This is a genomic window from Rhizobium cerradonense (genome assembly GCF_030182455.1).
Classification (GTDB): Bacteria; Pseudomonadota; Alphaproteobacteria; order Rhizobiales; family Rhizobiaceae; genus Rhizobium.
In genome coordinates this window covers 114,462-170,370 of record NZ_JAQJCK010000007.1, presented here as the reverse complement: position 1 = coordinate 170,370, position 55,909 = coordinate 114,462, and the positions used below count along the sequence as shown (strand labels likewise).

General features: G+C 60.6%; 56 protein-coding genes, 1 tRNA gene and 1 riboswitch (2 of these 58 only partly in view). Of the genes, 34 read left to right on the top strand and 23 right to left on the bottom strand.

Translation table 11 applies throughout. The features are described 5' to 3' along the window. The 3 genes from PH547_RS17550 to PH547_RS17540 all read right to left on the bottom strand — a co-directional run. A protein-coding gene (locus tag PH547_RS17550) for a hypothetical protein (RefSeq protein ID WP_104821879.1) crosses the window boundary here: on the bottom strand, window positions 1-228 show its 5' end (the start). The gene continues 450 nt to the left of window position 1, outside the view; 228 of the gene's 678 nt are visible here — the first part of the coding sequence; the start codon lies at window positions 226-228; the stop codon falls past the left edge of the window. A 149-nt stretch (window positions 229-377) separates the two neighbouring features. Next, on the bottom strand, window positions 378-1,928 hold the full coding sequence (locus PH547_RS17545) for an MDR family MFS transporter (RefSeq protein ID WP_104821880.1): 1,551 nt from the start codon (window positions 1,926-1,928) through the stop codon (window positions 378-380). Next, complete coding sequence (locus PH547_RS17540; protein WP_104821881.1) at window positions 1,925-2,374, bottom strand: MarR family winged helix-turn-helix transcriptional regulator; 450 nt, start codon at window positions 2,372-2,374, stop codon at window positions 1,925-1,927. The genes PH547_RS17545 and PH547_RS17540 overlap by 4 nt, the downstream gene beginning before the upstream one ends. A gap of 294 nt (window positions 2,375-2,668) precedes the next feature. On the opposite strand from PH547_RS17540, the gene PH547_RS17535 reads away from it, so the two are divergent. Beyond that, entirely contained in the window at window positions 2,669-3,361 is a 693-nt protein-coding gene (locus PH547_RS17535; protein ID WP_283048936.1) for a class I SAM-dependent methyltransferase, read from the top strand. An 11-nt stretch (window positions 3,362-3,372) separates the two neighbouring features. Next, the gene (locus tag PH547_RS17530) at window positions 3,373-4,026 is read left to right on the top strand and encodes a TetR family transcriptional regulator (protein ID WP_104821882.1); all 654 of its coding nucleotides are present in this window, start codon (window positions 3,373-3,375) and stop codon (window positions 4,024-4,026) included. Window positions 4,027-4,028: 2 nt separating this feature from the next. Here PH547_RS17530 and PH547_RS17525 read toward each other — a convergent pair whose 3' ends face one another. Then, window positions 4,029-4,958: a LysR family transcriptional regulator gene (locus PH547_RS17525; protein WP_283048939.1), complete on the bottom strand. Its 930-nt coding sequence runs from the start codon at window positions 4,956-4,958 to the stop codon at window positions 4,029-4,031. Between the two features lie 134 nt (window positions 4,959-5,092). Between PH547_RS17525 and PH547_RS17520 the strand changes: the two genes are divergently transcribed. The 6 genes from PH547_RS17520 to PH547_RS17495 all read left to right on the top strand — a co-directional run bounded on the left by PH547_RS17520 (window position 5,093) and on the right by PH547_RS17495 (window position 12,005). Beyond that, complete coding sequence (locus tag PH547_RS17520; protein ID WP_104821884.1) at window positions 5,093-5,941, top strand: oxidoreductase; 849 nt, start codon at window positions 5,093-5,095, stop codon at window positions 5,939-5,941. A gap of 28 nt (window positions 5,942-5,969) precedes the next feature. Next, window positions 5,970-6,851 (top strand): aldo/keto reductase, encoded by an 882-nt coding sequence (locus PH547_RS17515; protein WP_283048943.1) that lies wholly within the window; start codon window positions 5,970-5,972, stop codon window positions 6,849-6,851. A 682-nt stretch (window positions 6,852-7,533) separates the two neighbouring features. Then, entirely contained in the window at window positions 7,534-8,838 is a 1,305-nt protein-coding gene (locus tag PH547_RS17510; RefSeq protein ID WP_285169104.1) for an alpha/beta hydrolase, read from the top strand. Between the two features lie 140 nt (window positions 8,839-8,978). Further along, window positions 8,979-10,226 carry an NAD(P)/FAD-dependent oxidoreductase gene (locus PH547_RS17505; RefSeq protein ID WP_285168956.1) on the top strand — a complete coding sequence of 416 codons (1,248 nt, stop codon included), beginning with the start codon at window positions 8,979-8,981 and terminating at the stop codon, window positions 10,224-10,226. A 10-nt stretch (window positions 10,227-10,236) separates the two neighbouring features. After that, window positions 10,237-10,947, top strand: a complete 711-nt coding sequence (locus PH547_RS17500; RefSeq protein WP_104821888.1) for an SDR family oxidoreductase — start codon at window positions 10,237-10,239, stop codon at window positions 10,945-10,947. A 14-nt stretch (window positions 10,948-10,961) separates the two neighbouring features. Beyond that, the gene (locus tag PH547_RS17495) at window positions 10,962-12,005 is read left to right on the top strand and encodes a 4-hydroxyproline epimerase (protein WP_285168955.1); all 1,044 of its coding nucleotides are present in this window, start codon (window positions 10,962-10,964) and stop codon (window positions 12,003-12,005) included. 46 nt (window positions 12,006-12,051) lie between these two features. On the opposite strand, the gene PH547_RS17490 is transcribed toward PH547_RS17495, so the two are convergent. The 4 genes from PH547_RS17490 to PH547_RS17475 form a co-directional block, all read right to left on the bottom strand. Beyond that, complete coding sequence (locus PH547_RS17490) at window positions 12,052-12,432, bottom strand: helix-turn-helix domain-containing protein (RefSeq protein ID WP_285168954.1); 381 nt, start codon at window positions 12,430-12,432, stop codon at window positions 12,052-12,054. Between the two features lie 11 nt (window positions 12,433-12,443). After that, the gene (locus tag PH547_RS17485; protein WP_245463921.1) at window positions 12,444-12,671 is read right to left on the bottom strand and encodes a type II toxin-antitoxin system HigB family toxin; all 228 of its coding nucleotides are present in this window, start codon (window positions 12,669-12,671) and stop codon (window positions 12,444-12,446) included. Window positions 12,672-12,826: 155 nt separating this feature from the next. Beyond that, complete coding sequence (locus tag PH547_RS17480; protein ID WP_104821892.1) at window positions 12,827-13,258, bottom strand: RbsD/FucU family protein; 432 nt, start codon at window positions 13,256-13,258, stop codon at window positions 12,827-12,829. After that, complete coding sequence (locus tag PH547_RS17475) at window positions 13,242-14,489, bottom strand: ROK family transcriptional regulator (RefSeq protein ID WP_104821893.1); 1,248 nt, start codon at window positions 14,487-14,489, stop codon at window positions 13,242-13,244. Before PH547_RS17475 ends, PH547_RS17480 begins: the two co-directional genes overlap by 17 nt. 254 nt (window positions 14,490-14,743) lie before the next feature. Between PH547_RS17475 and PH547_RS17470 the strand changes: the two genes are divergently transcribed. From PH547_RS17470 to PH547_RS17445, 6 genes are all read left to right on the top strand, one after another. After that, window positions 14,744-15,769, top strand: a complete 1,026-nt coding sequence (locus PH547_RS17470) for a sugar ABC transporter substrate-binding protein (protein ID WP_104821894.1) — start codon at window positions 14,744-14,746, stop codon at window positions 15,767-15,769. 174 nt (window positions 15,770-15,943) lie between these two features. Beyond that, entirely contained in the window at window positions 15,944-17,008 is a 1,065-nt protein-coding gene (locus PH547_RS17465) for an ABC transporter permease (protein WP_283048955.1), read from the top strand. Next, on the top strand, window positions 16,984-17,793 hold the full coding sequence (locus tag PH547_RS17460) for an ATP-binding cassette domain-containing protein (RefSeq protein WP_199773513.1): 810 nt from the start codon (window positions 16,984-16,986) through the stop codon (window positions 17,791-17,793). The genes PH547_RS17465 and PH547_RS17460 overlap by 25 nt, the downstream gene beginning before the upstream one ends. Then, on the top strand, window positions 17,790-18,422 hold the full coding sequence (locus tag PH547_RS17455; protein WP_285168953.1) for a nucleoside triphosphate hydrolase: 633 nt from the start codon (window positions 17,790-17,792) through the stop codon (window positions 18,420-18,422). Before PH547_RS17460 ends, PH547_RS17455 begins: the two co-directional genes overlap by 4 nt. 97 nt (window positions 18,423-18,519) lie before the next feature. Next, window positions 18,520-19,560, top strand: coding sequence for a dihydroorotase (gene pyrC / locus PH547_RS17450; protein WP_285168952.1), 1,041 nt, complete (start codon window positions 18,520-18,522; stop codon window positions 19,558-19,560). 179 nt (window positions 19,561-19,739) lie between these two features. Then, on the top strand, window positions 19,740-20,918 hold the full coding sequence (locus PH547_RS17445) for a GGDEF domain-containing protein (RefSeq protein WP_285168951.1): 1,179 nt from the start codon (window positions 19,740-19,742) through the stop codon (window positions 20,916-20,918). A 7-nt stretch (window positions 20,919-20,925) separates the two neighbouring features. Here the strand turns inward: PH547_RS17445 and PH547_RS17440 are convergent, their stop codons facing one another. Then, on the bottom strand, window positions 20,926-21,405 hold the full coding sequence (locus tag PH547_RS17440) for an anthrone oxygenase family protein (protein WP_104821899.1): 480 nt from the start codon (window positions 21,403-21,405) through the stop codon (window positions 20,926-20,928). Between the two features lie 158 nt (window positions 21,406-21,563). On the opposite strand from PH547_RS17440, the gene PH547_RS17435 reads away from it, so the two are divergent. From PH547_RS17435 to PH547_RS17425, 3 genes are all read left to right on the top strand, one after another. Beyond that, window positions 21,564-22,235, top strand: a complete 672-nt coding sequence (locus tag PH547_RS17435; protein ID WP_104821900.1) for a TetR/AcrR family transcriptional regulator — start codon at window positions 21,564-21,566, stop codon at window positions 22,233-22,235. Between the two features lie 100 nt (window positions 22,236-22,335). Next, on the top strand, window positions 22,336-23,037 hold the full coding sequence (locus PH547_RS17430) for an orotate phosphoribosyltransferase (RefSeq protein ID WP_104821901.1): 702 nt from the start codon (window positions 22,336-22,338) through the stop codon (window positions 23,035-23,037). Window positions 23,038-23,112: 75 nt separating this feature from the next. Then, window positions 23,113-24,039, top strand: a complete 927-nt coding sequence (locus tag PH547_RS17425; RefSeq protein WP_104821902.1) for a carbohydrate kinase family protein — start codon at window positions 23,113-23,115, stop codon at window positions 24,037-24,039. 122 nt (window positions 24,040-24,161) lie between these two features. Here the strand turns inward: PH547_RS17425 and pgi are convergent, their stop codons facing one another. Together pgi and PH547_RS17415 are read right to left on the bottom strand one after the other, a co-directional pair. Next, a complete protein-coding gene (gene pgi, locus PH547_RS17420) occupies window positions 24,162-25,787 on the bottom strand; it encodes a glucose-6-phosphate isomerase (protein ID WP_104821903.1) in 1,626 nt (541 codons plus the stop codon). A 188-nt stretch (window positions 25,788-25,975) separates the two neighbouring features. Then, window positions 25,976-27,673 carry a long-chain fatty acid--CoA ligase gene (locus PH547_RS17415; protein ID WP_104821904.1) on the bottom strand — a complete coding sequence of 566 codons (1,698 nt, stop codon included), beginning with the start codon at window positions 27,671-27,673 and terminating at the stop codon, window positions 25,976-25,978. A 360-nt stretch (window positions 27,674-28,033) separates the two neighbouring features. Here PH547_RS17415 and PH547_RS17410 point away from each other — a divergent pair, with 360 nt between their 5' ends. Next, window positions 28,034-28,429, top strand: coding sequence for a PRC-barrel domain-containing protein (locus PH547_RS17410; RefSeq protein WP_104821905.1), 396 nt, complete (start codon window positions 28,034-28,036; stop codon window positions 28,427-28,429). 62 nt (window positions 28,430-28,491) lie between these two features. Here the strand turns inward: PH547_RS17410 and PH547_RS17405 are convergent, their stop codons facing one another. From PH547_RS17405 to osmF, 5 genes are all read right to left on the bottom strand, one after another. After that, window positions 28,492-28,887: a VOC family protein gene (locus tag PH547_RS17405; RefSeq protein ID WP_104821906.1), complete on the bottom strand. Its 396-nt coding sequence runs from the start codon at window positions 28,885-28,887 to the stop codon at window positions 28,492-28,494. Window positions 28,888-28,948: 61 nt separating this feature from the next. Further along, window positions 28,949-29,698: an ABC transporter permease gene (locus PH547_RS17400; protein WP_104821907.1), complete on the bottom strand. Its 750-nt coding sequence runs from the start codon at window positions 29,696-29,698 to the stop codon at window positions 28,949-28,951. Next, window positions 29,695-30,633, bottom strand: coding sequence for an ABC transporter ATP-binding protein (locus PH547_RS17395; RefSeq protein WP_245463965.1), 939 nt, complete (start codon window positions 30,631-30,633; stop codon window positions 29,695-29,697). The genes PH547_RS17400 and PH547_RS17395 overlap by 4 nt, the downstream gene beginning before the upstream one ends. A gap of 5 nt (window positions 30,634-30,638) precedes the next feature. Beyond that, window positions 30,639-31,805, bottom strand: a complete 1,167-nt coding sequence (locus PH547_RS17390; RefSeq protein ID WP_104821909.1) for an ABC transporter permease — start codon at window positions 31,803-31,805, stop codon at window positions 30,639-30,641. A gap of 124 nt (window positions 31,806-31,929) precedes the next feature. Next, entirely contained in the window at window positions 31,930-32,838 is a 909-nt protein-coding gene (osmF, locus tag PH547_RS17385) for a glycine betaine ABC transporter substrate-binding protein OsmF (RefSeq protein ID WP_104821910.1), read from the bottom strand. Window positions 32,839-33,291: 453 nt separating this feature from the next. On the opposite strand from osmF, the gene PH547_RS17380 reads away from it, so the two are divergent. Continuing rightward, window positions 33,292-34,512: a LysR family transcriptional regulator gene (locus tag PH547_RS17380; protein ID WP_104824971.1), complete on the top strand. Its 1,221-nt coding sequence runs from the start codon at window positions 33,292-33,294 to the stop codon at window positions 34,510-34,512. Between the two features lie 269 nt (window positions 34,513-34,781). Beyond that, a complete protein-coding gene (locus PH547_RS17375; protein WP_158704415.1) occupies window positions 34,782-35,012 on the top strand; it encodes a hypothetical protein in 231 nt (76 codons plus the stop codon). A gap of 79 nt (window positions 35,013-35,091) precedes the next feature. Here the strand turns inward: PH547_RS17375 and PH547_RS17370 are convergent, their stop codons facing one another. Beyond that, the gene (locus tag PH547_RS17370; RefSeq protein WP_104821912.1) at window positions 35,092-35,391 is read right to left on the bottom strand and encodes a putative quinol monooxygenase; all 300 of its coding nucleotides are present in this window, start codon (window positions 35,389-35,391) and stop codon (window positions 35,092-35,094) included. Window positions 35,392-35,604: 213 nt separating this feature from the next. Between PH547_RS17370 and PH547_RS17365 the strand changes: the two genes are divergently transcribed. After that, complete coding sequence (locus tag PH547_RS17365; protein ID WP_104821913.1) at window positions 35,605-35,958, top strand: TM2 domain-containing protein; 354 nt, start codon at window positions 35,605-35,607, stop codon at window positions 35,956-35,958. A gap of 716 nt (window positions 35,959-36,674) precedes the next feature. Next, window positions 36,675-37,517: a class I SAM-dependent methyltransferase gene (locus tag PH547_RS17360; RefSeq protein ID WP_104821915.1), complete on the top strand. Its 843-nt coding sequence runs from the start codon at window positions 36,675-36,677 to the stop codon at window positions 37,515-37,517. Between the two features lie 286 nt (window positions 37,518-37,803). Here PH547_RS17360 and PH547_RS17355 read toward each other — a convergent pair. Beyond that, a tRNA-Thr gene (locus PH547_RS17355) sits at window positions 37,804-37,879 on the bottom strand. Between the two features lie 137 nt (window positions 37,880-38,016). Continuing rightward, on the bottom strand, window positions 38,017-38,976 hold the full coding sequence (locus PH547_RS17350) for an NAD(P)H-dependent flavin oxidoreductase (protein ID WP_104821916.1): 960 nt from the start codon (window positions 38,974-38,976) through the stop codon (window positions 38,017-38,019). Window positions 38,977-39,301: 325 nt separating this feature from the next. Between PH547_RS17350 and PH547_RS17345 the strand changes: the two genes are divergently transcribed. Beyond that, entirely contained in the window at window positions 39,302-40,543 is a 1,242-nt protein-coding gene (locus PH547_RS17345) for a hypothetical protein (RefSeq protein ID WP_104821917.1), read from the top strand. A gap of 18 nt (window positions 40,544-40,561) precedes the next feature. On the opposite strand, the gene ppk2 is transcribed toward PH547_RS17345, so the two are convergent. Then, window positions 40,562-41,443, bottom strand: a complete 882-nt coding sequence (ppk2, locus tag PH547_RS17340; protein ID WP_104821918.1) for a polyphosphate kinase 2 — start codon at window positions 41,441-41,443, stop codon at window positions 40,562-40,564. Between the two features lie 307 nt (window positions 41,444-41,750). Here ppk2 and phoR point away from each other — a divergent pair, with 307 nt between their 5' ends. The 7 genes from phoR (at window position 41,751) to phoB (ending at window position 49,354) form a co-directional block, all read left to right on the top strand. Next, entirely contained in the window at window positions 41,751-42,947 is a 1,197-nt protein-coding gene (phoR, locus tag PH547_RS17335) for a phosphate regulon sensor histidine kinase PhoR (RefSeq protein WP_285168950.1), read from the top strand. A gap of 186 nt (window positions 42,948-43,133) precedes the next feature. Next, window positions 43,134-44,168, top strand: coding sequence for a substrate-binding domain-containing protein (locus tag PH547_RS17330; protein ID WP_104821920.1), 1,035 nt, complete (start codon window positions 43,134-43,136; stop codon window positions 44,166-44,168). Between the two features lie 62 nt (window positions 44,169-44,230). Continuing rightward, window positions 44,231-45,712, top strand: coding sequence for a phosphate ABC transporter permease subunit PstC (gene pstC, locus PH547_RS17325; RefSeq protein ID WP_104821921.1), 1,482 nt, complete (start codon window positions 44,231-44,233; stop codon window positions 45,710-45,712). After that, window positions 45,709-47,043, top strand: coding sequence for a phosphate ABC transporter permease PstA (gene pstA, locus PH547_RS17320; protein ID WP_104821922.1), 1,335 nt, complete (start codon window positions 45,709-45,711; stop codon window positions 47,041-47,043). Before pstC ends, pstA begins: the two co-directional genes overlap by 4 nt. A 14-nt stretch (window positions 47,044-47,057) precedes the next feature. Beyond that, entirely contained in the window at window positions 47,058-47,873 is an 816-nt protein-coding gene (pstB, locus tag PH547_RS17315) for a phosphate ABC transporter ATP-binding protein PstB (RefSeq protein WP_104821923.1), read from the top strand. Between the two features lie 51 nt (window positions 47,874-47,924). Beyond that, a complete protein-coding gene (gene phoU / locus PH547_RS17310) occupies window positions 47,925-48,638 on the top strand; it encodes a phosphate signaling complex protein PhoU (RefSeq protein ID WP_104821924.1) in 714 nt (237 codons plus the stop codon). Between the two features lie 32 nt (window positions 48,639-48,670). Then, window positions 48,671-49,354, top strand: a complete 684-nt coding sequence (gene phoB / locus PH547_RS17305; protein ID WP_004128368.1) for a phosphate regulon transcriptional regulator PhoB — start codon at window positions 48,671-48,673, stop codon at window positions 49,352-49,354. 99 nt (window positions 49,355-49,453) lie between these two features. On the opposite strand, the gene PH547_RS17300 is transcribed toward phoB, so the two are convergent. After that, window positions 49,454-49,978 (bottom strand): GcrA family cell cycle regulator, encoded by a 525-nt coding sequence (locus PH547_RS17300; protein ID WP_104821925.1) that lies wholly within the window; start codon window positions 49,976-49,978, stop codon window positions 49,454-49,456. A 425-nt stretch (window positions 49,979-50,403) separates the two neighbouring features. On the opposite strand from PH547_RS17300, the gene PH547_RS17295 reads away from it, so the two are divergent. From PH547_RS17295 to PH547_RS17285, 3 genes are all read left to right on the top strand, one after another. After that, window positions 50,404-51,603, top strand: a complete 1,200-nt coding sequence (locus tag PH547_RS17295) for an aspartate aminotransferase family protein (RefSeq protein ID WP_104821926.1) — start codon at window positions 50,404-50,406, stop codon at window positions 51,601-51,603. Window positions 51,604-51,774: 171 nt separating this feature from the next. Continuing rightward, on the top strand, window positions 51,775-52,692 hold the full coding sequence (argF, locus tag PH547_RS17290) for an ornithine carbamoyltransferase (protein ID WP_104821927.1): 918 nt from the start codon (window positions 51,775-51,777) through the stop codon (window positions 52,690-52,692). Between the two features lie 47 nt (window positions 52,693-52,739). Continuing rightward, entirely contained in the window at window positions 52,740-53,729 is a 990-nt protein-coding gene (locus PH547_RS17285; protein ID WP_104821928.1) for an Hsp33 family molecular chaperone, read from the top strand. 77 nt (window positions 53,730-53,806) lie between these two features. On the opposite strand, the gene apaG is transcribed toward PH547_RS17285, so the two are convergent. Further along, complete coding sequence (gene apaG / locus PH547_RS17280; protein ID WP_104821929.1) at window positions 53,807-54,199, bottom strand: Co2+/Mg2+ efflux protein ApaG; 393 nt, start codon at window positions 54,197-54,199, stop codon at window positions 53,807-53,809. Window positions 54,200-54,525: 326 nt separating this feature from the next. Next, window positions 54,526-55,710, bottom strand: coding sequence for an O-succinylhomoserine sulfhydrylase (locus PH547_RS17275; protein ID WP_104821930.1), 1,185 nt, complete (start codon window positions 55,708-55,710; stop codon window positions 54,526-54,528). A gap of 43 nt (window positions 55,711-55,753) precedes the next feature. After that, window positions 55,754-55,832: riboswitch (SAM riboswitch) on the bottom strand. A gap of 72 nt (window positions 55,833-55,904) precedes the next feature. On the opposite strand from PH547_RS17275, the gene PH547_RS17270 reads away from it, so the two are divergent. Then, on the top strand, window positions 55,905-55,909 hold the start of the coding sequence (locus PH547_RS17270) for a 2'-deoxycytidine 5'-triphosphate deaminase (RefSeq protein WP_199773514.1). It continues 1,090 nt past the right edge of the window; 5 of the gene's 1,095 nt are visible here — the first part of the coding sequence; the start codon lies at window positions 55,905-55,907; the stop codon falls past the right edge of the window.

Sequence of the window (55,909 nt, the reverse complement as noted above, 5' to 3'; positions counted from 1 at the left end):
ATCGGATTGCGTTGCCGCGGAACTGTCGGTTTGATTTGCCGACAGGCCGTTGAGCATGCTTGTAAGCGATGCCTGTGATTGCGACGGCAGGCTGGAGAGATCGCTGCTGCTACTGCTGTCGTCCAAAAGGGGATCGTCGCTCGAATCCTGCGAAGCGTCTGGTGTCTGCAGCAATTGCAGCGCCATTTGCGATGAGAGCAAGCGGGTCGTGGTCAATGCGGAGACCATAGGTCGTTCCTTCCCAATATGGCTGGTTCCGGCGGCCATCGCGCCGGAAGCTGCCTTTGACGGTCGGTGAACGCACGCCGGACCGGCGGCGCATCAGAGATGCCGCCGACTGTAGGACGAAGGACTTACCCGGGGCTTGTGCGTCGGTTTCAGCGCGGCGGCTGGGCGCCATCGCCGTGATGCGCCTTCAGCGGCAATTCCGGCAGGAACAGCAGCGCAATCAAGGCCAGCGCGACGATGGCGGTTCCGGTGGCGAAGGTCATGGCGATGGCGTGGCGGTAAAGCGCTATGGCCGCGGTGTGGGCTTCCGGCGATGCGGTGGCGAGCTGCTTGAGGCCGCCTTCGGTCAGCGACGATAGACCGTCGGACGAGCCCGTCGCCTGCCGCACGCGATAGGCGAGGATCGCACCGGAGCCGGTGACACCAATGAGGCCGCCGAGCGAACGGAAGAAGGCAAGCGTTGCCGTGCCGACGCCGCGATGGGCAAGGGGCAGCGCATTCTGCACCGCCACCGTCATGGTCGGCATCACCAGCCCGAGCCCCAGGCCGAGCGCGAAGATCGGCGGCTCGATGATCGCGAATCCCTTGCTGGTCGCAATGGCCCAAGAGAGCGTGGCGAAGGCCGCCGTCGCAAGGCCGAGGCCGCAAAGCTGGGCCGGCTTGTAGCGACCGGAACGCTGCAGCAGCACGCGGCCGTTGAGCATGGAGGAGATGACGAAGCCGATCATCAGCGGTCCCGTCAGGAAGCCGGAATGCGAGGGGGTGACGCCCATCACCAACTGGAAGAACAACGGGAAGAACAGGGTCGCGCCGAGCATGCCCATGAAGGTCAGGGCCAGTACGAGGCAGGCGATGACAAACAGTCGGTTGCGGAAGAGATCGGGTGGCAGCACCGGCTCCGGCTCATGCCTGATGTGGAGGACGAAGAGAATTCCGAGGATAAGGGCCGCGGCGCAAAGACCGAGAATTTGCGGCGAATCCCACGGCCATTCATTGCCGCCGAGCGCGAGCGCCAGCAGGAAGCTGGTGGTGCAGGCGGTCAGCAGCATGGCGCCAAGATAGTCGATGCGGCGGCTGCGGGTTTGATGCCGCCGCTTCAAGGCGCGGCCGATCATGACGAGCGCCACTGCGCCGATCGGCAGGTTGACGTAGAAGATCCAATGCCAGGAGAGGAGGTCGGTGATGATACCGCCAAGGATCGGGCCGATCACGCTGCAGACGGCGAAGACGGCGGCGATGGAGCCTTGATTGCGGCCGCGCCTGGCCGGCGGCACGAGGTCGCCGATGATGATTTGTGCCAGGGGCAGCAGCCCGCCGGCGCCAAGGCCCTGAATGGCCCGGAAGATGATGAGCTGCAGCAGCGTTTGCGCCATGCCGCTCAACACCGAGCCGAGAAGGAAGATGAGGATTGCCGCGTAGATCATCGGCTTGCGGCCATATTGGTCGCTGAGCTTGCCGTAGAGCGGCATGGTACTGGTCGAGGCCAGCACATAGGCGCTGACCACCCAGGAGAGATGCGTGACGCCACCGAGATCGCTGACGATGCGCGGCAGGGCGGTGGCGACGATGCTCTGATCGATGGCGCCGAGGCCAAGCACGATCATCAGGCCAAGGATGACAGCACGGATTTCACGGCGGTCAGGCGTATCGCCTTCGGTGGCTGCCGGCCGCGGCGCGACCTGTTGAACGTGTTGGGTCATTGTCCGATGTCTCCGAGCGGGCCGATGGCGGCACGGATGGCAGCGCGCGCCTCAGGTGATAATTTGGCAAGTTCGAAGGCGAGCCAATCGGTCCGCCGCTGCTTTATGCCTTGAATCAGCGCCCGCCCTTTGTCCGTGGCGATTAGACCGCTGCGCCGCCGGTCTTCCGGATCGGGCGCGGAGCGGGTGACGAGGCCCTCACGTTCCATTGCCTTGATATGTCCCGATATCGTCGGCCCGCGCAGCTTCTCCAGCCGCGCCAGCTCCGCGACGCCAATGCCCGGCTGCTGGAGGATGGCGACGAGAAGAAGCGCCTGCAGCGGCGAGATGCCGGGCTCGTCGTTTTCGCGTCGTAATTGTCGATAAAGGCGATGAAGGGCAGGCCGCAGCGCTTCGGCAAGCGCCATTGCCTCTTCAAGTTCCTGAAGATGTCCGCTGTCGCGCATGACGATCCAAAAGATAGATAGGCTTCCTATCTATATACATAACCCACGCTTTCTACTTGCGCAAGCGGTCGAGTCCTTTCGAGCTTTTTCACTTCTTAAAGGCGCCGCCAGATAAATTTGCACTAAACGCAAAAATACAATAATTAAAAAAATGCATTGCCCTGGGATCGCAATTGTGGTTTGCGTATCGGCAATATTGGCCGCGCAATTGCTGGCTGTGCCTTCGAATTGCCACTCTGCTCGGACCTGAATCGCGGCATATTCGATTTCTTTGCTTTAGATTGGATTCCTGGGATGACGACAAAGACGACATGCGCTGATTTCGTGCAGTTCTTCCGGTCCTGGGTAAGCGATCCCATGCGCGTCGCAGCGATTGCGCCGTCCGGCGAGCGGTTGGCCCGGCTGATGACGCAGGAGATCGAACCGCTCGACGGACCGATCCTCGAGCTCGGCCCCGGCACCGGCGTCTTCACGCGCGCGCTGCTCGCCCGCGGCCTTTCCGAGAGTGACTTGACGCTGATTGAGTTTGGCGAAGAATTTGCCGCTCGATTGCGCGGCCGCTTTCCCGAGACGCGCGTGGTGCAAATGGATGCGGCGCAGCTTGACCAATGCGGCCTGTTTGCCGACGCGCCCTTCGGCGCCGTCATCAGCGGCCTGCCGTTGCTCTCCATGTCCCCCGACAAGATCGCCGCAATCGTCGGCGGCGCCTTTGCCACTATGAGGTCCGGCGGCGCTTTCTATCAATTCACCTACGGCCCGCGTTGCCCGGTGTCGCGGTCGATCCTCGATCGTCTCGGCCTGAAAGCGGTGCGCATCGGCAGCACGGTGCGTAACATTCCGCCAGCGGGCGTCTACCGGATTTCACGTAGAAAACCGTTGGAGATCTCGATCGACCGCTCCAAATGTCAGAGCGGTAATGCCGGAGTCGCAGCCTATGCTGCCGAAACCGGCGCGGCCGATCTGGGACGGCCGGAAGCGGGTGCATAGCGGGGTAGTTCATGGCGGACGCGAACGGGATCGACGGCGAAGTGAAGGAAGGCCGGCGCGAACGCAAGCGCCGCCAGACGCGCGAGCGCATCGAAGCGGCGGCGTTGTCGCTGTTCCTCCAGCGCGGCTTCGACGGCACGACGATCGAGGACATCACAGAGGCGGCCGATGTCTCCAAGCGCAGCTTCTTCGATTATTTCCCGAGCAAGGAAGAGGTGGTCTTCGCCTGGCAAGACAGCTTCTCGGATGAACTGGCCGATGCCATCGCCGCACAGCCTAAGAACGCGTCGATCGTCGAGGTCATTGAAGGCGCTTTAACCTCGGCAGTGCTTGCCGCCTCGTCGGATCAGCAGAACTTCGCCATAGCCGCCTTGATCCGCGAGACGCCGGCGCTTTGTGCCCGCGACCAGTTGAAATATGCCAAGCTTGAACAAAAGCTGACGGATGCGCTTTGTGCCCGCTTCGGCGGCGGCGATGAGGAGCAGTTCCGTCTGCGCCTGCTGTCGGCGATCGTCGTCAGCACGTTGCGCGTCGGCGGTGAGCGCTGGAATGAGCGGCCGCAGGAGCTGTCACTGCAGGATTACGCCCATCGCGTGTTCGAAGAGCTCTGGACCGCGCTTGCCGAGTTCGGCACGCTGTTGCGGCAACGCAATCCCGATCGCTGATTTCAGGTCAGAGCGCCCGCCGTCTGCGGTGGTTCGACTTGCCGCCGTTGGCGCAGGAAATCGATCAGCGCCCGAAGCTTTGCCGGTACGCGGCGGCGGTCGGCGTAGTATAGCGTCAAGCCGGCAAGCGCCGGGCTCCAATCGGACAAGATGCGCACCAGCCGCCCGTCGTCCAGAAAGCGGTCGATATAGCCGTTGATCATATAGGCGATGCCGATACCGTCCAATGCTGCCTGCGTCAGCGCGGCGGAATCGTTGAGGATCAGCCGGCCGTTGACCGCAAGTTCGATCTTCTCGCCATTCTTCTCGAATTCCCAGCGCTCGACCTGCCCGCTGGAGGAATGGCGAAAGCCGATGCAATTGTGGTTGAGCAGATCGTGCGGATGTTTCGGAATTCCGTATCGTCCGAGATAGCTGGGCGCGGCAATGATATGGGCTGATATCGCCGGCCCGATCTTCACGGCTACCATGTCGCGCTGCACCAGATCGCCGAAGCGGATGCCGGCGTCGAAGCCCTGGCCGACGATATCGACCAAGGAACCCTCGATGCGCACCTCCAGCTCGATTTCCGGATAGGCATCGAGGAAATCCCTCAGGATCGGTTGAAGCGCGATCATATAGCCGGCGCGCGCCATATTGATGCGCAGCAGTCCGGCGGGCCTGTCGACCGACTCGCCAAGCTCCTGGGCGGCCGCCGTCAGATCGTGCACGGCGGGGACGACGCGTTCGAGATAGCGCTGGCCTGCCTCGGTCAGGCTAACGCTGCGGGTGGTGCGATTGAAAAGTGCAAGCCGCATTCGGCCTTCCAGTTTGCTGATCGACTGGCTGACCGCTGAGGGCGACACGCCGAGCCGCACGGCGGCTGCCGAAAAGCTCCTTTCCTCCGCGACGATGACGAAGGTCACCAGCCCGTCCAACACGTCCTGACGCATATGCGCTCTCCGAACGACTCTCCATTTTCGTCTGAGATTAATCAGTTTTTCTAAAAGGGTCATCTTCGATTGATGAGATTATCGAAAATGTCATCTCGGCCTATCTTGATCGCACTCAGCACGGAGATATCGCCATGTCCGATACAAAGTCCGATACCCAAATACTTTTCATCACCGGCGTTTCCTCCGGTTTCGGCCGGGCGCTGGCCGAAGCCGCCCTTGCCGCCGGCCATAAGGTCGTCGGCACGCTGCGCAAGGAAGCCGACCGCGCCGCATTCGAAGCGCTGAAGCCGGGCTTCGCCTTCGGCAAACTGCTCGACGTCACCGACACCGCCGCCATTGCGCCCGTCATCGCTGAGGTCGAGAAGGAGATCGGCGCAATCGACGTTCTCGTCAACAATGCCGGCTATGGGCATGAGGGTCTGGTCGAGGAATCGACGATCGATGAGCTGCGCCGTCAGTTCGAGGTCAACGTCTTCGGTCCTGTCGCCGTCATCCAGGCGGTGCTGCCCTATATGCGCAAGCGCCGGGCCGGCCGTATCCTTAACATCACCTCGATGGGCGGCCTCATCACGCTACCCGGCATTTCCTTCTATCATGGCAGCAAATTCGCTTTGGAAGGAATTTCCGAAAGCCTCGGCAAGGAGGTCAAGAGTTTCGGCATCCATGTAACTGCCATCGAGCCGGGCGGCTTCCGCACCGATTGGGCCGGCCGCTCGATGGTGCGTGCCGAGCGCTCGATCCCCGATTACGACGAAATCTTCGAACCGCTGCGCCAGCGCCGCCTCGAACGCAGCGGCAAGCAGCCTGGCGACCCGAAGAAGGCGGCACAAGTTATGCTGCAGCTCATTGCATCGGAAAACCCACCGACCCATCTTCTGTTAGGTCGCGACGCCATCAGTCTCGTTCGCGAAAAGCTCGGCCTGCTCAAGACCGAGTTCGACGCCTGGGAACAGGTCTCGGCTTCCACGGATTTCGAATAACGTCAACCAGACTATAGGGACGAAAATCATGACAGATTTAAACGCAGCCAAGTCCGGTCAATTCAAGATCGGCGGCGACCTCACCGTCAATCGCCTCGGTTTCGGCGCTATGCGCATCACCGGTTCCGGCATATGGGGCGAGCCGGCGGACCACGATGAATCCATACGCACCCTGAAGCGCCTACCGGAACTCGGCATAGACTTCATCGATACGGCTGATTCCTATGGCCCTGACGTCTCCGAACGTCTGATCAAGGAAGCGCTCCACCCCTATGGCGACAAGGTAGTCATCGCCACCAAGGGAGGTCTGACCCGCACCGGACCCGACGTGTGGATTCCTCTGGGCCGCCCGGAATATCTGATTCAGCAGGCGCATAAGAGCCTGCGCAATCTCGGTGTCGAACAGATCGATCTCTGGCAGCTTCACCGCATCGACCCCAAGGTGCCTGCCGCCGAACAGTTCGACGCCGTCAAGTCGCTGCTCGATGCCAAGATCATCCGTCATGCGGGCCTCAGCGAAGTGTCGGTCGCCGACATCGAAGCCGCTTCGAAGCGTTTCAAGGTGGCGACGGTCCAGAACCGCTACAATCTCGTCGACCGCACCAGCGAAGACGTGCTCGATTATTGCACAAGGCACAATATCGGCTTCATCCCCTGGTTCCCGCTTGCCGCTGGCGACCTCGCCAAGGAAGGCTCGCTGCTCGACATCATCGCAAAGAAGCATGGCGCTGCTCCGAGCCAGATCGCGCTCGCCTGGGTCCTGAAGCGCAGCCCGGTCATGCTGCCTATCCCCGGCACCGGCAAGGTCAAACATCTAGAAGAGAACACGGCGGCGGTAAATATCACGCTGTCGGATGAAGAGTTTTCGGCGCTGGATGCCGAAGGCAAGAAGGCATTTGCCGCTGCTTGATGGCTGCCTGGACTGAATGAAAGAGCGGCCGCTGACGAAGCGGCCGCTCTTTTTTGATCATATCGACCCGACGTAGAAACTCGCCGCTCCATCGCCGCGAATCAGTGACGGATGAGAGCGATCGCCCGCGCTATTTCAGCGGCGACGATGCCACCAGATTCGGCAGCGCGTGCCGTAAGATGACGAATCACGACGATGTGAATGTCATGCGTTCCCATTTTACGACTGCAAAATAGGCGGAGAAATGCGAAATTGCACATGATATGCGGCATTTCCGGGCCTTCTGGATAAAAGCTTTGCGTTCGGCGCATTGCTGCATTGCGAAAGCCGGTCTGTTAATGCCTGCCAGACGGTTATATCTACTACCTCGAAGGCAGCGCACCTCCTCCTCCCAGCGCTCCTTCATCGATTGGCAACACTCCTCCTCCTCCCAGTTGCCAATCAGGATCAAGAGCCCGATGCATCCTCCTCCCGCATCGGGCTCTTTTTATTTTCCGGGTTTCTCGGGTTCCCGCCGACGTCTTGACGGCCGCAATCTTTCCAACCCATCGTTGCGCCTTTGCCTCGCTGTTGTGAATTAGCGCCTCGTCACGTTGCAAAGACAGCGAACGCCGCTTGCACCGTTACCTTCCATAGGTATGTTAACGGCGATATTGGAGCTGCGATGAAGAGGGTTGGCGCGATGCAGCGCATGGAAGATGCTGGCCAATGGGGGAAGGCCCTCTTCCGGGCGATCGCCGTCATTGCGGCGCTGTCTCTGACCGCCTGCGGCGGCCGTCCGATCGGCGTCATGCAGCCGGTCGCCGACAATATTCCGGGCACCTCAAAGGTCGATCTGCTAGTCGCCACCACGCGCCTGCCCGATAAGGATCCGGCGATCTTGTTTTCGGGAGAGCGCGGCCCTGGCTTGAAGGTGGATGCGGTCAGCGTCTCTATCCCGCCGGAGGCCAATCGCAAGGTCGGTCAGGTACAATGGCCGAGCCGTCTGCCCGGCAATCCCCTAAAGAATTTCGTCACTACCTCCGTCCAGCCGCTGATGAGTGTGGCCGACAATCAGGCGTGGCTGCGCACGCATCTGCCGAAGAACAAGCGCGTGCTGATTTTCGTGCACGGATTCAACAACCGCTATGAGGATTCGGTCTATCGCTTCGCTCAGATCGTCCATGACTCTCATGCCGATGTCGCGCCGGTCGTTTTCACCTGGCCGTCGCGGGCCAGCATTTTCGACTATGCCTACGACAAGGAAAGCGCCAATTATTCCCGCGACGCGCTGGAAGAACTGCTGCGTCGCGCCTCCTCCAATCCCTCTGTCGGCGATATCACCGTCATGGCCCACTCCATGGGTACCTGGCTCGCTGTCGAGGCCTTGAGGCAGATGGCGATCCGCGACGGCCGTGTCGCGCCGAAGATCAAGAATGTCATCCTCGCGTCCCCCGACCTCGACGTCGATGTCTTCGGCCAGCAATTTAGGGCGCTCGGCAAGGACAGGCCGCATTTCACCCTATTCGTCTCGCGCGATGACCGGGCGCTCTCGCTGTCGCGCCGCATCTCCGGCAATGTCGACCGCCTTGGCCAGATTGACCCGAGCGCCGAGCCCTATCGCAGCGCGCTGGAAAAAGAGGGCATCACCGTACTCGATCTCACCAAGCTCAAGACCGGCGACAGTCTGAACCACGGCAAATTCGCCGAGAGCCCGGAAGTGGTCAAGCTGATCGGCGACCGGCTGATCGAGGGACAGACCATCACCGATTCCGATGTCGGCATCGGCGAAGCGGTCGGCGCGGTTGCCATCGGTGCGGCGCAGACGGTCGGCAGCGCGGCCAGCGTCGCCGTCAGTGCGCCGATCGCCATCTTCGATCCACGCACCCGCCAGAATTACGGCGAGCAGATCCGCCGCCTTGGCGCATCCGCCGGCAATACCGTCGGCTCCGTGGGCGACAGCGTTGAGACGACCGGCAGCAGCGTCGGCACGGTGATCGGCCAATAGTTATTCTCGTGTATCCACCGGCCATGGATTTGCGCGTGGCCGGTCGTTCTCCAGCAAAAACCTCATAGCCACACCTCCTGATCTGATATATCACGGAATCGCGTCAAATCGAGCTGACGCTCTGCGGGTGGATTTGAGGAATGGACGAAAACAGGCGGGCGGTCGTCGTTGTCGGCGCCGGCATTATTGGCGTGGCGATCGCCTTCGAATTGCAGCGGCGCGGCCGGCAGGTGACGCTCGTGGACAAGGGCGAGCCAGGTGAGGGCGCCTCCTTCGGCAATATGGCGAGCATCGCCCTCGATTTTACTGCCAGTTCTGGCCCGTCCACTTGGGCGAAAATTCCGGGCTGGCTGCTGGACCCGGAAGGTCCGGTTTGGCTGAGGCCGTCCTATGCGCTGAAGATGCTGCCCTGGTTCCTGCGCTTCGTCGCCGCCGGTCGGCCCTCTCGGTTGAGGGAGATCGAAGATGCCGGCATGAGCCTGTCCCGCCACGCACTCGGCGATTTCAGGACCATGCTCGATGCCATCGGTGCCCTGGACCTGATGACGGAAGAAGGCTGCCTGGCCATCTACGAGACCGAGTCGGAGTTTGCCGGCGACCGCGGCCATATCGAGCTGATGCGGCGTCATGGTTTCGAGCACAAGGTTCTCTCCGGCACGGAAATCCGCGACTATGAACCGGCGCTGTCGCTGAAGATCGCCAAGGCGGTGCTGCTGCCCGACAACAAATCGATCCGTGATCCCTATCAGCTCGTCCTCAAGCTGGTGGACGCCGCAAAGGCGCTCGGCGTCACCTTCACCTCCGGCGCGGTTCAGACCGTCGAGCGCCAGGCAAATGGCGCCGTCTCGGTGCTTCTCGAAGGCGGGCGTCGGCTGGAGGCCAATGATGTTGTGCTCGCCGCTGGCGTCCATACGCGCTTTATCGCGTCGGCCCTTGGCGAGCCGATCCCGCTCGAGACAGAACGCGGCTATCACACGCAGATCATGAAGCCTGGCATTGCCATGCGCTATTCGATCATCTGGCCGCATCGCGCCTTCATGGTGACCCCAACGGCCGGCGGCATTCGCGTCGGCGGCAATGTCGAATTGGCGGGCCTTGACGCGCCCCCGGATTTTCGCCGCCCGCGCATCCTCGTCCGTCACGCCCAGCGGGCGCTGCCGGGGCTGCAGGTGGAGGATGCCAAGGACTGGATGGGCCATCGCCCGGCGCTGCCCGACACGATCCCGATCATCTCGCCGTCCTCGCGCATTCCCGGCGTCTGGTATGCCACCGGCCACGGCCATCTGGGACTAACCTTTTCGGCAACGACAGCAAGGTTGATGGCCGATATGATGACAGGCGTGACACCCGAGGTCGACATGACCCCGTTCCGTATCAATCGCTATTAGGAGGAAATAGATGTCCGAAACCGAAAAGCCCGTTGCGCTGATCACCGGCGGCGGCCGCGGCATGGGAGAGGCGATCGCTCGCGAACTCTCGGCGAGCGGCTATCGTCTGGCGTTGATGTCGCCCTCGGAAAGCTGCGAGAAGCTCGCCTCTGAGCTCGGCGGTGTCGCCTCGCGCGGCGTCGCCGAAAAAGCCGAGGATATCCAGGCGATCTTCGACCTGACGATGAAGAGCTACGGCCGCATCGACGCCGTGGTCAACCATACCGGCCACCCACCGAAGGGCGATCTGCTCGATATCTCGGACGAGAGCTGGACGCTTGGTTCCGACATGATGATCCTGTCGCTGGTGCGTATGGCGAGGCTGGTCACGCCGGTCATGCTGAAGCAGGGCAAGGGCGCTTTCGTCAACATCACCACCTTCGCGGCCTACGAACCCTCCTTGATTTTCCCGGTCTCCTGCACCTACCGCGCCGCAGCCGGCGCCTTCACCAAGCTTTATTCGGATCGGTATGCGGCCGATAATATCCGCATGAACTGCATTCTGCCCGGCTATATCGACAGCCTGAATCATAAGCCAGAAACCGCCGACAAGGTGCCGATGAAGCGTATCGGTCTGATGAGCGAGATCGCCAAGACCGCAGCCTTCCTGCTTTCCGATGGCGCCGGCTATATCACCGGCCAGAATATCCGCGTCGATGGCGGCATCACCCGTCACGTCTGATTGGAGTTACCGACATGAGATGGAAGCGCACGATCCAGTTGCTAGACGTTCATTGCGAAGGTGAAATCGGCAAGGTCGCGATCGGTGGCGTGCCGAAGATCCCCGGCAATACGATCGCTGAGCAGCTACAATGGTTGAACACCGATCCGAAGGGCGAGGAATTGCGCCGCTTCCTGGTGCTTGAGCCCCGCGGCGCACCGATCGGCTCCGTCAATCTGCTGCTGCCGGCCAAGCATCCCGATGCCGATGCCGGCTTCATCATCCTGCAGCCGGATCAGGCGCATGCGAGCTCCGGCTCCAACTCCATCTGCGTGACGACGGCGCTGCTCGAATCCGGTATCGTCGAGATGAAAGAGCCGGAAACTGTGGTCACGCTCGACACCGCCGCTGGCCTGGTGCGGGCGACCGCCACCTGCCGTGAAGGCCGCTGCGAGAAGGTGCAGCTTACCATGGTTCCGTCCTTCGTGCATGAGCTGGATGTGCAGATCGACACGCCGCATTGGGGCAGGATCACGCTCGACCTCTGCTACGGCGGCATTTTTTACGCGCTGGTCGATGTCGGTCAGGTCAATCTGACGATCGAGAAGGCCAACGCCGCATCGCTCGTGCAGGCCGGCATGATCCTGAAGGACCTGATCAATCGCGCAATCCCAGTGGTGCATCCGGAAATTCCAGCGATCTCCGGCGTCGCCTATGTCATGTTCCGGGATGTCGATGCCGATGGCGCGGTCCGCACCTGCACGACCATGTGGCCGGGTCGCGCTGACCGTTCGCCCTGCGGCACGGGCAGTTCCGCCAACCTCGCCACGCTGCATGCCCGCGGCAAGGCCAAGGTCGGCGATATCTTCAAATCCCGCTCGATCATCGGCTCGGAATTCGAGGTCGGCTTGCAAGCGGTCACGGAAGTTGCCGGCAAACCTGCCATCATCCCCACCATTACCGGCCGCGGCTTCACCTTCGGCCTCAGCCAGGTGGCGCTCGATCCCTTCGATCCGATGGCGAACGGTTTTGCCATGACGGATGTCTGGGGACCGTCGGCGGGGGATATCAAGGGATAATATGTCTGGATATCCGGTGATCCGAAGCGATCCGCTTTGGATCACCTCACGCGGCCAGATCGCCCACAAGCGCGCCCACTGGAATATGCCAGGCACGGCTAATCTTCTTGATCTGATCGAGGTTGATTTCCCGACGGCCGTTCAGGAGGTCGGCAACCCTGGCCTTTGAGCCAATGATTTCGACGAGATCCGCGCGGGTGTAGTTGTTTGTCATCATTACGGATTTGATCACATCGACCGGCGAGGCGCGTGGGATTGGATAATGCTTTGCCTCGTATTCTTCGATAAACAGCACGAGCGCATCGAAATGTGCGGCTTCAGGAGTATCGGCTTCAGGTTCATTTTCGAAATATGGCCGTACCGCCTTCAGCGCGGCTTCATATTCCTCTTCAGTCTGCAAGGTGCGAAGGGCACCGAGATCCATCATAGCGGCCTCCCTTACAATTTTGCCACGTCTATGGCGTCATATTCAGCATGTGTTCCAACGAACAGGATAAACACGCGCTTTGTGCGAAATCCGACAAGACCAACGATCCGATACTTATTGCCGCCCACATCGAAGACGATTTTGCCATTCGTCACATAGTCGGCGGAATTGAATGTCGCCTTCAACTCGGAGAAGTTGTTCCAGTCGGCGTCCGATGTCGTCGTATGCCAATCTGCCATTGCCGCCTCTGCGGTCGCTTGCTGCCCTTTCGGAAGCCGCGCGCAAAATTTGATCAGTGCGGATTTGGCAATGACTCGCATTGTTCATCTATAGAGTGTTCCCAAAATGGAAACAAGAGTAGTTTCCATTTTGGGAATCATGACTATAGCCGAGTTTAGCGGGGATAGATCACACCCTTGCGCAGAATGATATTTCCATAAAGCCGCGGCTCGCTGGTCTGCACCAGCGCATGCGCCTGCTTCACCCGCTCGTAGAATTCAGCCGGCAGCAGCGGCACCACCTTGATGTCGGGAACATGCCGCGCGCAAACGTCGACCATTTCCACATGCACGGGATCGAGGGCATCGCGGTCCTGCTTGACCGTCGCGCGGAAAATCGCCTGCGGTACGAAATCGTCGATCGGCAGCACGCTCAGCACGGCATCGAGCACCCGGACGACGTCGTGGCCATCGAGGCGGATCAGGCGGCGGGCATGTTCGAGACCCGGATAATTGCCGTCGACGAGGGCGATTTCATCGCCGTGTCCCATGGCGCGCAGCGTCGCCAGGAGGTCGGGGCTCAATAGTGGGTCAATGCCCTTCAACATGGTCTATCTCCTTGAAAAGTATGTTTTGGTCGATGAGATAGCGCGCGAAAATCGGCAGGCTGGCGCCGCCGATGGCACGCGCCTGCGGCCCCACTGCGCCTTCGATAATTTCCGGCATGACGACGCCTTGCAGGTCGAGGTCCGAGGCCGCTTTGATGGTGGCGCGCACGACCCGTTCGCGCACCCAGTCGGGAAAGCCGCCGTCGATGATGGCAGCGCTGAAATCGATAATGGATGCGGCGGCGACGATCGCCTGCGCCAGCGCCTTGGCGGTGTCCTGGATCCAGGTTTCCAGCGGCTCGCCGAAGTCGATCCAGTTGTCCGCCGAATACCAGAGCGGCCTCGGATCGAAGCCGCGATCCCTCAGCAGGTTTTCGAGCACGAAGATCGAGGCGATGTCGAGCAACTGCCGAGTTTCGCCATTGCGCCCTCGCACAGGCAGGGGGCCGAGCGCACCCGCCGTTCCGGTCCGCCCCACGAAAATCGAGGAGTTCAGAACGATGCCGCCGCCGAGGAAGGAACCGATGAAAAGATAGACGAAATCCGGATAGCGCGGGCCGACGCCGAAGACGAGTTCGGCGCCGCAGGCGCTGGTGGCGTCGTTCTGCAGATAGACGAGATAGGGCACGCGGGCGGCGACCTCCGCCTGCAGGTCGAACCCGCGCCAGGCCTCCATCGCTCCATCGGGTGCACCGACTTCTTCCGCCCAGTTCCAGAGTTCGAAGGGGGCAGCGATGCCGACTCCGGCAAGCCGGCGACGCTCCTCGCTGCTGAGGCGCGCTTCAAGTTCCGCAATGCCTGACGTGACGAAGGACATAATGTCCTGCGGCAGTGGGTAAGGGTAGATCTGGTGAAGCTGCATTCGTATGTGGCCGACGAAATCCATCAGCACGAGATCGGCGCTGCGCCTGCCGATCTTGACGCCGAAGGAGAGCACTGCATCCGGATTGAGCCGCATCGGAATGGAAGGTTGCCCCACGCGCCCGCGCACGGGATCACCGCGCGACAGCAGCCCGTCTTTCTCCAGCGCCCGCATAATGACGGAGACCGTCTGCGCCGACAGCCCGCTGCGCCGCGCAATCTCCGCCTTCGACAGCGCGCCGTGACGGCGCACCAGCGACAACACCAGCCGTTCGTTATGCGCGCGCACGCGCACCTGGTTCGCGCCCCCGCTGGGGTCGAGAATCGAGGGTGATGTCGGTGTATCCGCCGGGTCTTGCAGGGGAGACATTGGCCCGCTCCTTCCATCATGGCCATGCCGCATTTTTCAGCAACATGCCACATCCAATTAATAATTCAATCCGATTTATTTATTGACAGGACGAAATCTTTAGGTTCAGATGTGGGCGTTGGAGGACGTGCCATGGCCTTGGAGGCGGCCAATCTGGAAGAAATCTAAGCAGGCATGGTGCGTCTTTATCCGGACTCCGAGCGAGCCGGGGCAACCGGAAAAGTTCCGGTCTATTCAAATTTTGGGAGGATTGAATGAAGAAATCAGTTGTTTCCGCAGCATTCGCCGCTCTGGCGATCGGTGTCGTCTTTGCCGCGCCGGCCAACGCTGCCAACGTTTCCGCCTGCCTCATCACCAAGACGGACACGAACCCCTTCTTCGTTAAGATGAAGGAAGGTGCTACCGCCAAGGCCAAGGAACTCGGCGTGACGCTGAAGTCCTATGCCGGCAAGATCGACGGTGACAGCGAAAGCCAGGTCGCTGCGGTCGAAAGCTGCATCGCCGAAGGCGCCAAGGGCATTCTGATCGCCGCTTCCGATACCAAGGGCATCGTACCGACGGTCAAGAAGGCGCGTGACGCGGGCCTCCTGGTCATCGCGCTCGACACGCCGCTGGATCCGGCTGACGCTGCCGACGCGACTTTCGCCACCGACAATCTTCTCGCCGGCAAGCTGATTGGCGAGTGGGCCAACAAGACCCTCGGCGCTAAGGCCAAGGACGCCAAGATCGGCTTCCTCGACCTGACGCCGTCGCAGCCGACCGTCGACGTCCTGCGCGACCAGGGCTTCATGATCGGCTTCGGCATCGACCCGAAGGACCCGAACAAGATCGGCGACGAGAATGATCCGCGTATCGTCGGTCATGACGTCACCAACGGCAACGAAGAAGGCGGCCGCAAGGCCATGGAAAACCTTCTGCAGAAGGATTCCAGCATCAACGTCATCCACACGATCAACGAGCCGGCCGCTATCGGTGCCTATCAGGCGCTGAAGGCCGTTGGCCTGGAGAAGCAGGTCCTGATCGTCTCGGTTGACGGCGGTTGCCCGGGCGTCAAGTCGGTCAAGGATGGCGTGATCGGTGCGACTTCGCAGCAGTATCCGCTGATGATGGCCGCTCTTGGCGTCGAAGCGATCAAGAAGTTCGCCGACACCGGCGAGAAGCCGAAGCCGACCCCAGGCAAGTCCTTCTTCGACACCGGCGTTTCGCTGGTGACGGACAAGCCGGTTACCGGCCTGAAATCCATCGACACCAAGGAAGGCACCGCGAAGTGCTGGGGCTAAGCCTCGTCCTGGGTTTGGCATGATCCTGTCCGAAGGCCGTTTTCACATCCACTGATGCGGCTCTTCGGATTGGGGCTATGCCTTCGTCATACCAACGCCGGCCGGGCTTGAGCTTCGGCCGGTTTCAACACCCGGCGGTTTCCGCGTAGTTCGGCGCGGTTGCGGAGGAAAACAATGACCGGAGCACAGGAATTCGAGCGTGTTCTCGACGGCAGCGACAAGAACGTTGCCTCGTTCGAGCACCAGGATGTCACACTTCTCAAACGCACACAGCATTTCTTGCATTCGACGCCGGCCGCGGTGCCATTGATCGTATTGGTGGTGGCAATCATCGTCTTCGGCATTGCCATCGGCGGGCGCTTCTTCTCCGCCTACACGCTGACTCTCGTCCTGCAGCAGATCGCTATCGTCGGTATTCTCGGCGCGGCGCAGACGCTGGTCATCCTGACCGCCGGCATCGATCTGTCGATCGGCGTGATCATGGTCATTTCCGCTGTCATCATGGGCAACTGCGCCATAACCTATGGCATGCCGACGCCGATTGCCGTTCTTGCCGGCATGCTCGCGGGCGGCGTCTGTGGGTTGCTCAACGGTTTCCTCGTCGCCACCATGAAGCTGCCGCCGTTCATCGTGACGCTCGGCACCTGGAACATCGTCATGGCGACGAATTTCATCTATTCCGCCAATGAGACCATTCGCGACACCGATGTCGACGAACAGGCGCCGCTCCTGCATTTCTTCGCCATCAGCTTCCGCCTTGGCGGCGCGGTGCTGACGCTCGGCGTCATCGCCATGGTGCTGCTCGTAGTCGGCCTATGGTATGTGCTCAATCACACGGCTTGGGGCCGACATGTCTATGCTGTCGGCGACGATCCGGAAGCGGCAAAATTGTCCGGTATCCAGACCAAGAAGGTGCTGCTCGCCGTTTACGGTGTTTCGGGACTGATCGCGGCGTTTGCTGCCTGGGTCTCGATCGGCCGCAACGGTTCGATCTCGCCATCCTCGGCCGTGACGGATTTCAATCTTCAGGCGATTACCGCGACCGTGATTGGCGGCATCTCGCTCTTCGGTGGTCGCGGTTCGATCCTCGGCACGCTGTTCGGCGCGATGATCGTCGGCGTGGTGTCCATGGGCCTCAACATGCTCGGAGCCGACCCGCAGTGGAAGGTTCTTCTGACTGGCGTGCTGATCATCGGCGCCGTCGCGATCGATCAATGGATCAGAAAGGTGTCGGCATGACCACGACTGGCGAACCTCTTCTCACAGCCCGCGGCCTCATCAAGCGTTATGGACGCGTGACCGCCCTCGACAATGCCGATTTCGACCTCTATCCCGGCGAAATCCTTGCCGTCATCGGCGATAACGGCGCCGGCAAATCCTCGCTGATCAAGGCGATTTCCGGCGCGACCACGCCCGATGAAGGCGAGATCAGGCTGGAGGGGAAACCCGTCCACTTCAGATCGCCGATGGAAGCGCGCGAGGCCGGCATCGAGACGGTGTACCAGAACCTGGCGCTGTCGCCGGCGCTCTCGATCGCGGACAATATGTTCCTCGGCCGCGAGATCCGGAAGCCCGGTATCCTTGGCTCCTGGTTCCGCATGCTGGACCGGCCGGCGATGGAAAAGCGCGCCCGCGACAAGCTCACCGAGCTCGGCCTGATGACGATCCAGAACATCAACCAGGCGGTGGAAACGCTCTCGGGCGGCCAGCGCCAGGGTGTGGCAGTGGCACGCGCCGCTGCCTTCGGTTCCAAGGTCGTCATCATGGACGAGCCGACGGCCGCCCTTGGCGTCAAGGAAAGCCGCAAGGTGCTGGAGCTCATTCTCGACGTGCGTGCCCGCGGCTTGCCGATCGTGTTGATCTCGCACAATATGCCGCATGTCTTCGAGGTGGCGGATCGCATCCATATCCATCGCCTCGGGCGTCGTCTGACCGTGATCAATCCCAAGGAATATTCCATGTCGGATGCCGTTGCCTTCATGACTGGCGCCAAGGCGCCGCCGGCAGAGACAGTCGCCGCATGAGTTCCGTGCTTGAGGGAATCGCCGACGAGATCATCGGGCGCGCCGCTGGCGCAAAACGGTTTCTCGTCGCGATTGCCGGCCCGCCCGGCGCTGGCAAATCGACGCTGGCGGACAATGTGGCCAAGGCACTCAAAGCCAAGGGTGAGAGCGCCGAGGTCCTGCCGATGGACGGCTTCCACATGGACAATGCCGTCCTGATCGAAAAGGGTCTGCTGAAGCGCAAGGGCGTGCCCGAAAGCTTCGACGTCCGCGCCTTTCTCGATATCGTCAAGGCGGTGCGCGCGGCCGATCAGGAGGTGCTGGTGCCGGTCTTTGATCGCTCGCGCGAGATCGCCATCGCGTCGGCCCGCATCGTCTCCCCCGATCACCGTTTCATCGTCATCGAGGGTAACTACCTGCTCTTCAGCCAGGGCAAATGGGCGGAGCTGGAAGGTATGTTCGATTATTCGATCATGCTGGCGCCGCCGATCGAGGTCTTGGAGCAACGGCTCTGGGCGCGTTGGAGGGGCTATGACCTCGACGACGAGGCCGCCGGTGCCAAGGTCTACGGCAACGACCTGCCGAACGGCCGGCTAATCCTCGAGAACCGCCGTCCGGCCGATTTTACCATCGATATCGTGCAGGGCTGAACTCCGCTGTCATTTACACGTCATCGCTGATTGTTTTGCGGTGGCTTATGGTGCTATCGAAAGCGCGACAAACTGAGACCATTCAGAGGTTCGCGCCATGCAAAAGCTCATCATCCGCCGCCCTGACGATTGGCATCTGCATCTGCGGGATGGCGCCGTGCTGGAAGGCGTGATCGGCGATACCTCGAGGCATTTCGCCCGCGCCATCATCATGCCGAACCTGGTGCCGCCGGTTGTCACCACGGCGGATGCGGCTGCCTATCGTGAGCGCATTCTGAAGGCATTGCCGGCAGGCGACCGCTTCCAGCCGCTGATGACGCTTTATCTCACCGAGCACACCGATCCCGACGATGTCGAGGAAGGCAAGAAAAGCGGCCTCATTACCGCCGTCAAACTTTATCCCGCCGGTGCGACGACCAACTCCCATGGTGGCGTGCGGAATATGGAAAAGGCCATGCCGGTGCTGGAGCGCATGGCCAAGATCGGCCTGCCGCTCTGCGTGCATGGCGAGGTGACGTCGCCGGATGTGGATATTTTCGACCGCGAGACGGTTTTCATCGAAACCGTGCTCGATCCCTTGCGTCAGCGCCTGCCGGAACTGAAAGTCACCATGGAGCATGTGACGACATCTGATGGCATCGACTACATCAAGTCGGCAAAGACCAATCTCGCCGGCTCGATCACCACGCATCACCTGATCATCAACCGCAACGCCATCCTCGTCGGCGGTATCAGGCCGCATTATTACTGCCTGCCGGTCGCCAAGCGCGAAAGCCACCGCCTGGCGCTGCGTGCGGCCGCGACGAGCGGCGACGCTAAATTCTTCCTCGGCACCGATTCCGCCCCACATGTCGATCCGCTGAAGGAATGTGCCTGTGGCTGCGCCGGCATCTATACATCGCTCAACACCATGAGCTGCCTGGCGCATGTTTTTGAACAGGAAGGCGCGCTCGACAAGCTCGAGGCCTTCGCTTCGCTGAACGGTCCCGCCTGGTATGGGCTTGCGGCGAACGAGGATCGCATTACCCTGATCCGCCGCGCGGAATCGGTTGCCTTTCCCGACAGGATCGAAACTGGAGCCGGCCCCATTACCGTCTTCGATCCGATGTTCCCCTTGCACTGGGATGTCGAGGGCTGAGAAAATAACTCTGCGCGCCGATGAAAATATTTTGTTCGAAAACTGCTTTCGTAATATCAAAGGCATATTTCATTGAAATACATGATCTTTATCGGATCCCGTAACCAATTTGATACCCCTTGAGGGGTAGCGTTATGCCGATCCCTAACGGTGTGGAATGAAACCGTCGAAGGAAGAGCATGGAGCTTGATTATAATTCTCTTCTGCTGGCCCTTGGCGTTTCCGCCTCCTGTCTTGCGGTGACGCTGGGTGGAAGCTGGTTTTCCCGTCGGCCGGAGACATTCCTGCTGACCTGTTCTGCCGGTCTTGTACCAATCGTCGTCGGGATTTTCACCTATGGTGCTTATGTCGACCAGCCGCGACCGACGCTCGCCATTATTACCTTCGTGCTGTTTTTCATCGGCTTTTCGGTCATCTGGGCGGCGGGATATCAGTTCCGCACGCGCCGGTTTTCCAAGGCCCGCGCTCTGTTGGGAAGCCTGACCGGTATTGCCGCTTCCGTGCCGGCCATGCTCGCCGGTTATGATGGCCTCGCTTTCATGGGCGACAATATCGTCGTCGCAGTGCTCCTCCTGCTGACGGCGCGCGAATATTGGCTAAGCCGTCAGGAGGCGCCGACGCCGCTCTACGGCATCACCGCGCTTTACACATTGACTGCTATTTCCTTCGCGCTGTGTGCAGGAGTCTTGATCTGGGACGGCAAACTCGTGCTTGGCCATGCGCCGGACAATTGGGCCGAAGATGTCAGCCTTGCCATCTGCATTGCCGGCATGACCGGCATCGGCGCCCTGTCGCTGGCGCTACACCAATGGCGTCAGGCGGCGCATCATCGTCAGCAGGCCATCACCGATCCGCTGACCGGCCTGCTCAACCGGCGGGCTCTGTTCGATCTCTATGGCCACCGCTCTTTCGGCCCTTCCATGGCGGTGATCGTCTTCGACATCGATCGCTTCAAGTCCGTCAACGATCAGTACGGCCATGCCACCGGCGACATAGTTCTCAAGCTTTTTGCCAAGGAATTGTCGGCCGTACTGCGGGCCTCCGACACGGTGGCCCGTCTTGGCGGCGAAGAATTCGCGCTTGTCCTCGACAATGCCTTGCCGGGCCGGGCCGAGCAGATCGCCGAACGGGTGCGCGATGCTTTTGCGGCCCGCGAGTTCACCGTGGACGGCAAGTCTTTCGCCTGCACGGTCAGCGCCGGCATTGCGCTCGGCACCCCCGAGGGCATGGGCTTCGACAGCGTCCTCAGTGCCGCCGACAAGGCGCTTTATGCCGCCAAGCGTAATGGCCGCAACCGCGTCGAGGTTACGGCCTATCTGCACGCCGTCTCGCCGGACGTTTCCCGCACGGCGTCCTGATGGTCAGCTAAAAGAGAGCCCGGACGAAGGCGCAGGAAGCAAGCAGCGACGCCACGGTGCGCACATGGTTCCATCTCGTCCAATCGGTGAGATAGGTGCTCCATAGCTGAGCTGCTTCCGCCGTACGGCCATCGAGCTTATCCAAAGCGTCATTCAAAGGAACGTTGAATACCATGGTCGAAAGAAGGCTGGCGACGAGGTAGAGCGCCGCGCCAGCAATCATCAGGATGCTGACGCCGCCCCGCCAATACACGATGGCCAGGACCGCTATGAACACCGAGAGCGCCGCCGTCAACAGGAACAGTACGATAAAGGGTGAACGCACAATCGTCGTATTGATCGATTGCATGGCGGCGACGCCCTGATCGACGGTAAGACGGGCAAAGGCCTGCATAATGAATGTCGAGAAGGCAAAGTAGACGCCGGCGAGAAGACCGCTGCCGAGCGCGGCAGTAATGAGAGCGATATTCGTGATCGGATAGGTCATGACGGGACACTCCAGATGCCGGGTGCGGCGGTTTCACGGGCATAATCGGAAAATCCCTATCGGGCCTTTTCCCACTCGAAATGTGATAAATTCTCTCATTTGCGAAATGTGATAAACTCTCTTATATCGTCTGTCAAGAATGTTGGACGAGTCGTGACATGAAGCAGGAACCGGTTGTTAAGCGAAGGCGCAGCAAGGAGGAGGCGGGGACGCCGCGCCGAATCCCCAGCCAGCAGCGCGGCCGCGAGCGTGTCGAGCGGATATTGTCCGTTGCCATGGAGCTGATCGAAAAGAACGGCAGCGACGCGTTGCGTATGGGCGAGATCGTCGAAAAGGCCGGCGTATCCTTCGGTTCGCTCTATCAATATTTTCCCGACAAGACCGCCATCATCCGCGTCTTGGCCGAACGCTTCAATGAACAGGGGCGGCAATGTGTGGAAAGCGAACTGGCTCGCGTGAAAAGCACCGCCGATCTTCAAGGCGCTCTTGGCAGCATCGTCGACGGTTACTATGCGATGTTCCGCGATGAGCCGGTGATGCGGGATATCTGGCATGCGACGCAGGCCGACAAGCTTCTGCAGGAGATCGATGCCGAGGATATGGAGTGGCATTCCCAGGCTTTTCTGGCTGTTCTCCATCGTCTCTGGCCTGCGCGCGATTCCGCGGAGCTGGCTCGGGTCGCTCGACTGACCATGCAACTGGTTGCAGCCGCCGTGCGCTACGCGATTTCGATCGGGAAAGAGGAGGGCGATAGGGCGATCGCCCTGTTCAAGGCAATGCTGCCCGCCGATATCGGCGCCGTTTCGGAGAGACCGAACTCGATGAAATAGCAGCCTCGGGAGGGGGGCATAAAACCCGCGATCCGTCTGGAAACCTCGGCCACTTGCTGCTATTGCCGCAGGAATGTCTTAAATAGCGAAGGAGGCCCGCATGACCACCCAGATGACATTTTCCGATCGCGCCGTTATGGCCGAATTGGTGGCGAAGATGCTTTGGGAGATCAAGGCGGTGCATTTCAGCGCCGACAAGCCGTATAAGCTCGCTTCGGGCATGGCGAGTCCGGTCTATATCGATTGCCGCAAGCTGATTTCCTACCCGCGCATCCGCTCCACCGTGATGGATTTCGCCGCCAGCATCGTCATGCGCGATGCCGGTTTCGAGCAGTTCGATTGCGTCGCCGGCGGTGAAACAGCGGGCATTCCCTTCGCCGCCTTCCTCGCCGAACGCCTCGACCTGCCGATGATCTATGTCCGCAAGCAGCCGAAGGGCCATGGCCGCAATGCGCAGATCGAGGGCCATATGCCTGAGGGCGCGCGCGTGCTGGTCATCGAGGATCTGACGACGGCGGGCGGCAGCATGTTCACGTTCATCGACGCCATCCGCGCCGCCGGCGGCATCGTCGACCACGGCATGGCGCTGTTTTACTACGGCATTTTCCCGGAAGCCGAGGAGCGGTTTGCCAATCGCAAGGTTCGGCTTCACCATATCGCCACCTGGCGTGACGCGCTTGCCGTCGCCAAGGCGCAAAAGCTGTTCGACGACAAAACGCTCGAAGAAGTTGAAGCTTTTCTCGACGCTCCACTCGCCTGGTCCGGCCGCAACGGCGGTGTATCGGAACTGGCAACAAAGTGACGCTTTGCTTTTGCCGCAAAGTTATCTAATCGATTTACGGAACTAGACGACAGACGTGCGCTCGAGGAGGCCGGAATGATATTGTGCTGTGGCGAAGCTTTGATCGACATGCTGCCGCGAGATACGACGCTGGGTGAAAAGGCCTTTGCGCCCTATGCCGGCGGTGCGATCTTCAACACTGCGATTGCGCTTGGCCGCCTGGGCGTGCCGACCGGTTTCTTCACCGGCATTGCCGACGACATGATGGGCGATATCCTGCGCGAGACGCTCTCGGCGGCCAAGGTGGATTACAGCTATTGCGCCATCGCTCCCCGTCCGAGCACGATCGCTTTCGTCAAGCTCGTCAATGGTCAGGCGACCTATGCCTTCTACGACGAAGGTTCCGCCGGCCGCATGATCACCGAGGCCGATCTCCCGACCTTGGGGGACGACTGCGAAGCCCTGCATTTCGGCGCCATCAGCCTAATCCCCAACCCTTGCGGCGCGACCTATGAAGCGCTGATGAAGCGCGAGCACCAAAGCCGCGTCATTTCGCTCGATCCGAACATCCGGCCCGGTTTCATCAAGGACAAGGCCGCGCATATGGGCCGTATCAGCCGCATGGCCGCCATGTCCGATATCCTGAAATTCTCGGACGAGGACCTGGAATGGTTCGGCATCCCCGGAAACCATGACGAGCTTGCTGCTCACTGGCTGAACCAGGGCGCCAAGCTGATCGTCGTTACCAAGGGCGCCGAGGGCGCGACAGGGTACACGAAGTCGTTGAAGGTTACGGTCCCGAGCGAACGCGTCACCGTGGTCGATACCGTGGGAGCAGGCGACACGTTCGACGCAGGCATCCTGGCATCGCTGAAGATGAATGATCTGCTGACCAAGGCGCAGGTCGCTTCGCTGGATGAGAAGGCGCTTCGCGACGCACTCGCTTTGGGCGCCAAGGCGGCAGCCGTTACGGTTTCCAGGGCAGGGGCAAATCCGCCCTGGGCGAGTGAGATTGGGCTGTAAGGGGTCCTATCCCGCCCCTGGCGGGCGGGATAACCATCGCGATTGCCGCGTAAGTCTATCACCAACAAAAAAGCCCCGCCTGACGCAGCAGACGGGGCCATCTTATTTTTGGTCGAAGAGAGTTACTTCGCCCGGCTTGCCAGCGCAGCCACCAGGCCCTGTGTCGACGAATCATGGCCGGCAGCGCTTTCCTTGCCTTCGATGACCGGCAGCAGGCCGGTTGCCAGCTCCTTGCCGAGCTCGACGCCCCACTGGTCGAAGGAGTTGATGCGGAACAGCACGCCTTCGACAAAAACGCGGTGTTCATAGAGAGCGATCAGGCGGCCGAGCGCATAAGGCGTCAGCTTGTCGTAGACAAAGGTGATCGACGGACGGTTGCCGGTGAAGACGCGATGCGGCGCGATGAAATCGGCCTTCTTGTCGTCCATGCCCTTGGCGGTGAGCTGGGCCTTGGCTTCCGCGAAGGTGCGGCCCTTCATCAGGGCTTCCGACTGTGCCACGCAGTTCGCCATCAGCAATTGGTGCTGGTGACGCAGATCCGGTTCGAAGGCATTGGCGGCAATCATGAATTCGGCCGGGATGATGCTCGTGCCCTGGTGGATGAGCTGGTAGAAGGCATGCTGGCCGTTGGTGCCCGGCTCGCCCCAGACGACGGGACCGGAATTGCCCTCGACCGGCGTGCCGTCGATGGTGACCCCCTTGCCGTTCGATTCCATGTCGAGCTGCTGCAGATAGGCCGGGAAGCGCGACAGGCGCTGGTCATAGGGCAGGATGGCGCGGGTGGTGTAGCCCAGCACGTTGCGATGGTAGAAGCCGATGAGGCCAAGCAGCATCGGCAGGTTTTCCTTGAAGGGCGCCTTGCGAAAATGGTTGTCCATCGCATGCGCGCCGTCGAGAAACTTGCCGAAGTTCTCCGGACCGACGGCGATCATCAGCGGCAGGCCGATGGCTGACCAGATCGAGTAGCGGCCGCCAACCCAATCCCAGAAGCCGAAGACGCGCTCGCTGTCGATGCCGAAGGCGGCAACCTTGTCGAGCGCGGTCGAAACGGCGGCGAAGTGATGCTGAACGGCTGCTTCGCCAAGCGCCTTGGCGATGAAGTTGCGCGCCGTCTGGGCGTTCGTCATCGTCTCGATGGTGGTGAAGGTCTTGGACGCAATGATGAACAGCGTCGTTTCCGGCGAAACGAGCTTCAGGATGTCGGCGATATGGGCGCCGTCGATGTTGGAGACGAAATGCGCGCGCGGGCCGTCATGGAAGGGAGCTAGCGCCAAGGTCGCCATGACCGGACCGAGGTCGGAGCCGCCGATGCCGATATTGATGACGTCAGTGATCGCCTTGCCGGTCGCGCCCTTTAGCGTGCCAGAGCGGATGCCGTCGGCAAATTTGCCCATGGCCGCCAAGACGCCGTTGACGTCGGGCATCACATCCTTGCCGTCGACGAGAACAGGCGTGTTGGAGCGATTGCGCAGCGCGGTGTGCAGAACGGCGCGGTTTTCGGTGAAGTTGATGGCAACGCCCGAGAACATCTCGTCGCGCTTGGCTGCGATGCCGCCTTCGGTTGCGAGCTTCTCGAGAAGCGCGAAGATCTCGTCGTTCACCGCGGTCTTGGAATAGTCCATCAGCAGGTCGTCAAGCGAGGTGCTGAAGCGGGAGAAACGTTGGGCGTCGGCGGCGAAGGCGGCGCGGATATCGGTGGCCTTGGTGGCCGCTGCGGTGCTCTTCAGTTGTTCGACGAGGGCGTTCATGGAGGGGCTCCTTGCGGTTCGCGCCGCTGGCCGTCTGGCGAGGGCGGGGGCACTCTGAGTTAGTCGCGGAAACTATTCGCTTTGTGAGGGGTAAATCAAGTTCGCGCGCAGGTAAAAGCGAAAAAAGCCGCCCGCGGATGAAGGCGGGCGGCTTCCCGAATGGCAGGGAATAATGACATCGAATTATGTCAGTTGCGCAATTCCTTGCGCAAGATTTTGCCGACATTCGATTTCGGCAGTTCGCTGCGGAATTCGATGAAGCGTGGCCGCTTGTAGTTGGTGAGGTTTGCAACGCAATGCGCCTTGACATCGGCCTCGGTCAACGCCTGGTCCTTCTTGACGATGAAAAGCTTGACGGCTTCGCCCGAATGTTCGTCCGGCACGCCAATGGCGGCGGCTTCGAGAATGCCGGGATGCATGGCGGCGACTTCTTCGATCTCGTTCGGATAGACGTTGAAGCCCGAAACCAGGATCATGTCCTTCTTGCGGTCGACGATCTTGGTGTAGCCGTGCTCGTTCATGAAGCCCATGTCGCCGCTGCGGAAGAAGCCGTCCGATGTCATCACGCGCGCGGTTTCGGCCGGCTGTTTCCAATAGCCCGCCATGACCTGCGGCCCGCGGATGCAGATCTCGCCGACCTCACCGAGCGGCAGCGATTTGCCGTTCTCGTCGCGAATGTCGAAATCGGTTCCTGTTATCGGCAGGCCGATCGTGCCGGTGAATTCCGGGCTGTCGAAACGATTGGCGCTTGCGACCGGCGATGTCTCGGAAAGACCGTAGCCCTCGGTGATCCAGGCCCCCGTCATCTTCTGCCAGCGCTCGGCGACCGGCCGCTGCACCGCCATGCCGCCGGCGAGAGTCGCTGTGTTGGAGAGATCGAGCTTGGCAAATTCCGGATTGTTCATCAGCGCATTGAACAGTGTGTTGAGGCCGGGGAACATGTCGAACTTGTACTTGCCCAGCTCCTTGATGAAGGCGGGTATGTCGCGCGGATTGGCGATCAGGACATTATGTCCGCCGAGCGACATGCCCATCAGCGAATTCACCGTGAGCGCGAAGATGTGATAGAGCGGCAAGGCGCAGACGAAGGTGAGCTGCTCGGGACGCGGCTTGTTGATATAGGCCGATTGCAGCCAGAGCAGCAATTGCTGCTGGTTGGCGAGCAGGTTGGAATGCGTCAGGATCGCGCCCTTGGCAACGCCGGTCGTGCCGCCGGTATATTGCAGGAAGGCGATGTCGCTTCTGGTGAGCTCGGATGGCTTCAACGGCAGCCGCGCCCCTTCGGAGAGCACGCCCTTGAAGCTGCGATGGCCGGGAATGGACCATGCCGGTACGAGTTTCTTCACCTTGCGAACGATGAAGTTGACGATGTGGCCCTTGATGCCGAGCATGTCGCCAAGTGCGGTGACCACGACATGGCGCACATCCGTATGCGCCAGAACCTGCTCCACCGTATGGGCGAAGTTTTCAAGCACGAAGATCGCCCTGGCGCCGCAATCGCGAAGCTGGTGTTCCAGCTCGCGCGGCGTGTAGAGCGGATTGACATTGACGACGACAAGACCGGCACGAAGTATGCCATAAACGGTGATCGGGTTTTGCAGCACGTTCGGCATCATGACGGCGACGCGGTCGCCCTTCTGAAGGCCGAGGCTTTGCAGCCATGCGGCGATCTTGCGCGTTTGCGTATCGAGATCGCGATAGGTGATCGATTTGCCCATGCTGGTGAAGGCGAGCTTGTCGCCATAGCGCGCGCAGCTTTCCTCCAGCAATTCAACGAGCGATGCATGCTCCAACGGCGGCAGTTCGGCCGGCACGATATCCGGGTAAGATGCGAGCCAAATCTTTTTGACCAGCGGTCTATCCGAAGGAGCGGAAACTGAATTCATGCGTACTTCCTCCTTGACGCATCATCACGCCCCGCCTTCGGCGAGCCGCGGCTTTGTAGCGTGGCACTGCTTGGTGGAAAAGTCTCCCGCTTTTCGCACCGCTGCCGCTTTTGCCCTCACCTAAAGACGTAGAGCAACAAAGAAAGCTATACTGACTTTGACGTAAACGTCAATAATACCTGAGCGTTAACTATTTTTTAATAAGTTTGAAAAAAGTACTGGAACTTTTGTGACAACAGCGCGTTAATGCGCGGTGAGCGAGGGCCTCACCGAACGCATCGTGCTGCCCGCACGGTACTCCGGGGCGGGGTCGGATGCTCAAGAGTTTTATGTGAAGCGTATCCAAGAGGAGGTGCGCACATGCATAAAGAGAGTGCCGAGACGATTAGCCGCGAACTCTATGTCAAGGACATGTCGATGCTGGTCGCATGCGACCGGGTCGAGGGGTCCAAGGTCTTCGGGTCCGATGGCAAGCAGATCGGTCATATTGAGCGCCTGATGCTGGAAAAAAGCGATGGTCGCATCGCTTTCATCATTCTGAGCTTCGGCGGCTTTTTCGGCATCGGCCAGGATCACTACCGGCTGCCGTGGGAAAAGCTACGCTATGATGCTCGCATCGATGGCTATCGTATCAATATGACCAAGAATGACATCGAAAAAGCCCGCCGTTTCGCCAGCAAGGACGACATCGTCGCCCACAAGGATAATGGCCATAAGAGCCATGACTATTTCGGCGTGCCACCCTACTGGATGTAGGCACACATATAGGAAAGCCAGAAACTGGCCCCGTTTTCACGGGGCTTTGGTTTATGCGGCTTTTACTGAAACCGCCCGTTCCTTTGCATGACTTCGATCCTGTAGCCATCGGGATCGCTGACGAAGAAGAAGAGGGCGAAAAGTCTTCCATCGCGATTGAGTTCAACGATCTTGCCGGGATTGAGACCAAGCTCGGTGAAGCGCGCGTGCTCGTCCCGGAGTTCATCGACCGAAACAGCAAGATGGCCATAGCCTTCCCCGAGTGCATAGGGTTCGATGCGGCCCTGATTGACGGTCAATTCCAATTCGAAACCGGTCTCGGCATTGCTGAGATAGATCAGTGTAAAGGTCGGAAAGGTGACGCGGTCGGCGACCGCGAGCCCGAAAGCCTTGCCGTAGAAATCGACCGCGCGCGCTTCATCGAGCACTCGGATCATCGAATGGATCATTTTCGCCATGTGCGCCTCCCTGTCGTTAAAGGCGGGGCCAAGATCATGCTCCGGAGCCGCCAAGGCTAAATCAGTGCGGCTGCAAGCCGATTTTGCGCGTGACTGCGGTTTCGATCAATTCCATGCCGTCATAGATCAGCACCGCCATCAAGCCGACGATCAAGCCGCCCTGCAGGATGAAGGCGGTGTTGTCGTTGATCAGGCCGGCGATGATGACTTCTCCAAGCCCCTTCGCCGCAACGGTCGAGCCGATCGTCGCCGTGCCGATATTGATGACCGTGGCGATCTTCAGCCCTTCGATGATCAGCGGCAGAGCGAGCGGCAGCTCGACCCGAAACAGCCGCTGCCAGCCGTTCATGCCCATGCCGTCGGCGGCGTCGAGCACGGAGGCCGGCACCTGCTGCAGGCCGGCGACGGTATTTTCGAAGATCGGCAGCAGCGCATAGAGGAAAAGCGCGATCAGTGTCGGCACCGCGCCGAAGCCGGTGGTGGAGATGGCGAGCGCCAATACTGCGACAGGAGGAAAGGTCTGGCCGGCATTGGCGATCGCCCGCGATAGCGGCAGGAAATCGGCGCCGCTCTTGCGGGTGACGAAGATGCCGCCGAGCACGGCGAGAATGCCGCTGGCGGCGATCGAGACGAGGATCAGCTCCATATGGCTGATCGCGAGACCGACCAGGCTGTTCTGCGTATAGATCGGCGATGCTCCGAATTTGGTGAGCGGTGCCAGGATCGGCATCAGCCATTCCGGCCGGAATAGCAGCACCAGCAGCAACGCCAGCGCCAAAAACCGGAAGATGTTGGCGGTCAGAAACTTCATGCTTTGCGGCCCAGTTCGATCAAATGCCGCATGGAGATCGAGCCGACTGGGACCTTGCTGTCGTCTTCGACGGTCGCCTCGTCCGCGCCCTGCCAGATCATCTCGGCCAGTGCATCGCGCAGATTGAGCGTCTGCGGCAGGCTGTAGCCAATGCCCGGTCGCAGCGGCTGCATGCTTTCCTTGAGCGGCAGCAGCGACATCAGCTTCAGCGCCCGGTCGGAGGTACCGGTCAGTTGCTGCACGAAGGGATCGGCGGGCTCGGTGAGGATCTTCCCCGGTTCCGAACATTGCAGCAGCTTGCCTTCGCTCATCACCGCGATCTGGTCGCCGAGATGGAAGGCTTCGTCCATATCGTGGGTGACGAGCACGATGGTCGTGCCGAACTGTTTCTGGATGGCCAGAAGGTCGTCCTGGGCCTTGCCGCGGATGACGGGATCGAGTGCGCCGAAGGGTTCGTCCATCAGCAGGACTTCCGGTTCGGCCGCAAGCGCACGAGCAACACCGACGCGCTGTTGCTGGCCCCCGGAAAGCTGGCTCGGATATTTCGCCGCGAAGGTGCCGGGATCGAGATGGAAGAGATTGAGCAGCTCCTCGACGCGCCGGTCGATGCGCGCCTTGTCCCAGCCGAGCAGTTGCGGCACGGTTGCGATGTTCTGCGCCACGGTGCGATGCGGAAACAGGCCGTGGCCCTGGATGGCATAGCCGATGCGGCGGCGAAGCTCGGTCGCCGGCACGCTCATGACATCCCGGCCGTCGACCAAAATCTGGCCGAGGGAGATCGGCACCAGCCGGTTGATCATGCGCACCAGCGTCGACTTGCCGGAGCCGGAGGTGCCGACAATGACGGTGATCGTGCCTTTTTCCATGCTCATGCTGACATTATCGACCACGGTGGCGTTGCCATAGCGCTTGGTTACGTCCTTCAGCTCGATCATGGCGGTCATGCGTGTTGCCCTCGGATGCTGTCGATGACCGCATCGAGGATGACGGCCGATGAGAATGCGAGAAAGACCGTCGGCACGGCGCCGAGCAGCACCAGATCATTGGCCGTCTGGCCGATGCCCTGGAAAATGAAGAGACCGAAACCGCCACCGCCGATCAACGCCGCGACGGTGACGAGGCCGATCGCCTGCACCAGCACGATGCGGATACCCGTCAGGATGACCGGGAAGGCGAGCGGCAGGTCGATGCCGGTCAGGATCTGCCGGCGTGTCAGCCCCATGCCGGCAGCGGCATCGCGCACCGACGGGTCGACGCCGGCAAGCCCGACGACGGTGTTGGCGACGATCGGCAGCAGCGAATAGATCACCAGCGCCACCAGCGCCGGCGCGGTGCCGATGCCTTGAACGCCGATCGCGGCCGCGAAAGGGACGTGCGCCGCGATATAGCCGAGCGGCAGCATAAGAATGCCGAACAAAGCGAGGCTAGGAATGGTCTGCACCAGGCTCAGGCCGCGCAGAACGACGGCGCGAAGCCTCGGCTGCCAATAACAGAAGATGCCGAGCGGCAGGGCAAGCACGATGGCGATGGCGACCGAGCCGAGCGAGAGGAACACATGGCCAAGCGCCTCGTTCCAGAATTTATCGGCATTGTTGGCGTATTCCTTCATGATCGACAGATTGTCGAGCAGGCCGGATCTAAGGATGATGCCGAGGATCGCGGCATAGAGCGCGAGCGAGGCGACCCGAAGCCATGGCGTAAGCCGCAGCTTCACCAGTGCATCCGAGATCACTAGGCCGATGACCGCGAGCAGCACCCAGAAGGCACCGCCCGGCGTAATGCGCGCCACGGTGCTGCCGGCAGGCGTGGCCGCAGTCGAGACGAAGCCGAGCGTGACGATCAGAAGGGCAATGGCGAGCGTGGCGATGGCGAGGCGGACGAGCTGGTTGCGCAGGAGAAGGGCGGCAAGGGCGGTGGCGACGAGAAGGAGGAGAAGTGCCAGCGCGACGGGCTGGGCGAGGAGCTGCGTCAGCAATTGCGGCTTGCCGGCGGCGATGCGGTTTGCCTTGACGATGATGAACGGCATCGACGCCGCCGCGAGGCAGCCACCGGCCACCAGCACCACTCCGAGACGGTCCACCCTGCGGACCGCTAGCGCATCTTCCATCAAGCAAGCTCCGTCAGCGCATGCCAAAACCGGCGAGGCGGTTTTTGGATAAGATCATGCCTCATCAAATATCCATGCGGCCCCACCTTATCAAAGCGGAGCCGCAGGGGTGATAGGTAAAGTCTTACTTCAGGAAGCCGTTTTCCTTGAGGTAGGATTCGGCAACCGACTTGGCCGGCTCGCCGTCCACCTGGATGCGGCCGTTCAGCTTGCGCAGCACGTCGGCAGTCAGGCCCTTGAAGATCGGGGCCAGAACTTCCTCGATCTTCGGATTGGCCTTCAATACGGCTTCGCGGATGATCGGCGTCGGCGCATAGACCGGCTGCACGCTCTTGTCGTCTTCGAGAACCGTCAGTTCAGCCGCTTCGATGGCGCCGTCAGTGCCGTAGACCATGGCGGTGTTGACGCCGTTGGTCTGGTCGGCCGCAGCCTTGATCGTCGCTGCCGTGTCGCCGCCGGAGAGCACGACTTCCTGCTCTGGCTTGATCTGGAAGTTGTAGGTCGTCTGGAAGGCCGGCAGAGCCGCCGGCGAGTTGACGAACTCGGAAGACGCCGCAAGCTTGACCGGCCCGCCGCCGGCAACCCACTTGCCGAAATCGGACATGGTCTTGAGTTTGGCCGGGCCGGCGACGTCGTTGCGAACGCCGATCGCCCAGGTGTTGTTGGCGGGCGAGGGCGTCAGCCAGACGATCTTATTGGCATCGTAATCGAGCTTCTTCGCCAGATCATAACCCTGCTGCAGGTTCTTCCAGGCCGGATCGTCTGATTTGTTGAAGAAGAAGCCGGCATTGCCGGTATATTCGGCGTAAATGTCAATTTCGCCGGCCGTGATCGCCTTGCGCAAAACGGGCGTCGTGCCGAGCGCGATGCGGTCCTTCGCCTTGATGCCGTTGGCATTGAGCGCGGCGAAGATGATGTTGCCGAGCAGCGTGCCTTCCGTGTCGATCTTTGAGGAGACCACGACGTCGGCAGCGCTGGCACCACTGGCGACGAAAGCCGTTAGCGCGGCGGCGAGTGCGAACTTCTTGAACATGATGTTTCCCTTTGTACCCCGTTGAACCGTTAGTCTGGCGTATCCGTTCGGTTCAAATCCGGTCCCCGGACACGCCACATATGACTGCGGGCCGAAGAACCCGCATGCGAAGTCCTGTCTGCGTCTGGGAGATAGCGCTCGCCACCGAAAAATCGATGACACGCCAGTCCGCCACCTGCAGTCGCCGCGCGATTATGACGAGGGTGCCCGGCATAAGCGCGAAAATAGATTTCTTTTTTCGGGGGCAAGTGCGTTTGTTTTTGTTCCCCTTACCCGTTTCGCCGCCGTTCCGATCTCTTGGGTTGAGCAGGGTCAGTTAGGCGGTCATCGAACGATAGTCCTCGCTCTTTTGGTTTGGGATATCTTTTTTTGAGAACACATCATATCGTGCCGGCATGTTGGTTCGGCCGCGTGCGAGGCAGGGTATGTGGCAGGCTCGAAAGGATGGCCGGCTTGTATCTCGGGGCATTGTTCATCGCCGACACGGTTTTCTCGATCGGCTCCGTCAGGGAGACGGCCCGCAGGCTCTCTTTTTCGGCCTCGACCGTGTCGAGCGCGCTTCGGCGGCTGGAGACGGAGCTGGCGATAAAGCTCGTCGAGCGAGCATCGGGCGAGCTCGCCACCCTGCTTGCCAGCTCGAAGGTGCAGAAGGGCCTGCAGCCGATCCTCTCCGCCATGCGGCAACTCTCGGTGCTGACGAAAGAACCTCCCGCACCACAGGACTATCCCCAATGGGCTGCGCGGCTACCGTTGAGGATCGCCACCATTGAACGTTTCCTGGAGGTCGCCGATCAGGGCAGCATCAATCGCGCCGCCCGCCGCCTGCGTCTCGGTCAGCCGCAGCTTTCGCTGCAGATCGCCAATCTGGAAGAATTGTTCGGTTGCCGCCTGTTTGAACGACAGGCGCAGGGTTCGGTGCTGACCGACGTCGGTCGCGAGGTCTATGCCATCCTTGCCGGTATCGCGGAGGCCTGGGACGAGATGAAGGCGGCGGCGGACGAGCGATTTCAGCGGGCGGCGCGGGCCGTGCGCATCGGGTCGATCATCCCGACCGGCTCGGAGAGCTGGGTGGCCCGCTCGCTCGCCAGCCTTGTGGCGCGCTGGAACATCAGCGGTAACCGCAACACGCTGTCCTTGATGCTGATGACCGCCGACGATTTGCGTGAGGCGCTGAGATCCGGCCGCATTGACGTCGCCATCGTCGATTCCGTCTTCGGTCTCGATGCCTTCGAGCATATGGAGCTGGTGGCAACCGACATGGTAGCGATCGCGCCGCCTGGCAGCACGGAACAGACGGTGACGGCGCTGGTCGAAAACCATCCGCTCTGCGTGCCGAGCTCGCGCACCGGCATCGGCAATGCGGCCACGGCCTTCGGCTACGACAGCGGCGACCGTCGCCGGTTTCGCGGCCGCGACATCACTTCGGCCGACTCGCTTCCCGTCATCGTCGACCTTGTCGCCAATCATGGCTATGTTTCGTTTCTCGGCCGCGTCAGCGCCGCGCCGATTGCCGACAAGGTGCGGATCGTCAATCCGGATCAGATTTTGCCGCTTTCCTATCACCTCGCCCACAATGGCCGCCGTGCTTCCGTCGATGCCTGCCGGCTGATCCAGGAGGCGGTGCGCGAGCTGGTGGGCGCAACGGAAGCTGCTCGAAGTCGCCCAGCATCTTAGGAGATTTTGGACTGACGGGACGCATCCTGACGTCCATACGGAACGGAGCTTAATCGCCAGGCCCACGCGTACAGGCCGTATTTCTCCCATACCTCATAGCTTTAGCTTCCGGAACATGCATTCCCCTTGAGCGTTTAACTCCATACCCCGCTTGTGCGGGAATGATGTGATCCGGGCCGGCATAGGTATCGCCGGCCTTACGGATGCGTGTAAGGAGAAGAGAAATGAGGATCATCGCAACGGCGTTAGTAGCGCTGGGTATCCTCGCTTTGCCAGTAACCAATGCTGATGCTCATCGTCGGTACTATTACCACCATCATCGGCACTACGGTCCCAGCGTCGTGATCTCGCCGGGCTTCGGCTTCTATGTCGGCCCAAGCTACGGCTACCATCGCTACTACTATCGCGACCGCTACTGGCGCGGTGGGGATTATTGGGGCTACCGCCATGGGTACTATCGCCCTTACTGGCGTGACCGCTACTACGATCCCTGGTACTGAGCAGGCAACCAGCTAACCCAGGCAAGCGGGTTATAATAAACGGCGCCAAAAGGGCGCCGTTTTTGTCGTAATGTGCGACTTAGACCGGGCTCAGCACATGCACGGCGCGCGCGGCCATAAGGTCCTTCACCTTCTCCCCATAAGCGGCCATATGCGCCGAAGCGGCATGTGCCTTAAGCGCCGCCATGCTTTCCCATTTTTCGACCACCACGAATGTATCGGGACCAAACGCCGGGTCGGCGCCTTCGACATCCACGACAGCGGTATATTCGATGCAGCCGTCTTCGGCATGCACGGCCGGAACATTCGCCTGGAAGGCTTCGAGCACGGCGGCACGCTTGCCGGGCTGCGCGGTGAGGATGGCGAGAACGTGGATCATGATGGTTCCTCTGAATGGATCGGATGATGGTGACGCAAAAGGATGGATGACGCACATTGCGCGCCGGTTTCGACGAATATCACAAATAGACGGCGGTCGAATGCTTGACTTCACTTCGATGCAGTTGCAATTCTCTATCTAGGCGTGAGTTTTAATGCGCCGATCTATTATGGCGTGAGGGGGCTTGCGCCGGAAAATCACTTGAGAGGGAAAATGGGGCTTTCCACGCAAGAGCAAATATTGGTTGAACAACGTGTGACCAATGAAGCAAAATCGGTGGGCGCAGCCTACTTGCTTTGGTTCTTTCTTGGCACTCTGGGCGCTCACCGGTTTTACCTCGGTAGAACCGGCAGCGGCGTAGTGCAGTTGCTTCTGTTCGTACTCGGTTGGCTTACGACATTCATTGTCATCGGCATCGCCCTCTTAGCTGCGCTGGGCATCTGGTGGATCGTCGATGCTTTCCTCATTTCCGCGATGATTGCCGAGCAAAAGCAGGAGATCCGGCAACGTCTGACTGACGAGGCGCTCTGGGCGAATCAGCAGGCGAGCAGGCAAAACGCGCCGTGATTTCAGCGCATGGCGAAAAGTCATAGTCGTGTAAGAAGATGCTTCGGCGGTGGCAGCGCCGAGATAGGATAGAAGGGTATAGGGCGGCTTTGTAAGCCGCCCACCTTCGCGTGTTCTTAATGTATCGATGAACTTCATCCTCGACGCACAATAACAGCGGCGTACGAAGTGGTGTCTGCCTCTCGTAATCAAAGTGATTACATGACAATCGACAAACATTAGTGCTTCCCTATGTTCATAAAAACAGGAGGAAAGCCAATGTCAGCCGAATGGCCAATGTTCATTTTGCAGTCGATCGTGGTTTTTGGCTTGGTGGGCGCCCTGTTCATCAGGGCATAGCCGCCGTCGCCAAACCCTTTGCCGCCTGAACCGCGGTTTCTCGGTCTCGAAGCCAAGCAGCCCGACCGATCAAACGGTCGGGCTGCTTGCACGATCCGATCAGGGGTCAAATCCAACCAGATCACAAATCATTAAGTTGAACTTATTATAAGTCAACTACTATCCATCCAAACCGTGCACGCCTCCCATCAAGACCAAACGTCCACCATCCGTCTAAAGCCCCGAATTGCTTGAACTTGACCAGTAGGGGCTTGTCCGCAGGGGTATGGTATTGCCGCAGCGGCTGCTGACAACTGCACGATTATCCATACCGACGCATTTTTGACGGAAAGCCGTTTTTCTGGCAACCTACGCTGGGGCGAAGGGGACTATCCGGCATGTCCGAGCACAATCCGGCGAGCAGCGATGCCTTCTATGGCTCGCAATACACACGCATCTACGGCCAACTTGCGTCAGAAATCCGCAGAGAGGCTTTCGGCGAGGATTTCGGGCAGGAAAGTTGGCGCGGTCCAGCTGAGCAGGCCGAGATCGCCGCCCTTCTGAGGCTAGGTCCGGACGCGTGCGTTCTCGATGTAGCGTGCGGGGCCGGCGGCCCATCCCTTGCTTTGGTAGAGCAAACCGGCTGCCGCCTCCTGGGCATCGACATCGTGCCTGAAGGCGTGTCAAGCGCGACAGCGGAAGCGGTGAAGCGAGGACTCACGGATCTAGCCAAGTTTGTCGTGCTCGACGGCGGGGAACCACTCCCGTTCGAAGACGGCACATTCGACGCCATTGTGTGTATCGACTCTATCTCTCATCTTCCCGACCGGCACTCCGCTTTGCGGGATTGGGCACGGCTTTTGAAAGCTGGCGGGCGCCTGGTCTTCACCGATCCGCTCGTCGTGACCGGAGCCCTTTCGAAGTTGGAGATCGACGGCCGTTGCGCTCTGGTCCTCGATGCATCCAATGCACTTTTCGTACCGCCCGGCTTTAATGAAAGCGCCATGACCGCGGCGGGCCTTGTGCTGTTGCAGACTGTCGACCGTGCTGCAGCTGCCGCCGAGATCGCTGGCCGCTGGCGCGACGCCCGCGAGCGCCGCGCGAATGCGTTGATTAGAGAAGAGGGCGAAGACTGGTTCCGACGTAGACAGGTTATGTTGAATATGACCGCTCACCTCGCGTCAGAGCGGAGATTAACGCGGTTCTTCTATCTCGCAGAAAAGCGCGAGGAATCGCAGTAACGGTGCGAATCCGAGCGACCTGCGTGGGCGCTACGCCCGATCGTCACCGCGGCATCGCGTATTTGACGCTCGCAATCGAGGAAGACGGCGATCTTCGATTTCGAGGTACTCATCGGGCCCACTTGAACTTCGCAACTCAAGGCGCGGACGGCGCTCCGCGTCAACGACCGGAACCACCTGTTCTTGGCCGAGGTCGAGGGCACTGCGCCCAAGTTTGGCCCTAGGTTCGCCATCGAGCCAATGATCGCTGTTGAATAGTTGGGTCAAGTATTTGCGTTTATTGGAGTGGTGCCGCTTACGTGACTCGAACACGTGACCCCATCATTACGAATGATGTGCTCTACCGACTGAGCTAAAGCGGCATTCCGGGCCGATCGGTATGGCCCTGCGATTTGCATGGCGCTGATACAGTCAATGCGCCGAGATTTCAAGCGCTCAAATTGCCGATTGGAAAAAAAGCGAGGGGCCTGTGAAAAAGCAGGCGCGCTTTCGAGCGTTCTCAGAGCGCCAGCCGGGCGCGCGCCTGACGATACTGCGCCTCCAGCCGATCGACAAGCGCGGCCACCGGTTCGATTGCTTTGACAGCGCCGATTCCCTGGCCGGAGCCCCAAATATCCTTCCAGGCCTTGGCGCCGGTCGTCGCCGTTTCGAAATCCATCTTGGAAGGATCGGCCTCGGGCAGGTTGTCCGGGTCCATGCCGGCGGCGCGGATCGAGGGTTTGAGGTAGTTGCCGTGGACGCCGGTGAAGAAGTTGGAATAGACGATATCGGCGGCCACGCCGTCGACGATCGCCTGCTTGTAGGCTTCCGCCGCGCGCGCCTCCTCAGTGGCGATGAAGGGCGAGCCGATATAGGCCATGTCCGCGCCCATCGCTTGGGCCGCCAGGATCGCGCCGCCATTGGCGATCGCGCCGGCAAGCAGCAACGGCCCGTCGAACCATTCGCGGATTTCCTGAACGAGCGCGAAAGGCGAGAGCTGGCCGGCATGGCCGCCTGCGCCTGCTGCCACCGCAATCAGCCCATCGGCTCCTTTGCGGATGGCCGAATTGGCATGACGGTTGTTGATGATATCGTGCAGCACTATGCCGCCATAGGAATGCACGGCCGCGTTGACCTCCGGCACGGCGCCGAGCGAGGAAATGACGATCGGCACCTTATATTTGACGCAGAGCATCAGATCGTGTTCCAGCCGCTTGTTCGAGGCATGGACGATCTGATTGACGGCGAAGGGAGCCGACGGGCGTTCGGGATGCGTCGCATCATGCGCAGCGAGATCTTCCGTGATCATCGCCAGCCATTCGTCCAACTGGCTCTCCGGCCGGGCGTTCAGCGCCGGAAACGCACCGACGACACCGGCCTTGCATTGGGCCAGTGTCAAAGCCGGATGCGAGATGATGAAGAGGGGAGAGGCCACGACCGGCAGCCGCAGGCGCTCGGTCAGGACGGAGGGAAGGGCCATGAACATCATCCGTATTTGACGTTTACGAAAACGTCAAAGGGATAGCAGATGTGCGTCGGGAGGGGAAGATGGCAGGCAGTAGGCAATGGGCAATAGGCAATAGTGATTGACGGCATCCGCGATTGAGGCCTTCCCCTGCTGCCTGCTGCCACCCCATTTGTGTCGTCTTTGCCATTTATCCCCGCCCGAGTGTTCGCGCCTCTTTTCGAGAGACTTGCACATTGCCGGTCGGGGCGTTACCGAATTCGGTTAGCGAATAGTAAAGAAATGGTCGTTTTGCGGTAGAGTATGCGGGCGCATCGCGAGTGAGAGTAAAGGACCTGATGTGAGCGGATTAGAAACGGCTATCAGAAGCGCGTTGGAGCGATCCGAGCGCGCCAATCCGGAAATCCGGGCTCGTATCTATCAATCGGCGCGACAGGCGCTCGAAGCCGGGCTTCGCAAGCAGGACATTACCGATATCGGCATTATTTCGGCTCAGCGCCAACGCCTGGAGGCGACCATCCGGGCGATCGAAGGCGAGGAGCGTGCCCGCCCGCCGGAACCGTCTGCTGCCCCCGAGGTGGAGGCGCCTTATGTGCCGCCCGCGCCGCCGCAACAGCAGGCCCCGCGACCGATGCAGCAGCGACAGGAGCAGGAGCCTGTCATGAGCGTTCGCGGCGAGACGCGCGACCACCCTGTTGCCGGCCAAGCCTCCGTTCCCGTCGAACCCACCGCCCCGGAAAGCGATTTTGGCGACATGCGAGCCGGCCCCGCCGATCATCTCGGCGCCGATAGCGATGAACGCCAGGCCGTCGCCGCGCCGGCCGCAACGCGGTCGATGAATTTCAAGCCCGAGCGTGCCGCCGTTCGCCGCAAGCCGCGCAAGTTCTTCTCCCGCCTGCTGGTCTTCTGCATCCTCCTCGCCTTCCTTGGTGTCGGTGCCTGGTGGATCAAGACCTCGGGCGTGTTCATGACGGCGGCCCAGCGCGACACCAGCGTTCCCAATCCGCCCGCGCATGTCGATTCCCAGGATTTCAACGGCAACAACAATGCCGACGATACGTCCGATGACGACGATAACAGTGGCCCCCCCGCCAATCCGGGGCTGGCGACGATCGATCCGCAGAACAGCTTCTCGGAAGAGTGGATCGAGATCTTCAAGCCGACCGACTTGGCCAAAGTCGCCAGCGGCCCGCAGGCCAAGGCCGAGAATGTCTCGGAAAACGAAGGCCCCGCAGTGCGGCTGACCTCTGAGACCAGCGGTGCCGATGGCAACGCATCCGTCGAAGTGCCGGCAAACGTGCTGCAGCAATTGGCCGGAAAATCGTCGACCGTCGCGCTTACGCTGCAGTCCACCTCGGATACACCGACGCAAATCACCGTCGAGTGCGATTTCGGCTCGCTCGGCTCTTGCGGCCGTCATCGTTTCGACGTTACCCGCCAGAAGACTGATGCGCTGTTCCAGGTCCGCTACGATCGTTCGCTTGCGCCCACGACACCGGGTCGCCTGATCATAAACAGCGATGTCGACGGCAAGGCGCGCGGCATCAACATCTACGCAATCCGCGTCCTGCCGGGGCAGTAAGGCTAGGGTGCATCCTGCCTATTTGAGAACATGCAATCCCATGCCAAGGATTTTGTCGTCGATCTCGCCGATCGCCTTCTCGTCCCTGCCGTCATAATCAAGCGCTAGCAGAATGTGACGGATGAGGTTGAGGCGCGCACGACGTTTGTCATTGGCGTGGATCACCGTCCATGGCGCATAGTCCATATGCGTCTCCTTCAGCATCCGGTCGCGCTTTTCGCTGTAGTCCTTCCATTTGGTCAGGGCCGCGATATCCATGGAGGAGAGCTTCCACACGGCGCGCGGATCGTGGCGTCGGTCGTGAAAGCGCTTGAGCTGCATTTCCCTGCCGATATCGAGATAGAATTTGAAGAAGAAAATGCCGTCCTGGACGATGAGCTTTTCCATATGCGGGGTCTGCTTCAGGAATTGCTCGTATTGCTCCTGCGTGCAGAAGCCCATGACCGGCTCGACACCGGCGCGGTTATACCAGGAACGATCGAACAGCACGAATTCGCCCGCTGTCGGGAACTGGGCGACATAGCGCTGGAAATACCATTGCCCGGCTTCCCGGTCGGTCGGCTTGGTCAGCGCCACGGCGCGCGCAAGGCGGGGGTTCATATGTGCCGACGTTGCCGCGATCGCACCACCCTTGCCGGCGGCGTCGCGGCCTTCGAAGAGCGCCATCACCCGCTTACCGGTCGCCTGCAGCCAGAACTGCACTTTGATGAGCTCGATCTGCAGCTTTTCCAGCTCTTCCAGATACTCTTCTTCCTTTAGCTTCTTCTTGTAGGGATAGCCGCCGGAAGCAAGCGCCTCGTCGTCGATCCAGTCTGGCAGCACAGGGTCATCGACATCGAATATGCGCGTCTTGCCATGCATATCCAGCTCCACCGCACGGCTTTTCACGTCCTCTGCCATGTGCTCTGCTCCTCCGCAATTTACGCCATCTTAACGATATCTGCCCGTGCGGCAAAAAAAGCCTCACGGGCAAGTTGGGTCATTTATCCAGTATTTTCAAGCCTTTTGCGGACATCCTCATTCGCCGGCTACATTTATTGTTGTCAGTTGCGGGCTTGTGTGGATAGAGCCGAAAACTTCTGTCATGAATCCCCGCTAAGACCCAGAGTCTTGGATTCCGCTATGACAGGCAAAGGGACGGGTACACTTGGAAGACGAATGGTCATTCCTCAGAAAGCTGGCTGCACGGCTGCGGCAGGAGATCGCCATGCTAGTTCTGGCGACGCTGATCGCCGTTTTGGCGCTTATCGAGGGTATCAATACGGGCATCGTTTTCTGGCTCTGGGTGGTCGTTGCGATCGTCGCGCTGATTCGCCGGCCGCTCATTGAGAAGGCCGCGCCGCCGGCACCCGTCGAGATGGTTCCTACCGATCCGCAAACCGTGCTTCGCACCGTGTTCTCCGGCCTTGCCGCGCTCGACGTGCCGGTGCTGATCATCGACCGCGAGGCGTCCGTTCTGATGCAGAATGCCGCCGCCGAGAAAGCGTTCGGCGCCTTTCCGCTCAATGCTCATATCTCCGCCAAGCTGCGCTCCCCAGGCGTGCTCGACATGGTGCGCGAGACGATCACCACCAATACGCCGAACCAGATCGAACATTCCGAGCGCCTGCCGTCCGAGCGCGTTTATGTCGTCCGCATCGCCCCGGTCGATCTGCCGGAAACTGACGTCGAGCCCGGCACCTTCTTTGCGCTGTCTTTCCGCGATATCTCCGAACTCCGCCATATCGACCGCATGCGATCCGATTTCGTCGCCAACGCCAGCCATGAGCTGCGCACGCCGCTCGCCTCGCTCCGCGGTTTCATCGAAACCATCCAGGGGCCGGCCAAGGCGGATCCGAAGGCGCAGCAGCGCTTCCTCGGCATCATGTTCGACCAGACGACGCGCATGAGTCGCCTGGTCGACGATCTCCTGTCGCTGTCGCGGCTGGAGCTGAAATCGCACATCGCGCCGGATCAGAAGGTCGATCTCGTGCCGTTGCTCGGCCATGTCCGCGACGCGCTGCTGCCGCTTGCCGACGATCTCGACGTCACCATCAATCTGCATCTGCCGCCGGGGAAGGTGGAAGTGCTGGGTGATCGCGACGAACTGGTGCAGGTCTTCGAAAACCTGATCGAGAATGCCTGCAAATATGGTCAGGAAGGCAAGGTGGTCGAGGTTTCCGTCTTGAACGAACTGGGCCAGGCCGTCGAGGTCATCATCTCGGACAGAGGGCCGGGCATCCCGGCGGAACACGTGCCGCGCCTGACCGAGCGCTTCTATCGCGTCAATGTAGAAGACAGCCGCTCGAAAAAAGGCACCGGCCTCGGGCTCGCCATCGTCAAGCATATTCTCACCCGTCACCGCGCACGGCTGATCGTCAAGTCGGAAGTCGGGAAAGGAACGGACTTTACGGTCCGCTTCTGAACGCCTTCGTAAATCACCCCTTTTCGGCGCAACTTCATTGATAAATTTCAAGGGGTTGATCTGTCATAATTGTTTCACTCGCCTGACATAAAAGGGCGGTGCTTTGACCGCTAAAAAAGAGATGTTGAACAGGCGGATGCTCCGTTCGCCGTCGCGCTCTTCAAAGCCCGTCAGGGAGGGTTCACCATGGACACGTTGAAACTGTCTGTCATCGCGTTGGTTGCATCCGCCGCTTTCGCTGGCGCCGCCGCGGCCCGTGATCAGATTCAGATTTCAGGTTCCTCCACCGTATTCCCCTATGCCAAGATCGTTGCCGAGAGTTTTGGTGAGACCTTCACGAATTTCAAAACGCCGGTCGTTGAATCCGGCGGCTCCGGTGCCGGTCTCAAGGAATTCTGCAAGGGCGTCGGCCCCGATTCCATCGATATCGCCAATTCGTCGCGCCCCATCAAGGCTAGCGAGGTCGAGGCCTGCAAGGCTGCCGGCGTTGCCGATATCCAGCAGGTCAAGATCGGCTACGACGGCATCGTCTTCGCTTTCGACAAAAGCAATCCCGACATGAAATTCGTGCCGGCCGATCTCTATAAGGCGCTGGCGGCCGAAGTCGTGGTGAACGGCAAGTTGGTTCCCAATCCTTATAAGAAGTGGTCGGAGATCAATCCGGCCCTGCCGGCCTTTGAGATTGAAGCCTATATTCCCGGTGAGAAGCATGGCACGCGCGAGGTCTTCGAAGAGAAGGTGCTCGCCGCCGGCTGCAAGGGCTCCGGTGCGCTCGATGTCATCAAGGCGACGGTCTCCGATCCCGATCAGCAGACCAAGAAATGCATTGCGGTGCGCAAGGACGGCGCGGCGGTCGATATCGACGGCGATTATCCCGAGACGCTCGCCCGCATCGATGCCAACAAGCATGGCATCGGCGTCTTCGGCCTCTACTTCTATCAGAACAATGCCGACAAGCTGAAGGTCGCGCCGGTGAGCGGCATCGTGCCCTCGGGCGAGACCATCGCCAACGGCACCTATCCAGTGTCGCGGCCGCTATTCTTCTACGTCAAGAAGGCGCATCTCGGCGTCATTCCGGGCCTGAAGGAATATGTCGACTTCTTCACGAGCGATCAGATGATCGGACCGGACAGCCCGCTTGCCGAATACGGCCTGGTGCCGGCGCCGGATTCCGAGCGTGACCAGATTCGCAAGGATTTCGCGGACGGGAAGATCATGTGATTGCATAAGGACTGCCCGTCGGCGCGGCTTGCCGCCGTGCCGGCGTTCGCCGGGGAATGGGAATGAGTTTGTCACTGCTGCTGTTGTGTCTGTCGATCATCGGCGCCTTTGCTTTCGTGCTGGGGCGGACGAGAGCGGCTGCGCTGTCGGGCAACAGATCCTCGGCCATACATTCGCGGCTTGGATACCACGGCGCCTATGCGGCCATCTGGGCGGTATTGCCGGCGTTGGCGTTGATTTGCGCCTGGCTGGTGGTCAGCCCGCAGGTTATCGACCGTTTCGTGGTCGAATCCTTTCCGGAGGAGGTGAAATCCCTCTCGACCGCCGAACTTAAGCTCACCTACGGCATAGTGCGCAGCATCGCCCATGGCATGCGCCAGCTCGATGACCGGGACCTTGCCAACGTCGCCAACGGCTCGGCCGATCTGCAATTGGTCCTGGCACAGAAAGGCATCCCGCTCGCTATCCGGCCGACCGGCTATATGATAGACGCCGCCAATAAATATAACGGCATGCGGCATGTGAGCCATGTCGTCATGTCCGTGGCGGCCATCATTCTTTCGTTGTTCGGTGCCATCCACGGCCTGCGTGCCATCGCGCCGCGTTTTCGCGCCCGCAACCGGGTGGAACAGGTCATTCTCGGCGGCCTGATCATTGCCTCTTCCATCGCCGTGCTGACGACGGTCGGCATCGTCGCTTCGATGCTGTCGGAGGCCGCCCGCTTCTTCAACATGGTTCCGGCTGCCGAGTTCTTCTTCGGTACCGTCTGGGACCCGCGCTTCACCGGCGCCGGCTCACAAACGTCTGGCACGTTCGGCCTCATTCCGTTGCTGGCCGGCACGCTCTATATCGGCTTCGTCGCCATGCTGGTCGCCGTTCCCGTCGGGTTGTTTGCCGCGATCTACATGGCCGAATATGCCTCGGCGCGCGTGCGCTCCGTCGCCAAACCGATGCTCGAAGTATTGGCCGGCATTCCGACCATCGTCTATGGCTTCTTTGCGCTCGTCACGGTCGGGCCTTTCCTGAGAGATATCTCGGCTGATCTCAATGGCCTGCTGACCGGCAATTATGCCAATTTCATCGAGGCGCAGAGCGTGCTGACCGCCGGCCTCGTCATGGGCGTCATGCTCATTCCCTATGTCTCCTCTCTGTCCGACGACATCATCATGGCCGTGCCGCGGTCGCTGCGGGACGGCTCGCTCGGCCTTGGCGCCACGCGCTCGGAAACGGTCAAGCGCGTCCTCCTGCCGGCGGCCCTTCCGGGCATCGTCGGCGCGCTGCTGATGACGGCGTCGCGGGCGATCGGCGAGACGATGATCGTGGTACTTGCTGCCGGCGTTGCGGCCCGCATGCAGCTCGATCCCTTTGAGCCGATGACGACGGTCACGGTGAAGATCGTCAGTCAGTTGACCGGCGATCCGGAATTCACGTCACCGCAGACATTGGTTGCCTTCGCACTCGGCATAACGCTGTTCTGTCTGACCCTTTGCCTGAATGTCTACGCGCTTTACGTCGTCCGCCGCTACCGGGAGCAATACGAATGAGCGATGTCGTATCCTCCCAGGCACCGAATATGTCGCGCGGATTGACGCCAGGCGCTCCGGCGCGGCGGGATATCGGCATCAAGCGACGTTATGCGGCCGAGCGGCGTTTTCGTGCCTATGGGATGGCCGCCGTCATTTTCGGACTGGTTTTCCTGATTATTCTCGTCTCGACCGTTGTCCGCAACGGCTACACTGCCTTCGTGCAGACCTCCATCGCCCTGCCGATCGAGTTCACCGAGAAGGTCATCGATCCCATAGGCAAGGGGGCCAGTGATCCGAAGGTCCTGATATCAGCCAACTATACGGCGCTGGTACGCGACGCCGTGGTGAAGGCGCTGGGCATCGATCCTTCCAATCGGGCGCTCGTGCGCCAGGCGATGGAAATGGTATCGGACGGCGCACGCATTGCATTGCGCGACAAGGTCGTGGCCGATCCCTCTGTCATCGGAAAGACGGTGAAGGTCACTTTCCTCGCCAGTGCCAATATCGACTCTGCCTACAAGGGACAGATCGACCTGACGGCGGACGAAAAGGACCGCAAGGTCTCCGACCAGCAACTCGCCTGGATGAGGCAGCTTGCCGCCGCCGGCGCCCTGCACGAGGCGTTCAATACGGGTCTGTTCCTGTCCGGCAATTCCAGTCGCCCGGAGGCCGCGGGTCTCGGCGTCGCGCTAATCGGCTCGCTCTATCTCATGTTGACCGTGCTGGTCTTGGCGCTGCCGGTCGGCGTCGCCGCCTCGATCTACCTTGAGGAATTCGCGCCGAAGAACCGGTTGACGGATCTGATCGAGGTCAACATCAACAATCTCGCCGCGGTGCCGTCGATCGTCTACGGCCTGCTCGGCCTCTCGGTCTTCATCAACTTTATGGGCCTGCCGCGTTCCGCCTCGCTGGTCGGCGGGCTGGTGCTGAGCCTGATGACGCTGCCGATGATCATCATCGCCACCCGCTCGGCATTGCGCGCCGTGCCGCCGTCGATCCGCAGTGCCGCGCTCGGGCTTGGCGCATCGCGCATGCAGATGGTTTTCCATCACGTCTTGCCGCTCGCCATGCCGGGTATCCTGACGGGTACGATCCTCGGCCTTGCCCATGCGCTCGGCGAGACCGCGCCGCTGCTTCTGATCGGCATGGTCGCCTTCGTCGCCAACTATCCGAGAGGGCCGCTCGATCCTTCGACGGCCCTGCCGGTGCAAATCTACATGTGGGCGAGCGAAGCTGAGCGCGCCTTTGTCGAGAGAACCTCCGGAGCCATTATCGTCCTGCTCTTCTTCCTTGTTGCGATGAACATCGGGGCCATCCTGCTGCGCCGTCGCTTTGAGCGGCGCTGGTGACGGGAGGCGATGGAATGAACATGATGACGGAAGCCGCGAGCGAAAAAGCACTGGCCAGGAAGATGATAACGATCCCCTACAAGATGATCGGTCAGGCCGTCTCGGTCCATTATGGCGAGAAGCGCGCGCTGTTCGACGTGGATCTGAACATCCGCGCCAACACTGTCACCGCGCTGATCGGTCCTTCCGGCTGCGGCAAGTCCACCTTCCTGCGTTGCCTCAACCGCATGAACGATACGATAGACACCTGCCGCGTCACCGGCAAAATCACGCTCGACGATCAGGATATCTACGACAACTCAATCGATGTCGTCGAGCTGCGTGCCCGCGTCGGCATGGTGTTTCAGAAGCCCAATCCGTTTCCGAAGTCGATCTACGAGAATGTGGCCTATGGTCCGCGTATCCATGGGCTGCATCGGTCCAAGAGCGATCTCGACCATATCGTCGAAACCAGTCTGCAGAAGGCCGGGCTGTGGGGCGAGGTGAAGGATCGGCTCTATGATGCCGGCACCAGCCTCTCTGGCGGTCAGCAGCAACGCCTCTGCATCGCCCGCGCCGTCGCGGTCAGTCCCGAGGTCATTCTCATGGACGAGCCGTGCTCCGCGCTCGATCCGATCGCCACCGCCAAAGTCGAGGAACTCATTCATGAGCTGCGGGAAAACTTCACGATCGTCATCGTGACGCATTCCATGCAGCAGGCAGCCCGCGTTTCGCAACGTACCGCAATGTTTCATCTCGGCCATCTGGTCGAGGAGAACGATACCGATAAGATGTTCACCAATCCCGATGATTACCGCACGCAGGATTACATCATGGGCCGTTTTGGCTGATGATGCTCCCCGCGCGGTTCCTTTCACATCTTTCACCTAGAGGATAAAAAAATGGTCTCAACACACATTCTCTCCGCTTACGACGAAGACCTGAAGTTCCTGACGCGCCGCATTTCCGAAATGGGCGGCCTGGCGGAGCAGATGGTCAGCGACAGCGTCCGCGCCCTGGTAAACGGCGATGCCAGCCTTGCGCAGAAGGTCATCTCCGATGACGTCATTCTCGACCACGCCGAGCGCGAAGTCGGCGACAAGGCGATCGTCACCATCGCCCGCCGTCAGCCGATGGCTGCGGACCTGCGTGAAATCATGGGCTCCATCCGCATCGCCGCCGATCTGGAGCGCGTCGGCGATCTCGGCAAGAACACCGCAAAGCGCGTCATCGCCGTGCAGGGCACCGGCGTTCCGCGTCGTCTCGCCCGCGGCATCGAACACCTCTCCGAACTGGCGCTCGTCCAGCTCAAGGAAGTGCTCGACGTCTACTCGACCCGTTTACCTGACAAGGCCGTGTCGATCCGCGAACGCGACGAGGAAATCGACGCCATGTACACCTCGCTCTTCCGCGAGATGCTGACCTACATGATGGAGGATCCGCGCAACATCACCACCTGCACGCATCTTCTTTTCTGCGCCAAGAACATCGAGCGCATCGGCGACCATGCCACGAACATCGCCGAGACGATCTATTACATGGCGACCGGTGCCCAGCCCGAAGGCGAGCGCCCGAAGGACGATACCGCCAACACCGTCGGTTCGGTAACGGAATAAAGTAGACACCAAGAGAAGGAGACCAGAGGCGCATGGTTCCGAGAGTTGCTGTTGTAGAAGACGAGGAAGCGCTAAGCGTTCTGCTGCGCTATAACCTCGAGGCCGAGGGCTTCGAGGTCGACACTATCCTGAGAGGCGACGAAGCTGAGCTGCGCCTCCAGGAGCGCATCCCCGATCTTCTGATCCTCGATTGGATGCTCCCCGGCGTGTCCGGCATCGAGCTCTGCCGTCGGCTGCGCATGCGGCCGGAGACGGAGCGCCTGCCGATCATCATGCTCACCGCTCGCGGCGAGGAAAGCGAGCGCGTGCGCGGCCTTTCCACCGGCGCGGACGACTATGTCGTCAAGCCGTTCTCGACGCCGGAACTGATGGCCCGCGTCAAGGCGATGTTGCGCCGAGCCCGCCCGGAGGTCCTGTCCACGGTACTGCGCTGCGGCGATATCGAACTGGACCGCGAAACCCATCGCGTCCACCGAAAGAGCCGTGAAGTGCGGTTGGGGCCGACGGAATTCCGCCTTCTGGAATTCCTGATGTCGTCCCCCGGCCGCGTCTTCTCTCGGTCTCAGTTGCTCGACGGCGTGTGGGGGCATGATATCTATGTCGACGAACGCACCGTCGACGTGCATGTCGGCCGCCTGCGCAAGGCGCTGAATTTCTCCAACATGCAGGACGTCATCCGCACCGTTCGCGGCGCGGGTTATTCCATGGAGGCCTGATGGGGGAGGCCTGATCGGGGCAACCCGATTGGCCATCCAACATAGCGGCGGAAACAGAAAACGGGCCTTTCGGCCCGTTTTTCCTTTGTCTGGTGTGGTTCAGTGCGCGGCCCGGCGCCGGTCATGCACCGGCTGGTAAGCCAGCCGCTGATGGTAGGTGCAGTACGGCGAAGAGTCCGGGCTGTCATTGCCGCAGAAGTGAAAATCTTCCTTCAGCGGGTCGCCGACCGGCCACTTGCAGGTGCGCTCCGTGAGCTCCGTCAGGCCGAGGCGGCGCGAGATCGGAACGACCACATTGGCGGCCGGACGATATTCGACTTCGCTGACCGTATCGATCTCGACCTCTTCCTTGAGCATCGTCGCACCCTGCTGGCGGGTAACCGTGCGGGTTGCAACGCGCGAGGCGTAATTCGGCGCGCGTGGGGCCGAGGTATTGCGCTTCGGCGCTCGAGCTGTGGTTGCCGCACCACCGGCCTTCGCTCGGCCCGGCAGGCTCAAGCGATGCACTTTGCCGATGACGGCATTACGGCTGACACCACCGAGCTGTGCCGCGATCTGGCTGGCGCTCAAACCTTCGGACCACAGCTTTTTCAGCTTCTCGACGCGTTCGTCTGTCCAATTCATGCCCTGTCTCCGCTATCGCGTTTCTGATGGCAGAATCCCTCACCATTGCCTCGAATTGGGTCGAGGCGTGAAACGCTTTAAAATTGTGGTGACTAGTTCCGCCGCATGCAGTCTAGTAATTGGTTTTTAACCTAGTGTGAGGCTGACTCCGTGACAAGAGTCGCGGGAATCTTGAGGAATCGATTTCGAGGTTTTCCCCAACTTGCTATACGTGAGTGGCATTTATGCAATATAAGTTGTCGAAGACATGCCATCCATCGAGAGGTGCTCTGCCGCACCTGCTAAATCGCCAGTTTTGTTGACATCGCAGTGCAAAACATCAATAGTGCCCATGCCGCCGCAAGGCGGCATTTTTGATTTTTCCGGGCCCGTTTCATTCGAAGGAAACGATTGGCCCTAAAGGTTGTGATTGAGGAGAATGCGCCATGGCTGAAACCGCGCCGCTTTATGACACCTATATGCGTGCTCCGCTGCGGTTCGAGCGAGGCGAGGGCGTGTGGCTGATCACGGAGACCGGCGAGCGTTATCTCGATTTCGCCGCGGGCGTCGCGGTGAATTCGCTTGGCCACGCCCATCCACATCTGGTTGCAGAGCTGAAGTCGCAGGCCGACAAGGTCTGGCACCTGTCCAACCTCTATGAGGTGCCAGGCCAGGAGAAGTTGTCGAAGCGCCTGACGGAGGCCACCTTCGCCGATAAGGTATTCTTCACCAATTCCGGTGCGGAGGCGCTGGAATGCGCCATCAAGACGGCGCGTCGCTACCAGTTCTACAAGGGTCATCCGGAGAAATTCCATATCATCACCTTCGAAGGCGCCTTCCATGGCCGCACGATCGCGACGATCGCCGCTGGAGGCCAGGAAAAGTATCTCGAAGGTTTCGGCCCGAAGGCGCCCGGCTTCGACCAGGTGCCTTTCGGCGATCTCGACGCGGTGCGTGCCGCCATCACCGATGCGACGGCCGCGATCCTGATCGAGCCCGTGCAGGGCGAGGGCGGTATCCGCCCTGCGACCAACGAGTTCCTGCGCGGCCTGCGTCAGATTTGCGATGAGAATGGCCTGCTTCTGGTCCTCGACGAGGTTCAGACCGGCGTCGGACGCACCGGCAAGCTCTTTGCCCATGAATGGGCCGGCATCACGCCTGACATCATGGCCGTCGCCAAGGGCATCGGCGGTGGCTTTCCGCTCGGTGCCTGCCTTGCGACCGCGGAAGCGGCCGCAGGCATGAAGGCGGGCACGCATGGCTCGACCTATGGCGGCAATCCGCTCGCCATGGCGGTCGGCAACGCCGTGCTCGATGTCGTGCTATCAGACGGTTTCCTGCAGCATGTGCGCGATGTTGCGTTGGTGTTCCGCCAGGGCTTGGCCTCGCTCAAGGATCGTTTTCCGGATATTATCGAAGATGTCCGCGGCGAAGGGTTGTTGCTTGGCATCAAGGCGGCCATTCCCCAGGCGGACCTGTTGCAGGCGATCCGCGCCGAACATCTGCTGGGTGTGCCGGCCGGCGACAACGTCATCCGTCTGCTGCCGCCGCTGGTGGTCACGGCCGAGGAGGCGCGCGAAGGCATTGCCCGCATCGAACGTGCCGCCGAAAGCCTGCGTGCCGCCCGCGTCAAGAAGTCGGCTTGAGTTCAGCGCCCGCCGGTAGGGGCGTATTACTGCGCCGCGCGTCCGAAGGACGCGCAAAGGACGCAGTAACACTTAGAGTGGCGCATAAGCCTTTCCTTAAATCGGCTCCGATTTAAGGGGTTATGCGCGCCCCACGGCGGGCGTTATCATTTTTGGAGTACAGGTAGGGACATGGCTTCACCGAAACACTTTCTCGATCTCTCGGCCGTCGCGGCTGCCGATCTGCGCAGCATCATCGACGATGCCATCGTGCGAAAGCAGGCGCTGAAGGCGGGTGCGGCCGATAAGCCGCTCGCCGGCAAGATGCTGGCGATGATCTTCGAGAAGCCATCCACCCGCACCCGCGTCTCCTTCGATGTCGGCATGCGCCAGCTCGGCGGCGAGACGCTGTTCCTGTCCGGCACGGAAATGCAGCTTGGCCGCGCCGAGACGATCGGCGATACGGCAAAGGTGCTGTCGCGCTATGTCGACGCCATCATGATCCGTACGACCGAACATTCGCGCCTGTTGGAACTCGCCCAGCACGCGACCGTGCCGGTCATCAACGCTCTCACCGACGACACGCATCCCTGCCAGATCATGGCCGACATCATGACCTTCGAGGAGCATCGCGGTCCGATCAAGGGCAAGACCATCGCCTGGACCGGCGACGGCAACAACGTGCTGCATTCGCTGGTCGAAGGGGCCGCCCGTTTCGGCTATCGCATGAACATGGCCGTACCCCTTGGTTCCGAGCCGAAGGATCACTATCTGAACTGGGCCCGCAACGAGGGCGCCGAAATCATGCTCTCGCATGATGCCGACCGTGCGGTCGCCGGCGCCGATTGTGTGGTAACCGATACCTGGGTTTCCATGAATCAGGAGCACCGGGCCCGCGGTCACAACGTCTTCCAGCCCTATCAGGTCAATGCGGCTTTGATGGCACAGGCCGGCAAGGACGCGTTGTTCATGCATTGCCTGCCCGCCCATCGCGGGGAGGAAGTGACGGACGAGGTGATCGACGGTCCGCAATCCGTTGTTTTCGATGAGGCGGAAAACCGCCTTCATGCGCAAAAGTCGATTCTTGCTTGGTGCCTGGGCGCGATCTGAGGATATAGAACCGCGTTTGATGTCGCGGGCGCAGTAGGAGTAGAGCAATGGCGGAAAGTGCAGCCTCGCTGGGTCAATTCGATTTTGCCGGCGACGATCATGTCGTTCCCTTCCAGGTAGAGGGTCTTGATGTCCGCGGCCGCGCCGTGCAGCTTGGGCCGCTGTTGGACGCAATTCTCGCCCGGCACAGCTATCCGGCCCCGGTTGCCCGGCTGCTGGCCGAGGCGGTGGTGCTGACCGTGCTGCTCGGCACGTCACTGAAGTTCGAGGGCAAGTTCACCGTGCAGACGAAGAGCGACGGGCCGGTCGACCTTCTGGTCGCCGATTTCTCGACGCCGGAGAACGTCCGCGCCTATGCCCGTTTCGATGACGAGGCGCTGGCCAAGGCCGTGGCTGCCGGCAAGACCGAACCGGAACAATTGCTCGGCAAGGGCGTCCTCGCCTTCACCATCGATCAGGGTCGCTTCAGTCAGCCCTATCAGGGGATCGTAGCGCTTGACGGCGCGTCGCTCGAGGAGATCGCCGGCACCTATTTCCGCCAGTCGGAACAGATCCCGACGCGTGTCCGCCTCGGGGCCGCCGAATTGTTCGATCGCGATGAGGCCGGCAAGCCGCGCCATCGCTGGCGGGCAGGCGGCCTTGTAGCGCAGTTCCTGCCGGAAGCTCCGGAGCGCATGCGCCAGCCGGACTTCCACGGCGGCGACGGCGACACCAGCCTGCGCGCACACGTCGAGGATGACGCCTGGGCGGAAGCCCGCTCACTGGTCGAGACGATCGACGCCGACGAATTGACCGATCCGCAGGTCGGTACCGAGCGTTTGCTATTCCGCCTCTTCCATGAGCGCGGCGTGCGCGTTTATGAGCCCAAGGCGGTTTTTGACCGCTGCACCTGTTCGCGCGATAAGCTGAAGGGTGTGTTGCGGGGGTTCTCCGCCGAGGAGGTCGAAGCGAGCCAGGAGAACGGCGAAATCGCCGTCACCTGCGAGTTCTGCTCGACGACCTATCGCTTCGAGGTGTCCGAGGTGACGGCCGCCTGAGCAATCTCAGGAAAGTGCGAAGAGCAAAGATGGAGCGGTGAGGCGATGCCGTGAAAGGCCGACCGCTCCAGCGAGCTTCAGTTCAGCGTCCGCAGCAGGTTGGGCGTATCCAGCGAGAAGGCGGGGATCTTGACGTGAAACAGCTTCCCGTCATCCGTCTCCATCTGATAGTGGCCGAACATCATGCCCGATGGCGTGTCGAGCGGGCAGCCTGAGGAATATTCATAGGTATCGCCGGGCCGCAGCCTGGGCTGCTCGCCCACGACGCCCGGCCCGGTCACCTCATCCACCATGCCGTTCTGATCGGTGATGTGCCAATAGCGCGTCACCAGCCGCACGGTGACGGTCGAGTGGTTGGAAATGATGATGCGGTAACCCCAGACGTAACGATCGTCTTCCGGATCGGATTGCTCCTCCAGATAAAAGGGTTCGACAACAACTTCGATGTCGTGTGTTAGTGCGCGATACATGCCTGACACCTTGGTCACTACTCCGAAACGTCGCGCGCTCAAACGAACGCACAAAGGACGCTCCAGCATTTAAGTCTAGGGCACCTTATCCGCTTTCTATGATCCCACGGAAAGCGGGATACTTAGGGGTATCCTATAAAGCGACCTGTTCCGTCAAGGAATGGATTGGTGAAAACGCCTTTGACGGATTAAACCATTCGGATTTTCAGATGTTAGGAATAACTCTAAAGGTTAATTGTCGGCGGTCGAAAGTATAGGCGCACGGTTCGTTTTCGAGATGTGTAAGCCCGCCCGAACAATATTCGGGCGGGTTTGGGTAGATATAGTCAGGCGGAAACTTGTGCCAGAGCGCGGGCGAAATCCTCGACCAGATCTTCGCTGTCCTCGATCCCCGCGGAAAAGCGCACCGTTCCCGGCGAAATGCCGAGTTCGGCACGGGCCTCGTCGGTGAGGTTCTTGTGCGTCGTGGTAGCGGGATGGGTGATCAGGCTCTTGGAGTCGCCGAGATTGTTGGAAATTTTGACGATCTCCAGTGCGTTCTGCAGCTTGAAGGCCGCTTCCTTGCCGCCCTTCAGCTCGAAGGCCACCAGCGTCGAGCCGCCGGTCATCTGCTTGGCGATGATGTCTGCCTGCGGATGGTCCTTGCGGCCGGGATAGATCACCTTGCCGACCTTGCTCTGTTCTGCGAGGAAGTCGGCGACCTTGGCGGCATTCTGCGTCTGCTGCTTGACGCGCAGCGGGAGCGTTTCGATGCCCTTCAGCAGCGTCCAGGCAGTGAACGGCGACATGGCCGGACCGGTGTGGCGGAAATAATCGTGCAGGTTTTCGTCGATCCACTGCTTGTCGGAGAGGATGACGCCGCCGAGCGAGCGGCCCTGGCCGTCGATGTGTTTGGTCGCGGAATAGACGACGATGTGCGCACCGAGCTCCAGAGGCTTCTGGAACAGCGGCGTTGCGAAGACGTTGTCGACCACGACCTTGGCGTCGATCTGGTTGGCGAGCTTGGCGACGGCGGCGATATCCACGACTTCCAGCGTCGGGTTGGTCGGGCTTTCCAGGAAGAACACCTTGGTATTCGGTCGGATGGCCTTTTCCCAGTTCTCGATGAAGCGGCCATCGACCAGCGTGCATTCGATGCCATATTTCGGCGCCAGCGTCTCGACCACCCAGCGGCAGGAGCCGAAGAGGGCACGGGCTGCGACGATATGATCGCCGGCCTTCAACTGGCAGAGAATGGCGGCAGAAACGGCGGCCATGCCGGAAGCGGTGGCGCGGGCATCTTCAGCGCCTTCGAGAGCGCACATGCGCTTCTCGAACATGTCGTTGGTGGGGCTGCCGTAGCGGGCGTAGATGAAGCCATCCGTCTCGCCCTTGAAGCGGGCTTCTGCGGCTTCCGAGGTGTCGTAGACGAAGCCCTGGGTCAGATAGATTGCTTCGGAGGTCTCGCCGAATTGCGAACGGAGAGTTCCGCCGTGAACGAGCTGGGTTGCGGGGCGCCAAGTCTTGCTCATGCCATCACCACTTTCAAAACAAAAAAACCGGTCGCGAAAGCAGACCGGTTTAACCCCGGTCCTTTTAGCCACTTGTTTAACGTGGCTGCAAGCCGACCGGCCAAATCACCACGGGATAAGTTGCAATACTGCCGTTGACCGCTTGCGTCAATTCCCTGAGTTTGGTTTTGTCTGCGGCAAATTATGGAAGAGGCATGAT

Coding starts and splice junctions, on each gene's coding strand:
- PH547_RS17545 (WP_104821880.1), bottom strand. CDS start 1,928: ATGACCCAACACGTTCAACAGGTCGCGCCGCGGCCGGCAGCCACCGAA.
- PH547_RS17540 (WP_104821881.1), bottom strand. CDS start 2,374: ATGCGCGACAGCGGACATCTTCAGGAACTTGAAGAGGCAATGGCGCTT.
- PH547_RS17535 (WP_283048936.1), top strand. CDS start 2,669: ATGACGACAAAGACGACATGCGCTGATTTCGTGCAGTTCTTCCGGTCC.
- PH547_RS17530 (WP_104821882.1), top strand. CDS start 3,373: ATGGCGGACGCGAACGGGATCGACGGCGAAGTGAAGGAAGGCCGGCGC.
- PH547_RS17525 (WP_283048939.1), bottom strand. CDS start 4,958: ATGCGTCAGGACGTGTTGGACGGGCTGGTGACCTTCGTCATCGTCGCG.
- PH547_RS17520 (WP_104821884.1), top strand. CDS start 5,093: ATGTCCGATACAAAGTCCGATACCCAAATACTTTTCATCACCGGCGTT.
- PH547_RS17515 (WP_283048943.1), top strand. CDS start 5,970: ATGACAGATTTAAACGCAGCCAAGTCCGGTCAATTCAAGATCGGCGGC.
- PH547_RS17510 (WP_285169104.1), top strand. CDS start 7,534: ATGCAGCGCATGGAAGATGCTGGCCAATGGGGGAAGGCCCTCTTCCGG.
- PH547_RS17505 (WP_285168956.1), top strand. CDS start 8,979: ATGGACGAAAACAGGCGGGCGGTCGTCGTTGTCGGCGCCGGCATTATT.
- PH547_RS17500 (WP_104821888.1), top strand. CDS start 10,237: ATGTCCGAAACCGAAAAGCCCGTTGCGCTGATCACCGGCGGCGGCCGC.
- PH547_RS17495 (WP_285168955.1), top strand. CDS start 10,962: ATGAGATGGAAGCGCACGATCCAGTTGCTAGACGTTCATTGCGAAGGT.
- PH547_RS17490 (WP_285168954.1), bottom strand. CDS start 12,432: ATGATGGATCTCGGTGCCCTTCGCACCTTGCAGACTGAAGAGGAATAT.
- PH547_RS17485 (WP_245463921.1), bottom strand. CDS start 12,671: ATGGCAGATTGGCATACGACGACATCGGACGCCGACTGGAACAACTTC.
- PH547_RS17480 (WP_104821892.1), bottom strand. CDS start 13,258: ATGTTGAAGGGCATTGACCCACTATTGAGCCCCGACCTCCTGGCGACG.
- PH547_RS17475 (WP_104821893.1), bottom strand. CDS start 14,489: ATGTCTCCCCTGCAAGACCCGGCGGATACACCGACATCACCCTCGATT.
- PH547_RS17470 (WP_104821894.1), top strand. CDS start 14,744: ATGAAGAAATCAGTTGTTTCCGCAGCATTCGCCGCTCTGGCGATCGGT.
- PH547_RS17465 (WP_283048955.1), top strand. CDS start 15,944: ATGACCGGAGCACAGGAATTCGAGCGTGTTCTCGACGGCAGCGACAAG.
- PH547_RS17460 (WP_199773513.1), top strand. CDS start 16,984: ATGGATCAGAAAGGTGTCGGCATGACCACGACTGGCGAACCTCTTCTC.
- PH547_RS17455 (WP_285168953.1), top strand. CDS start 17,790: ATGAGTTCCGTGCTTGAGGGAATCGCCGACGAGATCATCGGGCGCGCC.
- pyrC (WP_285168952.1), top strand. CDS start 18,520: ATGCAAAAGCTCATCATCCGCCGCCCTGACGATTGGCATCTGCATCTG.
- PH547_RS17445 (WP_285168951.1), top strand. CDS start 19,740: ATGGAGCTTGATTATAATTCTCTTCTGCTGGCCCTTGGCGTTTCCGCC.
- PH547_RS17440 (WP_104821899.1), bottom strand. CDS start 21,405: ATGACCTATCCGATCACGAATATCGCTCTCATTACTGCCGCGCTCGGC.
- PH547_RS17435 (WP_104821900.1), top strand. CDS start 21,564: ATGAAGCAGGAACCGGTTGTTAAGCGAAGGCGCAGCAAGGAGGAGGCG.
- PH547_RS17430 (WP_104821901.1), top strand. CDS start 22,336: ATGACCACCCAGATGACATTTTCCGATCGCGCCGTTATGGCCGAATTG.
- PH547_RS17425 (WP_104821902.1), top strand. CDS start 23,113: ATGATATTGTGCTGTGGCGAAGCTTTGATCGACATGCTGCCGCGAGAT.
- pgi (WP_104821903.1), bottom strand. CDS start 25,787: ATGAACGCCCTCGTCGAACAACTGAAGAGCACCGCAGCGGCCACCAAG.
- PH547_RS17415 (WP_104821904.1), bottom strand. CDS start 27,673: ATGAATTCAGTTTCCGCTCCTTCGGATAGACCGCTGGTCAAAAAGATT.
- PH547_RS17410 (WP_104821905.1), top strand. CDS start 28,034: ATGCATAAAGAGAGTGCCGAGACGATTAGCCGCGAACTCTATGTCAAG.
- PH547_RS17405 (WP_104821906.1), bottom strand. CDS start 28,887: ATGGCGAAAATGATCCATTCGATGATCCGAGTGCTCGATGAAGCGCGC.
- PH547_RS17400 (WP_104821907.1), bottom strand. CDS start 29,698: ATGAAGTTTCTGACCGCCAACATCTTCCGGTTTTTGGCGCTGGCGTTG.
- PH547_RS17395 (WP_245463965.1), bottom strand. CDS start 30,633: ATGATCGAGCTGAAGGACGTAACCAAGCGCTATGGCAACGCCACCGTG.
- PH547_RS17390 (WP_104821909.1), bottom strand. CDS start 31,805: ATGGAAGATGCGCTAGCGGTCCGCAGGGTGGACCGTCTCGGAGTGGTG.
- osmF (WP_104821910.1), bottom strand. CDS start 32,838: ATGTTCAAGAAGTTCGCACTCGCCGCCGCGCTAACGGCTTTCGTCGCC.
- PH547_RS17370 (WP_104821912.1), bottom strand. CDS start 35,391: ATGATCCACGTTCTCGCCATCCTCACCGCGCAGCCCGGCAAGCGTGCC.
- PH547_RS17365 (WP_104821913.1), top strand. CDS start 35,605: ATGGGGCTTTCCACGCAAGAGCAAATATTGGTTGAACAACGTGTGACC.
- PH547_RS17360 (WP_104821915.1), top strand. CDS start 36,675: ATGTCCGAGCACAATCCGGCGAGCAGCGATGCCTTCTATGGCTCGCAA.
- PH547_RS17350 (WP_104821916.1), bottom strand. CDS start 38,976: ATGGCCCTTCCCTCCGTCCTGACCGAGCGCCTGCGGCTGCCGGTCGTG.
- ppk2 (WP_104821918.1), bottom strand. CDS start 41,443: ATGGCAGAGGACGTGAAAAGCCGTGCGGTGGAGCTGGATATGCATGGC.
- phoR (WP_285168950.1), top strand. CDS start 41,751: ATGCTAGTTCTGGCGACGCTGATCGCCGTTTTGGCGCTTATCGAGGGT.
- PH547_RS17330 (WP_104821920.1), top strand. CDS start 43,134: ATGGACACGTTGAAACTGTCTGTCATCGCGTTGGTTGCATCCGCCGCT.
- pstC (WP_104821921.1), top strand. CDS start 44,231: ATGAGTTTGTCACTGCTGCTGTTGTGTCTGTCGATCATCGGCGCCTTT.
- pstA (WP_104821922.1), top strand. CDS start 45,709: ATGAGCGATGTCGTATCCTCCCAGGCACCGAATATGTCGCGCGGATTG.
- pstB (WP_104821923.1), top strand. CDS start 47,058: ATGAACATGATGACGGAAGCCGCGAGCGAAAAAGCACTGGCCAGGAAG.
- phoU (WP_104821924.1), top strand. CDS start 47,925: ATGGTCTCAACACACATTCTCTCCGCTTACGACGAAGACCTGAAGTTC.
- phoB (WP_004128368.1), top strand. CDS start 48,671: ATGGTTCCGAGAGTTGCTGTTGTAGAAGACGAGGAAGCGCTAAGCGTT.
- PH547_RS17300 (WP_104821925.1), bottom strand. CDS start 49,978: ATGAATTGGACAGACGAACGCGTCGAGAAGCTGAAAAAGCTGTGGTCC.
- PH547_RS17295 (WP_104821926.1), top strand. CDS start 50,404: ATGGCTGAAACCGCGCCGCTTTATGACACCTATATGCGTGCTCCGCTG.
- argF (WP_104821927.1), top strand. CDS start 51,775: ATGGCTTCACCGAAACACTTTCTCGATCTCTCGGCCGTCGCGGCTGCC.
- PH547_RS17285 (WP_104821928.1), top strand. CDS start 52,740: ATGGCGGAAAGTGCAGCCTCGCTGGGTCAATTCGATTTTGCCGGCGAC.
- apaG (WP_104821929.1), bottom strand. CDS start 54,199: ATGTATCGCGCACTAACACACGACATCGAAGTTGTTGTCGAACCCTTT.
- PH547_RS17275 (WP_104821930.1), bottom strand. CDS start 55,710: ATGAGCAAGACTTGGCGCCCCGCAACCCAGCTCGTTCACGGCGGAACT.